We start from the raw sequence: 57671 nt of genomic DNA on the forward strand, positions 1-57671 counted from the left end.
CCTGCCCCCCTCGGACGGCGAACCCCGGACACTGGGAGGATAGCCACCCGGGTCCGCCGTTTCGGGCATGACCAATCATCGGCCCTTCATCAGGGACGTGAGATGCGCCTCCCAGGTGACCCGCATGAGGCAGATGATGCGGACGATGCGCGAAGTGCCCGGGTATGTGACCCGAAAGGTTCAGGTCGCGTCGGCGTCGAACGGCGGCGGCTCGTCCTTCGGGCGCTCGCGCCGGCTCTCCTTGCTCAGCGGATCGGAGGCGTCCAGATCCGTGGCCGTACCGCCGCCCTTGCGCAGACTCGTACGGCCTCCGCCGGAGCCGCTCTTGCCGCGCGCACCGACGCTCTCGGTGCCGTTCACCGCGTCGGTGACGTCCGCCATGTCGTCGCGGAAGTCGAGACTGCTGCGGATCTCCTTGAGGCCCAGGTCGTCACCGTCGAGCAGGTGTTTGCGGGCGAAGGTCTTCGGATTCAGATCCTCGAAGTCGAAGTCCTTGAACTCGGGGCCCAGCTCGGAGCGGATGTCCTCCCTGGCGTTGTCGGAGAACTGGCGCACCTTCCGGATGAACGCGGCCACGTCCTGGATCACCTTGGGCAGCTTCTCCGGCCCGAAGACGAGGATCGCGAGGACGACGAGCGCGACCAGCTCTAGGGGTCCTATGTCGAAGAACACCTTGCAGCTCCCTCATCCTCATGCGTTCGCGGGCGGTGGGGCGGCCCGGTCTCACGGTACCCGCAGTGCGGACCACGGTGGGAGCCCGCCTCGGCATCCGCACGAACGGAGCCGACGGTGCGGCCGGCCCCCTGCGGCCGCAATCCGCCCTTGCGCGGCGGGACTTCGGCCACTGCGGCTGCTTCGGCCGGACGCGGCGGGACCGCACGGCGGCCGTACGCTCAGCGCTGCGGCGGGGCCGCCGTGGTGACCGGCGAGCCGCCGCCCCCACGGCCCTTGCGGATCGTCCCGCCCGGGAACGTGTCCGCGGGAAGCCCGGCATACGCCTCGGCGCCGTACTCGTACGAGCCCAGCGCCGCCGAGGCCCGAGCCGGCCACATCGTCCCTGCGGAGAAGAAAGCCTCCCGCAGCAACGGAACGGGAGCGGTTTCGATGCGCTCGCCCTCTGCCGGCGGTGCCGTCGGCGCCGCCCACGGAGCACCACGTTGGAATCCGGTGCTGCGGCCGGCCTTCAGAGCGGCACCACTGCTGTCACCGGAGGCCGCGGTCGCGCTCAGCACCGTGCCGCTCACAGCGCTGTGCGCCGCACCCGCGTCCCGGCGACGGCGCTCACTGCTGCCGCCGGCGGAGGTCGTACGGACGGAGCTGGCGGCGGTGGTGCCGCTGTCGCCCTTGGCGACCGAGGCACCGCTGCCCGTGCTGCCGCCGCCCACGCCGCCCGCCAGGGCGAGCGCCGCCAGGGAGACCGCACCGGCTGCCGCGAAGGCGAAACGGCGGCCTCGCGCGGACAGCCGCTCCAACTCGTGTATCCGGAAGCCGCGGCTCGGCGAGAGTGCGCTGCCGCCGCGTCCGCCGCGAAGCTGCTCGAAGGCCCACACGGAGGCGCCGGACTCGGCGCGCACCGTCTGCGCCGCCGTACCGGAGATGCCCCCGAGGGGTTTGCCGCCGCCGAGGGGTTTGCCGCCGAGGCCGCCGGAGCCGGGCGGCATTCCGTCGTACGGGCCGTCACCGGGCCCGCAGGCGGGGAGGCCCTGGAGGCGCGCCAGCAGACCGTCCGAAGGAGGCGGGGGCGCGGTGTCCGCGAAGACGTTCTTCACCCGGCGCTGCGCGTCGGCCTCCGCCTTGCAGCCCCCGCAGGTCGCCAGGTGCGCCAGCACGCGTTCACGCGCGTCGTGTCCCAGCTCACCGTCGATCAGCGCCGCAAGGCGGTCACCGAGATGCTGTTCGGCCGGAGTGAGCTCTCTCTCCGGCTGCGGGGTTCTGCCGCCCAGACCTGTGCCACTCACGCGGCACCTACCTCCCCACTCCCTACGGCGGGAGCGGCCGCACTCAGGGAACGCTGCTGCTCCGCGCGTGCCTCGGGCGAACGGTGCTGCAGAGCCTTGCGCAGCTGCGAGCGCCCACGGTGAATGCGGCTGCGCACGGTGCCCAGCTTCACGCCGAGCGTGGCAGCGATCTCCTCGTACGAAAGCCCCTCGATGTCGCAGAGCACCACGGCGGCACGGAACTCCGGCGCGAGGGTGTCCAGCGCCTGCTGGACGTCCGCGTCGAAGTGGGTGTCGTTGAAGTGCTGCTGCGGCGTGGGCTCACGGCTGGGAAGGCGCTCGGCGGCGTCGTCGGCGAGCGCGTCGAAGCGGATGCGCTGCTTGCGGCGCACGGTGTCGAGAAAGAGGTTCGTGGTGATGCGGTGCAGCCAGCCCTCGAACGTGCCCGGCGTGTACGTCGACAGGGAGCGGAAGACGCGGACGAAGACCTCCTGGGTGAGATCTTCCGCGTCGTGCTGGTTGCCGGTGAGGCGGTAGGCGAGACGGTAGACCCGCGCGCCGTGCGTGCTGACGATCTCCTCCCAGGAAGGAGGGGTCCACGCCTGGCTCTCCGCATCGGTGTCGAACGTCGCCGTCGTCGCGGATTGGGCGGGGCGGACCTGGTCAGCGGTGTCTGTCACGGATTTCGGCTCGTCCGCCGACCTGCGAAAACGCCGGAGCATTCCACGGTCCCGGACAGCAGCCGCACCTCCCCTGTCGGCTCTGGTGGTGTCCAGTGGACCACCAACCATAACGACCTCGCCCGTTAGCTCCGGATAAGCACTTTTGACCGGCTCACCGTTCCGCCGCTGCTTCTGCTTCACAGCCGTCGACCGAAATTCCACAGCACCCCCTGCACCTTCCACCCCATTCCAACGCTCGGTCCCATCCGCGGGTTCCCGGGGCAACGGATACAGTCACGGTTGCGTGGAGGACGGGGACAGGAGAGGGCCATTACCGGCAACCGGCAGTCGAACTGGGCGTTCGCCGACGCCTACGGCGCCGAGCTCGTCGACGACGCCGAGAACGCGGCGCTGCGCTGGGCCCGTGAGCGGGCTCAGCAGGCGGGCGTGCGCGCGGTGTCCCCCGCCACCGGTGCCACACTGCGACTGCTGGCTGCGACGGCCGGCGCCAAGGCCGTCGCCGAGATCGGCACCGGCACAGGCGTCTCCGGCATCCACCTCATGGCCGGGATGCGTCCCGACGGCGTCCTGACGACGGTGGACACCGACCCGGAACAGCAACAGTTCGCGCGGCAGGCCTTCCGGGCCGCCGGGTTCGCGGGGAACCGTGCGCGCTTCATCCCGGGGTCGGCGCTCGACGTGCTGCCGCGCCTGGCCGACCGCGGCTACGACCTGGTCTTCTGCGACGGGGACCGGTCCGAGTGCCTGGAGTACTTCGCCGAGGCGCTGCGTCTGCTGCGGCCCGGCGGGCTCGTCTGCTTCGAGGGCGTCTTCGCCAACGGCCGCACGGTCGACGCCGGGGCCCAGCCCGCCGAAGTGCGCAAGCTGCGTGAACTGCTGGGCGCCGTACGGGAGAGCGACGATCTCGTGCCGTCGCTGCTGCCGGTGGGAGACGGACTGCTCTGCGCGGTCAAGCGCGAGAGGTGACCGGAGCACGCGAGGACGAGCGCAGAGCCGATGCGCCGCGGCGGGCGATCCGTGCGGCTCCCGCACACACCTCGTGCCGCCCGGCCGATGCGCCGGTGCACCGCGGACGAACACATCTGCCCCGGAGCACGATGCGTGCTCCGGGGCAGTGGAGAACCCACTGATGGCTGGCTCGGTCCGCGCGTGCGGCCCCCCACGCCGGGCGTCAGCCGCAGACTTTCTTGAGCTCCTCACCGAGCGCAGTCGCCTCGTCCGGGGTCAGCTCGACGACGAGTCGCCCACCGCCTTCGAGCGGAACGCGCATGACGATGCCCCGCCCCTCCTTGGTCACCTCGAGCGGGCCGTCACCCGTCCGCGGCTTCATGGCCGCCATGCTCGTTCCCCTTCCTGAAACCAGCTGATGCAGCCGACAACGCGCGTGTCACCGGCATCGAACACATTGCTTCGAAACCATTATCCCGCATGGCAGGACCCGATGACCAACAAGAGGTGGCACTACTTGTGACTCGCTCTCACCCAAAACCACTCATTCCGTCGACGAACCTGCGATACTGACCCGCTTCACTTCGCCGGAGCCCGTCGAGGGGGCGGCCCGGCGCCGGTGCGGAACGCCGGGGACGCCCTGTCGGCGCCCGATGATCTGAGCCATGCTTGCCCTCATGTCGGACACCGTGCTCTATGACGTCACCGAGGGTCTCGCGACGGTCACCCTCAACCGCCCTGATGCGATGAACGCGCTCGACAACGAGCTCAAGTCGGCGCTGCGCGACACCCTCCGCGAGGCAGCCGAGGACGAGGCCGTGAGGGCGGTGCTGCTGACCGGCAACGGACGCGCCTTCTGCGTGGGACAGGACCTGAAGGAACACATCGGCGCCCTGCAGGACGGCGGAGGCAACGCCCTCAGCACGGTCGAGGATCACTACAACCCGATCACCCTGGCCCTCGCAGGCATGCCGAAGCCGGTCGTGGCCGCGGTCAACGGAGTCGCCGCCGGTGCGGGCGCCGGGTTCGCCTTCGCCGCCGACTACCGCGTGCTCGCCGAGTCCGCCGCCTTCAACACCTCCTTCGCGGGGATCGCACTGACCGCGGACTCGGGGATCTCCTGGACACTCCCCCGCCTCGTGGGCCCGAGCCGGGCCGCCGACCTGCTGCTCTTCCCCCGGAGCGTGCGCTCCGGCGAGGCCCTCGAAATGGGGCTGGCCCACCGGGTCGTGCCGGACGGAGAGCTCGCGGACCAGGCCGGGAGCGTGGCGCGCGAGCTGGCCCAGGGGCCGACCCGCGCATACGCGGCGATCAAGGAATCGCTCGCGTACGGCGCCGGCCACTCGCTGGCCGAGACGCTGGAGAAGGAGGCCGAACTGCAGGTGCGTGCCGGGGCCACGAAGGACCACCGGACAGCGGTCGAGGCGTTCGTCAAGAAGGAGAAGCCGCGCTTCACGGGAGAGTGAGGCGCACAGAGAGGCGCAGGAACGGGCGACCGCCGGTCAGCCGCCGGCGGCGTCCATCTCGTCCCGTGCCCAGCAGTCGGCCAGATGATCGTTGACGAGGCCGCACGCCTGCATCAGCGCGTACGCCGTCGTGGGGCCGACGAAGCGGAAACCGCGCTTCTTCAGGTCCTTCGCGAGCGCCGTCGACTCGGCCGTGACGGCGGGAATCCCGGCGTGCGTACGGGGCGCGGGGCGCCCCTCCCGGTCGGGGGCGAACGACCAGATCAGCGAGTCCAGTTCGCCCTCACCGAGGGCGGCCGCCACCTGCGCGTTGGCGACGGCCGCCCGGATCTTCGCGCGGTTGCGGATGATGCCGGGATCGCCGAGCAGCCGCTCCTCGTCCTCCGGCGTGAAGGCAGCCACCTTCTCGATGCGGAAGCCCGCGAAGGCGGACCGGAATCCCTCGCGGCGGCGGAGAATCGTCAGCCAGGACAGGCCGGACTGGAACGCCTCGAGACACAGCCGTTCGAAGAGGGCGTCGTCACCGTGGACAGGGCGGCCCCACTCGGTGTCGTGGTACGCGACGTAGTCGTCGGCGGACAGACCCCACGGGCAGCGCAGCAGCCCGTCGGGGCCCGGCTGCGCACCTCCCTCAACGGCCATCGGGCCACTCCTGCGCACCCTGCCTGAACGCCCCCGCGCCGTAGGCGCCGAACCCGCCGCCGGGACCGCCGCCCGCGGTCTCCGGCCCGGGGCCTCCACCCGGGTCGCCGCGCCCCATGGCCGCCGCCTGGGCGCCCGCCAGCGCCGACTCGAGCTCCGCGATGCGCGCGTCGCGCTCGGCCAGCTCGGCACCGAGCCTGTCCAGCACGTCGTCGACCTGCTGCATCCGGTATCCCCTGGCCGTGACCGGGAGCCGCAGCCCGTCCACGTCGACCCGGCTGACGGGACGGCCCTCCGGCAGCGGCTCGTCGAGCTGGTCGGGCGGGGCGTCCCTCAGGCCGCCGACGGCTACATCGCCCCGCTCGTCCGCGGAACTGCCCACCACGGCGAGCGTGACCGCGGCGACGACCACAGCCAGCGAGATCAGCAGGAACCAGAACACGGCCAACTCCCCGAGGAATTCTTCGCGAGAGGGACCTCTCGCAGCGTTCATTGCGAGAGGCCCTCTCACAGCGTTCATTGCGAGAAGCCCTCTCACAGCGTTCATTGCGAGAGGCCCTCTCACAGCGTTCATTGCGAGAGGCCCTCTCGCGAACGGTCCGGATGACTACGGCTTCCTATCCTCCCCGATCGTGCCACGCCCCACCGACACAACCGACAGGTCCGCAAGCGGAGCGCCCATCACCGCCCGTTAAGGTCGCCTCCGGGGGGAAAGGGCACATGCCTCCCCCTCAGCGCTGAGCGAGAGGACGGCGATGCTGCGCCTGGGGACACGCGAGTTCGGTCCGCACGAGATGGTGGTCATGGCCATCGTGAACCGGACACCGGACTCCTTCTACGACCGTGGCGCCACCTTCCGCGACGAGCCCGCCCTGGAGCGGGTCGACCGCGCGGTGGCCGAGGGCGCGGCCGTCATCGACATCGGCGGCGTCAAGGCCGGACCGGGCGAGGAGGTGACGGCCGAGGAGGAGGTGCGGCGCACAGCGGGCTTCGTCGCAGAGGTCCGCCGCCGCCATCCCGGCATCGTCATCAGCGTCGACACCTGGCGCCACGAGGTCGGCGAGGCCGTGTGCGAAGCCGGTGCGGATCTGCTCAACGACGCGTGGGGCGGCGTCGATCCGGCCCTGGCCGAGGTCGCCGCCCGGCACGGCGCCGGGCTGGTGTGCACGCACGCGGGAGGCGCCGAGCCGCGCACGCGGCCGCACCGGGTCAGCTACGACGGGGAGGGCGGTGTGATGGCGGACATCCTGCGCGTGACGCTGGGCCTGGCCGAGCGCGCCGTCGCTCTGGGGGTGCCCCGGGACTCCGTCCTCATCGACCCGGGGCACGACTTCGGCAAGTCCACGCGGCACTCGCTCGAAGCCACACGCGAGCTGGGGGAGATGACGCGCAGCGGCTGGCCGGTGCTGGTTTCGCTGTCCAACAAGGACTTCGTCGGGGAGACGCTGGACGTGCCGCTCCAGGAACGGCTGACCGGGACGCTCGCCACCACCGCGGTCTCGGCATGGCTGGGCGCGCGCGTCTTCCGCGTCCACGAAGTCGCGGAGACGAGGCAGGTGCTGGAGATGGTCGCGTCGATCGCGGGGCACCGGCCGCCCGCCGTGGCGCGGCGGGGGCTCGCCTGAGCGGAGCCGGCGCCTTCGGGCCCGCGGGAGCGTCCGCGCCCCCTGCCCCCGCCCTCAGCCGGCTTCCTTCGTGACGACCGCCACCGCCTCGTCGATGTCGTCCGTGACGTGGAAGAGCTCGACATCGCGCGCGGACGCCTTGCCCTGAGCGACGACCGACCCGTGCAGCCAGTCCACGAGGCCCTGCCAGTACCCGCTGCCGAAGAGGACGATGGGGAAGCGCGTGACCTTCCTGGTCTGCACGAGGGTCATGGCCTCGAAGAGCTCGTCCATCGTTCCGAGTCCGCCGGGCAGCACGACGAAGCCCTGCGCGTACTTCACGAACATCGTCTTGCGCACGAAGAAGTAGCGGAAGTTCACACCGATGTCGACGTAGGGGTTGAGGCCCTGCTCGAAGGGCAGCTCGATGCCGAGCCCGACCGAGGTCCCGCCCGCCTCCAGCGCCCCCTTGTTGGCCGCCTCCATCGCACCCGGGCCGCCTCCGGTGATCACCCCGAAGCCGGCCTCGGTCAGCGCGGCCCCGATCCGCACGGCCGCCTCGTACTCCGGCGAGTCGACCGGCGTACGGGCGGAGCCGAAGACGCTGATGGCCGGCCCGAGTTCCGCGAGGGCACCGAACCCCTCCACGAACTCCGACTGGATGCGCATGACCCGCCAGGGGTCCTGGTGCACCCAGTCGGAAGGTCCGGTGGTGTCCAGCAGCCGCTGGTCCGTCGTCTCCGCCTGCATCTGCTTGCGGCGGCGCACCACCGGACCGAGACGCTGCTCGCGTGGCTTCCGTACTCGGTCCCGCTCCGTGCCGGCCATCCCGACGCTCCCTCCGACTGCGATCGTTCTGGTTCAGCGTACGCACGGCGAGCCCCTGCCGGCGTGACGGACAGCGGCACTCCGCCGGGCGGCAACCCGGCGGGAAGATGTACGCCGGGTTCAGGCCGTCAGCCAGGTACGGAGACGTTCCTCGCAGTGGAGGATCTTCGACGTCTCCACCCGCTCGTCCCGCTTGTGCGCCAGGTTCGGGTCGCCGGGTCCGTAGTTCACGGCCGGGACGCCGAGCGCGCTGAAGCGGGAGACGTCCGTCCAGCCGTACTTGGGCTGCGGCTCTCCTCCGACGGCGTCCGTGAAGGCCTTCGCCGCGGGATGGGAGAGGCCGGGCAGGGCGCCGCCCGAGCTGTCGTCCACTGTCAGCTCCCACTCGCCGCACCCGGAGAACACCTCGCGCACGTGAGCGAGGGCCTGCTCCTCGTCGATGTCGGGGGCGTAGCGGTAGTTGACAGTGACGGTGCAGGCGTCGGGGATGACGTTCCCCGCCACGCCCCCCTCGACCCGGACGGCGTTGAGCCCCTCCCGGTACTCCAGACCGTCGATCACCTTCCGGCGCGGCTCGTACGAGGCGAGCCGGGAGAGGATGGGAGCAGCGGCATGGATGGCGTTCTCGCCCATCCAGCCGCGCGCGGAGTGGGCACGCACTCCGCTGGTGCGCAGCAGGACGCGCAGCGTTCCCTGGCAGCCTCCCTCGACCTGGCCGCTGGAGGGCTCCAGCAGTACGGCGAAGTCACCGGTCAGCCAGTCCGGATGGGCTTCGGCGACGTGACCGAGACCGTTGAGATGGGCGGCGACCTCCTCGTTGTCGTAGAAGACGAAGGTGAGATCGCGGTTGGGCTCCGGGACGGTCGCGGCGATGCGCAGCTGCACGGCCACGCCGGCCTTCATGTCGCTGGTACCGCAGCCCCACAGCACGCCCGAGTCGTCGAGGCGGGAGGGCACATTGCCGGCGATGGGCACCGTGTCGATGTGCCCGGCGAGGATGACGCGTTCGTCGCGTCCGAGCCGGGTGCGGGCGACCACGTTGTTGCCGTAGCGGCCGACGGTCAGATGGGGAAAGGCCCGCAGGGCGGTCTCGACGGCGTCGGCGAGCGCCCGTTCTTCTCCGCTCGGCGAGGGGAAGTCCACCAGCTGTGCGGTCAGCCGGGCGGCGTCCTGGTTCAGGTCGAGTCCGTTGTGCGGCATGAAAACAGCCTACGGGCGGCGGGACTTGGCAGAGCGGCTACCTTAATGCCCGTGTCCCCCTCGGAATCCTCACCCCACAAGTCCCGCGCCAGGGGCCTTCGTACAGCGGCGGCATGCATAGTGCTGCTGGTCGTCGCCGGTTACGTGGTGACGCAGTACGTCACCAGCAGCACGGGGCCCGCGCGGTGTCTCGTCAGAACAGCTGGCGAGAAGCCGGAGGACTACGAGATCAAGCCCGAGCAGGCCGCCAACGCCGCGACGATCACAGCGGTCGCCTCGCAGCGCGGTCTTCCGGAGCGCGCCGTCACGATAGCCCTGGCCACGGCCATGCAGGAGTCCTCACTGCGCAACATCGAGCACGGTGACCGGGATTCGCTGGGCCTGTTCCAGCAGCGTCCGTCCCAAGGGTGGGGCACCGAGCGGCAGATCCAGGACCCTGTGTACGCCTCGGGGAAGTTCTACGACCATCTTGTGGAGATTCCCGGCTACTCGCGGCTGCCGCTGACCGTGGCCGCACAGCGGGTGCAGCGCAGCGGCTACCCGCAGGCCTACGCGAAGCACGAGACGCACGCGTCGCTGCTGACCGCCGCGCTCACGGGCCGCCGCGCCGCCGCGTTCAACTGCACCACCGGGCCCGCCGGCGGCGACGGCAAGGCCGGCAGCGCGACCCGGCTACGGGCACGTCTCGTGCGGGAGTTCGGCACGGGGGTGCTGCCGGGGCAGAAGACGGACGCACCTGCACCGCCCACCGGGAACGCGGCCCTGGGCGAGGAGCCCCGTTCGGGCGCGGACCGGCGGGAGACGGACGAGGACGTCCTCGCGGCGGGGGGCGGGCCCCGCGGGCACCGGGCGGCGGACAAGGACCCGTCGAAGGTGGACATTCCCGTCCGTCCCGGCCGCCGGGGGTGGGAACTGGCGCACTGGGCCGTGGCGAACGCCTCGGATCTGCGCATCGAGGAGATCACCTACCGCAACCGCGTCTGGAGCGCCTCCAGTTCGGAGGAGGGCTGGCGCCCGCGGGAGGACCGGGGCGGCGGGACGGGCGGTGAACGCACCGTCAGCGTGCGGCTCGCGACGGGCAACTAGGGGCTGTCCGGCGGATCTTCGTGGATCAGCGAGCGGCGTCCGGCGCCGTGCATCGCAAGGCGGAGGGTCGTCCTCATACTGGGCGTATTCGGGCGATCCCGACAACGCAGCGAGGTGCGGTGCCGGGAGTCGCGAGCCCGCGAAGATCCGCCGGACAGGCCCTAGGCCTGTCCGCAGTCCACCTGGCCGCGGTCCGCCCCGTCCGCAGTCCGCCGTCCGCAGTCCGCCCGGCAGCCTCCGGCCCCGTTCGCGTTCCGTTCTCCGGTCGGCGCGAGGCCCGTTCCGGCAAACGCGGCGCGCTCATCACCTTCGGGGGAATTCCGTACTGCGAGGTGGACGCCGCCCGTTGGGGGAACGCCCGTGACACGTTGCCGCAACACCCGTGCCGCAGAAGGGGTTTGGCGGTGCCGCAGCCGAGGTGACCAGGCACGGCAGCCCTGTTGGGCACAGCCGATCATGTGACGCATTGCCAATCCTTTACCCCGGCGGCCCGCAACTTTCCGGCTCCCCGAGGCGATAGGCACAGCGCCCGGCCCGGCGTTTGCCCGGCCGGGTTTGCATCACGTTTTCCGTAGCAGTAGATCTCTCCGTCAAAGGAGCAACATGTCCCTCCCTCTCACGCGCCGGATCGCCAAGACCGTGCTGCTGACGGCCGCGGGCGCCGCCTCTGTCGTCGGCACGGCCGGTGCTGCGAGTGCCGTTGAACTGCCGACGACGACCGATGTGGGCGGGCTGAGCCACCCGGACAACGCCATCGGCAGCGCCGCGCAGGGCGCCAAGGCGCTCAACCCCATGAGCCACCGCCCGGTCGACGCCGCCTCCGGCGCCGCCGCCTCCGGCGTCAAGGCCGCCGGCAGCGACGCCGACCGGGTCGCGCCGGAGACCAGGAAGTTCGCGGGCAACACCGCCGACGGTGCCGCCGAGGGTGCCACCGAAGGTCTGCGGCAGCAGGCTCCGAAGACCCAGCAGCTGCCGGCCAAGACCGCGGCTCAGCCGCAGCGCACCCTTGACCGGGCTGCTCCGGCCAAGGGCCTGCTGGGGAGCCAGAAGGTGCTGCCGAACGGTCTGGGAACCGCCTCGATCGCCGGCCTCTGACACCGGCGCGCAGGCGCACCGACGTGAGGAAGGGCCGCGGAGAGTTCTCTCCGCGGCCCTTCCTCACGTCGTCCGGAACGGATCGGTCCCGTGCGCTGAGCCGTGGGTCGCGCCCTGGCGGAACGGCGCGGCCCGCTCTGCCTCGTCGGCCGCGGTCCCCGGACCCTGGGTCCCGCGCGGCTCTCCGGCAGCCGGACCTTCGCGGCCCTCCGGTCAGCTCTCCAGCCGTCGCACCGCAGCCGAGACACGCTCGTCCGTCGCCGTGAGGGCGACACGCACGAACCGGTCGCCCGCGGTGCCGTAGAAGTCCCCCGGGGCGACGAGCACTCCGAGCTTGGACAGGTCTCCGACGGTGTCCCAGCACGGCTCGTCGCGCGTCGCCCAGAGGTAGAGGGACGCCTCACTGTGCTCGATGCGGAAGCCGCGCCCTTCGAGCGCCCTGCGCAGGGCCGCCCGGCGGGCCGCGTAACGCTCCCGCTGGAGCGCCACGTGCGCGTCGTCCCCGAGCGCTGCGACCGTCGCGGCCTGCACGGGAGCGGGCACCATCATCCCGCCGTGCTTGCGGATGTGCAGCAACTCCCCCAGCACCGCGGAGTCACCGGCCACGAAGGCGGCGCGGTAGCCGGCGAGGTTGGAGCGCTTGGAGAGCGAATGGACGGCGACGAGGCCCTCGTACGAGCCGCCGCAGACCTCCGGGTGCAGCACCGAGACCGGGTCGGTCTCCCAGCCGAGTTCCAGATAGCACTCGTCGCTGACGAGCAGCACACCGTGCTCACGTGCCCACTCGACGGTGCGCGTCAGCTGCCGCGCGTCCAGCACCCGGCCGGTCGGGTTGGAGGGCGAGTTCAGCCACAGCAGGCGCAGACCGTCCGGGTCGAGCTCCGTCGGGTCGTCGCAGACGACGGGTTCGGCCCGGGCGAGGCGCGCCCCGACCTCGTATGTCGGGTAGGCGAGCCGCGGGTACGCCACACGGTCGCCGGGACCGAGACCGAGCTGGGTGGGCAGCCACGCGACGAACTCCTTGGAGCCGACGACCGGCAGCACGTTCCGGTGCGTCAACCCGGAAGCACCCAGACGGCGTTCGCACCAGCCCGTGATGGCGTCCCGCAGTGCGGGGGTGCCCCACACGGTGGGGTAGCCGGGGCTGTCGGCGGCGTCGGTCAGTGCCCGCCGGACCACCTCGGGGACGGGGTCCACGGGAGTGCCCACGGACAGGTCGACGATGCCGCCGTCATGCGCCGCCGCGGCGGCCTTGTAGGGCTCCAGCTTGTCCCAGGGGAATTCGGGGAGCCGTGCGGAGACGGAGGCAGCGGTGGGACCGGAGGAACCGGCGGAACCCGTCGGGCCTGTGGAACCTGCGGGGCCTGTGGATGAGGCCACGGGATGACTCGCTTTCTGCTGTGAAACACGTGGTCCCGCACGCCCGCCGGCGGGACCGGCGCGCTGTGCGGGACCACGGACCGCGGAAGGGGGGACGGCCCGGACCGCGGTGTCACTCGTCGTGGCTCTGCGGGGGCAGCGCGGCGATGACGGGGTGGTCCCGCTCGATCAGACCGAGCTTGCTCGCTCCGCCGGGCGAGCCGAGTTCGTCGAAGAACTCCACGTTCGCCTTGTAGTAGTCCTTCCACTCCTCGGGAGTGTCGTCCTCGTAGAAGATCGCCTCGACCGGGCAGACCGGTTCGCAAGCACCGCAGTCGACGCATTCGTCCGGGTGGATGTACAAGGAGCGCTGGCCCTCGTAGATGCAGTCGACGGGGCACTCCTCGATGCAGGCCTTGTCCTTAAGGTCGACACAAGGCTCCGCGATGACGTAGGTCACGCTGTCGTTCCTCCTCAATAGGGCCGGCGGACCGGTGTCGGTGTCCGCCGCTGGGCGCGCGGGAGCGCGGCGTCGTCGATGCCCGTCCTAGTATCTCCGTTCCCGGTACCGAGACGAACAGGAGGGGCGGGTAGAGAAGTGGAATTCACCACGGGCGGACGACTCGAAGTCCGAATCACCATGTCTGACGTGGGGAAACGCGTATCCGTCCGGTCCTTGACCGGTTCCGGAGGACGGCACGCCACCTTCACCGACACGGTAGGCGTTCTCACATCCTGGAACGACGGTGTGCTCCACATCACCCGCCGCGGCGGACAGAGCGTGCCGATCGACGAATCGGCGCTGGTCGCCGGGAAGGTCGTCCCTGGCACCCCGGCCCGGCGGCGCGGCATCCCCGCCGCGGGCGTACGTGAACTCGTCGAGGTGGCGGCGCGCGGATGGCCCGCCGTCGAGACCGGACGGCTGGGCCACTGGACGCTCAGGGCGAGCGCGGAGGACGCGCCGCCCGCCGGAGGTGCGCGCGGCCTCCGCCGCGAGGGCTTCACCGCACGGGCCAACTCGGTACTGCCACTGGGTGATCCCGGCATGCCTCTCGCCGAGGCGCTGACTCGTGCGCGCAACTGGTACGAGGAGCGCGGGCTGGTGCCCCGCGTGCAGGTCACGACGGGCGGCGAAAGGACGGACGAACTGCTCGCCGCGGAACTGGAGGAGCGCGGGTGGACGGGAGAGCGGTACGCGCTGCTCAGGGTGGCCGCACTGGCGCCGTTGGCCGACCGCGAGCCGGACGTCCGCGTGCGGCTCACCCGCACTCCCGGGGCGGACTGGTTCTCGCTCTACCGCCGCGCCGGTGAAATGCCGCACGCCGCAACGAAGGTGCTGACGGGCGGCGCGTCCGTCTGGTTCGCGACGGTGGAGGCCGACGGCGGCGCCCCGGGTACGGGAGGGCACGCTGCCGGGGATACGGCGGGGGGCGCGGCAGCGATCGGACGGTGCGTCGTCGACGGACGGTGGGCGGGCTTCGCCGGAATGGAGGTGGCTCCGGAACGCCGCCGGGAAGGGCTGGCCACCGCGGTCATGGCCGAGTTGGCGCGTGCGGCACTCGCCGAAGGTGCCTCCGCCGCCTACCTCCAGGTGGAACGTGACAACGAGGCGGCGCGGGCGCTGTACGACGGAATGGGCTTCGCCGACCACCACGCATACCACTACCGCCGCGCTCCGGAGGGCTGATCCGCATTGACCGGCGAGGAGACAGGTGAAGGCCGCGGTCCGGGCCCGGGAGAGGGTGACGGCGGCGGTGCGGGCGACGACGGCGGCAACCGGGACAGGTTCGCCGAGGCGGCACGCGACGAGCGCCCCGATCTGGCGCTGATGTGCCTGCTGATCGGCGTCGAGGCCGCGCGGGCGAAGACCGTCACGCACCGGGCGAAGGACGAGCGCGCCCGGCGGCGCCTGGACGGGCGCGACGAGCACGGAAACGGCCGCGGCGACAACGGCGAGGACAGCGACAAGGGCCCGGAGAAGGACGGCGGCCGGGAGCAGGACCAGGCCGAGGACGCGGACAGGAACGAAGGCAAGGCCCAGGAGGACAAGGACCGGGGCGCGGGCACAGCACCGCACGGACACGGGGACGAGCAGTCGCTCCTCGAGGCGGAGATCGAACTCGACCGCCTCGCCGGGCTGTTGCCGTACTCCCCCTCGCGCACACCCGAGGAGTGGGCCCGCGCGCTCGGCCGGCTGCTGGGGACGGAGCACGGATTCCACGGCACGCCGCAGGACTACCGGCGGCTGGAGTCGTCCCTGCTCCAGTCCGTGCTGCGGCGGCGGCGCGGGCTGCCGATCCTGCTGTCGGTCGTCTGGATCGAAGTGGCGCGGCGGGCCGGCGCTCCGGTGTACGGGGTCGGTCTGCCGGGCCACTTCGTGATCGGTTTCGGTGATCCGGCCGGGGAGCACGTACTCGCCGACCCCTACAACGGCGGCCGTCTGCTCTCGTCCGGTGATCTGGAGCTGCTGGTGGCAGGTGCGACGGGGGTGCGCAGGCCGCTGTCGGCGTCCTCGCTCCACCCGGCGGGGCCGGTGGAGATCGTGCTGCGCATCCTGAACAACATCCGGGCCTGGGCCGCCACACGTCCCGAACAGTCGGGCGTGCAACTGCTGGCGCTCGACCTGTCGCTGCTCCTGCCCCACCGTCCGGCGCGACTGCGGTACGAGCGGGCGCAGTTGCTCGTGGAGCGCGGCGAATTCCTCGACGGTGCGGCGGCGCTGGAGGAGTACGCCTCGGCGATCGAGACGGTGGAGCCGTCCGAGGCGGAGTCGGTGCGCAGCGCGGCCCGGATCGCCAGGGCGCGGCTCAACTGACGGGCCGAGCGGACGAGTCGTGCGCGGGGGCGGCCGCTCCGACAGCGAGGCGCCGCATGTTTCCGGGGCGGGCGGTCAGGGGCAGCCCTTGCCGCGGACGGGGCACCGGTTCGCGGCACGGCGCCCCCGTCCTGTCACTGCGGGTTCAGCGGAATCTCCCGTACGCGCTTTTCCGGGCTGGTCTCCTTGAGCGCGAGACGCAGGGCACCGGCGACGTCCTGCGGCGTGACCGGAGTCTTGCTGCCGTCGCCACGCGTGATCTCCACACCGGCGAACGTCGTGCCGTACAGCTCCTTGAGGACGGGCAGGTCGTAGGTGTCGACCAGGGTGCCGTTGACCGGCTTCATGGACAGGAACTTCGGCAGCGACTTCTCCGGGCTGAACTGGATCGACGCATTGCCCGCCTTGATCGTCACAAGTCCGGACATCGCAGGCTTGCCGAACTCCCGGATCGCCCTGGCGATTTCCTTCTTGCCGACCTGCGGCTGCTGCCGCGACACGGGCAGCCGGACCGGCTTGTTGTTCCCGGTGGCGGCGCGCGTGCGGTACGCCTCCTCCAGCTTCTTGCCGGCCTGCCCTGCGTCGATTCCCTTGTGCGGCTTGCCCGGTACGCCGACGGCCTTGCCCTTGATGAACTTGACCATCCCGTCCTTGGGAGCGCCGCCGACGCCGGTCTGCTTGGAGATCTGCTGGATGGCCGACGCCATCTTCTCCTGGTCGACCTTCAGCGCGGGCTCCGCGTTCCGCTCGACGCCGAAGAGCGAGCCGATGACGGAGACCGGGTTGTAGTCGCGTCCGGCGGCGCCGCGCACCGTCGCCTCGGTGTCCAGCGTCATGCCCGCGACGCTCGGCTTGAGCTTGGCCTTCTGCCCCTCGGCGACGACGGTGAACTCCTGTGTCGTGCGGTCGCCGAAGGCGGCGTCCAGCTTGTTCACAGCTTCGTGCCTGCTCATGCCGCCGATCCCGACGCCGAGCACCGTGGTGCCGTTGGGCACGTCCGCGTGGTCGAGGAGCAGCCCGGCCCCGTAGGCGATACCGACGACCCCGAGGAGACCCGCCCCGGCGAGCATCAGCTTCGAACGGCCCCCGGAGGAGACCTCGTCGCCGCGGTCCCTGGAACCGGCGCTCTGGAACGGGGACCCGGGGGTGCCGCCGTCCTCGTCGGCCAGGCGCGGAGCCCGGCTCATCAGGGTTTCGCCGACGATGCGGTCCTGGGCGGACTCCGCCTCCGCGACGGCGCCGTCACGGCCGCGCGCCCCGTAGGCGGGCAGGCCGCCGCCCTCCGGTCCGCGCGAGAGCATCTCCTCGCCGATACCTCCGGGCGCGAACGGCGCGCGGCCGGTGCCCAGTCCCAGGGTCGAACTCGCGGGGGACTCGGGCGGCTCGTCGCCCGGTCCGGGCCGCGGCGGCAGCGGCATGTCGCCGCTGACGGGGCCGGTCGTCGGCCCGTCCCGGCCGGCTCCGGGATCGTCGGCGGCGGGAGTGCCCGCGGGCGGGGTGTCGATGCGGGGCGCGGAGTAGGAGCCGGTCTCGTACGGGTCGGTCGAGCGGTACAACTCCCCTACGCCGTACGGATTCTTGACGCCGTAGGGGTCCTGGCTGCCGTAAGGGGACTCCCCTGCGCCCGGTGCCGACCCTGCACCCGGTGTCGTCCCGGGGCTCGCGGGACCGGCCGGCCCGGCGGCCGCGCCGGAACTGGCGGAACCGGTTCCGGAACCCGAACCCCCGGACGGGGGCTTTGTCCTGCGCGGCGCGAACCAGTCGCTGGTCTCCGGCTTGGCACCGCCCGGGGCGTCCTCCGACGGCCGTGAAGGGCCGGGCGACGCGAGGCCCGAAGCAGCGCCGGGCACCATTCCCGCACCGTCGCCGGGAGCCCGCAGCGGGTGCGCCCCGTCGGTGGCCGAGGGACCGCTCCGCTCGGCGCCGCTCGCCGTGCCGTCCGCGCCGGCGTTGCCGCCCGACTCGCCTTCGTTGACCGGCTTCCGCATCACGACGGGCGGAATCGGCCGCGAGCCGGGGATGTTGATCCGGATGCGGGTCGTCAGCGTCGTCTCGGTCTTGCGGTCTTCGGGCTTCCGCTGCGCGTCCGAGGCCGACGACTCCTCCGAGGCGGCGGGCTCCCCGGCGGCGCCAGGGCCGTACGGCTCGGTGCCTGGCGGGTACGACGCTCCGCCACGGCCCTGCGGGCCGGAGGACGATCGGTCAGTTTCACGACTCAAGGCAGGTACTCCCGGTTGGGTTCACCGCCCATCATGCTTGTCCCAGGACGGTTCGCCGGCGCGCACCAGCTTACTTGGGGACGCCGCCGCGGGACCCTCGCCCTCACAATCCCCTGGACAGCGGCCCCATCAGCGGTACTTGACCCCTGGCACTGGCGGTGCCGGCAGCGCGATGGTGGCACACATCACAGCGGCGAGCACCCCGCCCAGTAGAAAGACATATGAACCAATGCCCGCCCCGAAAGCGAAGTCGCCCTCCGGGCGCGGTGCGGTCAGCAGGAAGACGGTGACCGCCCAGCCCGCCCCGGGCGCCGCCGCCCCCAGCCGGGTGCGGCACAACTTGGCGCCGCCCCAGAAGAGTCCGACGGCGCCGGCCAGGGCGAGCACCAGACCGGCCGGGAACCAGGCACTCTGCACCAGCGCGCCCGCGGAGGCCGTGAGCACTCCGAGCGCGAACAGCGCCAGGTAGACGCCCATGCGTGCCGTACGGGAGGCGGGAACCGGTTCGGGCCACGGGAGTTGCCCCTGACCCGCGCCGGCGCCTGGGCCGGTGCCGGTGCCCGGGCCGGACGGCTGCGGTCCCTTCCCGTGTTCTTCCTCGTCACGCCCGCCGCTCATGCGCCCGCTCCCGCGAACAAGTCCTGTGTGATACCGCCGGAACGCTCTCCCGGCGCGTGGGCCAGACGGTAGTACTCGGTGCTCAGCAGCGGCTGGCCCAGGCCGTTGCTGAGCGCGAAGGTTTCGCCGGCCACCGTGATCTGGGTCGCGTGCGCACGCATGGCGGCCGCCTTCGCCCCGGCGTGGGCCCGTCCGTCCACCACCGCGTCGACGGACTTCTCGTCCTCCACGATCCCGGGAACGTCCTCCGGGTCCGCCACCGCGGAGTACGGGAGCGGCGAGGCCGCCCTCAGCCGTTTGAAACCCTCCTCGACGACCCGGCGGGGCACGCAGTTCCAGTAGACACGCGCCACTCGGTGGGGCTCGCCGGCACCGGGCGCGAAGTCCCGGTCCGGGGCCAGTTCGGCGGCGCGCATCGCGACACGGTGCGCCTGGATGTGGTCGGGATGGCCGTAGCCGCCGTCCGGGTCGTACGTGACCATCACCTGGGGACGTACCTCGCGGATGACGCGCACCAGGTGCAGTGCCGCCTCGTCGAGGGGGGCCTGCCAGAAGCAGTCCGGCCGCAGGTTCGTGGCGAGGCCCATCATGCCGGAGTCGCGGTAGCGGCCCGGGCCGCCGAGGAAGCGGTGGTCGGTCACGCCCAATTCCCTCATGGCGCGGGCGAGTTCGTGCATGCGGTGGCGCCCCAGCGGGGTGATCTCCCCCGGGGACGCATCGGAGTGCGGCGCCGGCTCCCCCGGCCCGGGCTGCTCCGGAGCGAGGTGCGCGAGCTCGGCGGGGATGACTTCGCCCTCCTCGCCCAGGGTGCATGTCACCAGCGTGACGTGGACGCCCTCTGCGGCGTACTTGGCCATGCTGGCGCCGTTGTTGATCGATTCGTCGTCCGGGTGCGCGTGCACCAGGAGCAGACGCCGGTCAGGGGCTGCGCTCATGCCCCTGACCCTACGGCTCCCCTGGGCGAGTCAGAACTTGATGTCCCCGAGCATGCCCGCGACATTCGTAGTCAGCTCGTTGATCGTCGGGGCGATCGACGAACCGGCCAGGTAGAAGCCGAGCAGCACGCACACGACGGCGTGCCCGGCTTTCAGACCGGCCTTCTTGACGAGCAGAAGGACGATGATCAAGAGCAGCACGACCGCCGAAATCGAGAGTGCCACGGCGGTTCACCTCCAAGTACGCGCGGTCGGGCGACGGATCCGGACAGCATGAGCCCATGACACGGGCGGGACACCGGCGTCATACCCGGCTCCCGTCTCGCGCAATGGATCATAACTATCCGTCAGATGGCACGGGCCGGGTGCACAGGTGCAGACGAGGGGCGCATATTCGATTCCGGCCACCGTGGCCCGCGCCCGCCAGGCTCTACGCTCTGCCGCATGGCCACTACTTTCCCCCGTCAGTACGCACGCACCCAGCGCTTCACCCTGGGCGCCCCGCGCGCTTTCACCGTTGCACCCGACGGCTCGCGCGTCGTCTTCCTCCGCTCACGGGAGGGCACTGACCGGGCCAATCTCCTATGGGTACGCACACAGTCCGGCCCGCGTGAGTACGTCGCCGCCGACCCTGCGAGCCTGCTCGGGGGCGCGGCCGAGGAGCTGTCCGCGGAGGAGCGGGCCCGCCGGGAACGCAGCCGCGAGGGTTCTGCCGGAATCGTCGCGTATGCCACCGACATGGCAGTCGAATATGCCGCTTTCGCGCTCTCGGGGCAGCTGTTCGTGGCAGATCTCCCGGCGGGAGAGTGCCGGCGGCTGGACACACCGGAACCCGTCGTCGACCCGCGCCCCTCCCCCGACGGCACGCGCGTCGCCTACGTGTCAGGCGGTGCCCTGCGCATCGTCCGCACCGACGGCACCGGCGACCGCGTGCTGGCCGCCCCGGAGAACGACCGGATCACCTACGGTCTGGCCGAATTCGTCGCAGCCGAGGAGATGGACCGCAGCCGGGGCTTCTGGTGGTCTCCGGACGGCGCCCATCTGCTCGTCGCGCGCGCCGACGACTCCCCCGTGCAGCGGTGGTGGATCGCCGACCCGGCGCACCCGGAACGCCGGCCGTCCGAGGTGCCCTATCCGGCGGCGGGCACGGCGAACGCGGACGTCACGCTGCACCTGGTGAGCGCGGACGGCGGCGAGGTCCGAGACGTCGAGTGGGACCGCGCGCGCTTCCCGTACCTCGCCCGCGTCCACTGGTCGCCGGGAGGGCCGCCGCTGCTGCTCGTCCAGTCCCGCGACCAGCGCACGCAGCTGTACCTCGGCGTCGACACCGCGACCGGCGTCACCCGCACGCTGCACTCGGAGCAGGACCCGGACTGGCTGGAGCTGTTCCCGGGCGTGCCCGCCTGGACGCCGGACGGACGGCTCGTGCGCATCGACGACGCGTCGGGGGCACGTGTGCTGTCGGTGGGCGAAAGCGCCTTCACGGACGCCTCGTTGCACGTCCGGGCGGTGCTCGACGTGGGCGCGGACGGGGTGCTCTTCTCCGCCTCGGCGGGCGGCGCGGCCACCGGGGACGCGGCCACCGGGGACGCGGCCGAGGCGGTCGGCGACATCGGCGTCCACTTCGCGCAGTTCGCCGACGACGGCTCGTGCGGCGGCATCGCACGCCTGACGGACCCCGACGGGGAAGCCGCCGCGGCCGGCGGACCCGGCGGCGGGACGGGCAGCGGCCGGCCGCCCCACGTGGCCTCCGCCGTGCGCGGCGGGGACACCGTCGTCCTCTCCACCGCCTCGCTCTCGCGTCCCGGCTCGCGCGTCTCCGTCCTGCGCATGGACGGCGGGAACGGCGGGCACGGCGGGCACGGCGGTCCGTTCACGCTCAAGTCCCTGGACGTCGTGCCGTCACAGGCCGAACGGCCCCTGCTCACCGCGGCGCCGCGGCTGCTGCGCACCGGCGAGCGGCGCATTCCCGCGGGCCTCGTCCTGCCGACGGGACACCGGGACGGCGACGGCCCGCTGCCCGTCCTCATGGACCCCTACGGCGGACCGCACGGTCAGCGCGTGGTCGCGGCCCACAACGCGTGGCTCACTTCGCAGTGGTTCGCCGACCAGGGTTTCGCGGTGATCGTGGCCGACGGCAGGGGCACGCCGGGGCGTTCACCGGCGTGGGAGAAGGCCGTCTCGCGGAACATCGCCGACGTCACGCTCGACGACCAGGTCGAAGCGCTGCACTCGCTCGCGGCGGACCATCCGCTGGACCTGACGCGCGTCGCCATCCGCGGCTGGTCCTACGGCGGTTACCTCGCCGCGCTCGCCGTGCTGCGCCGTCCCGACGTCTTCCACACGGCCGTCGCGGGCGCCCCCGTCACGGACTGGCGGCTGTACGACACGCACTACACCGAGCGCTACTGCGGCATGCCGGAGGAGGACGCGGAGGTGTACGCGCGTGCCTCCGTGATCACCGACGAGGGCCTCTCCGGAGCTGCCGCGCAGCACCGTCCGCTCATGCTGATCCACGGCCTGGCGGACGACAACGTGGCCGCCGCGCACACACTGCGGCTCTCCTCGGCGCTCCTGGCCGAGGGCCGCCCGCACGAGATGCTGCCGCTGTCGGGCGTCACGCACATGACGCCGCAGGAACAGATCGCGGAGAACCTGCTCCTGCTCCAAGTGGCCTTCCTCAAGCGCACGCTGGGCATGGCGTAGCGGCACGGGCACGGCTGCGGGAAACGGGCAGGGCGCACGCAACGGGCCGGGAGGCGAAAGCCCTCCCGGCCCGTTCCACTCGTGTCCGGTCTCCGCGCGCGTCGGAGCGCCGCGTCAGGACTCCAACGCCTTGAGGGCCGCGTCCAGGACGACGTCCTCCTCGCGAGCCGTCGTGGAGCCCTCCTCCGGGAAGTGGCACGCCGTCAGGTGTCCGGCGGTGTTGCCGGTGATCTGGACGAGCGGGGGTTCCTCCTTTGCGCACTTGTCCTGCGCCTTCCAGCAGCGCGTGCGGAACCGGCAGCCCGAGGGCGGATTGATGGGAGAGGGCACGTCGCCCGCGAGACGGATGCGCTCGCGCTGCTCCTCCTCGCTGTCCTCCAGCTTCGCCTCCGGCACGGCCGAGAGCAGGGCGTGTGTGTACGGGTGGCGCGGGCGCGTGTAGATGGACTCGCGGTCGCCGACCTCGACGACCTTCCCCAGGTACATCACCGCGAGACGCTGCGAGAAGTGCCGTACGATCGCCAGGTCGTGAGCGATGAAGACGAATGCGATGCCCATGTCGCGCTGCACCTGCTGGAGCAGATTGACGACCTGCGCCTGGATGGAGACGTCCAGAGCGGAGACCGGCTCGTCCGCCACGATCAGCTTCGGCTCCAGGGCGAGGGCGCGTGCGACGCCGATGCGCTGGCGCTGTCCGCCGGAGAACTCGTGGGGAAAGCGGTTGTAGTGCTCCGGGTTGAGACCGACGGTCTCCAGCATCTCCCGGATGCGCTTCTCACGGCCGCCGGGCGGGTTGATCCCGTTGACCTCCATCGGGTTGCCGATGATGGAGCCGACCGTCTGCCGCGGGTTCAGGGACGAGTACGGGTCCTGGAAGATCATCTGGATCTCGGAGCGCACGGGCGCGAGTTCCTTGCGGCCGGCGTGCGAGATGTCCTGGCCGCGGTAGCTGATCTTCCCGCGCGTGGGCTCCAGCAGCCGCGTGAGCAGCCGTCCGGTGGTGGACTTGCCGCAGCCGGACTCGCCGACGAGGCCGAAGCTCTCGCCGGGCATCACGCTCAGGTCGACGCCGTCGACGGCCTGGACCGCGCCCACCTGCCGCTTGAAGGGGAAGCCGCCCATGATGGGGAAGTGCTTGGTCAGGCCCTCGACCTTCATCAGGGGCTCGCCCGAGGGCAGGTTGTCGTCCTGCGGCTTGGTCAGGGTGAGTTCTTCGCTCATTGCTGTGATTCTCCCTAGCCCAGCCGGGGTTTGATCTGGTCGATGAAGAAGGTCTTCTTCTGCTCGGCCGTCAGGTGGCAGGCGGCACCGCGTCCTTCCGGCAGCACGGGCCTGTCGGCGGAGCAGGACTTGTCGCCGGCCACCTCGTCCACGTAGTTGCACCGCGGGTGGAACGGGCAGCCCGGCGGCGGCGCGAGCAGGCTGGGCGGTGTGCCCTTGATGGGGACGAGTTCTTCGTTGACGTCGCCGGACAGGCGGGGCATGGAGCTCAACAGGCCCCAGGTGTAGGGGTGCCGGGGCGAGCGCAGCACTTCCTCGACGCTTCCGCGCTCCACCGCACGGCCGCCGTACATCACGAGGATGTCGTCGGCGACGTTGGCGATCACACCCAGGTCGTGGGTGATGAAGATGATCGCCGAACCGAACTCCTGCTGCAGGTCCTTGAGGAGGTCCAGGATCTGTGCCTGCACGGTCACGTCGAGGGCCGTCGTCGGCTCGTCGGCGATGAGCAGGTCCGGGTTGCACACGAGAGCCATGGCGATCATCGCGCGCTGCCGCATGCCGCCGCTGAACTGGTGCGGGTAGTCGTTGACGCGCAGCTTGGCGTTGGGGATGCCGACCTTGTCCAGCATCTCGACGGCACGCTGGTGCGCCTCGCGCTTGGACGCGCCCATGTGCTTGCGGTAGGGCTCGGCGATCTGACGGCCCACCGTGTAGTACGGCGAGAGCGCCGTCAGCGGGTCCTGGAAGATCATCGCCATCTTGTTGCCGCGCAGCGACTCCAGCGTCTTCTCCCGCGCGCTGGTCAACTCCTGGCCGTCCAGCACGATTTCGCCGGAGACGTCGGTCTTCTTCGGGTTGTGCAGCCCGAGGATGGACAGGTTCGTCACGGACTTGCCGGAGCCGGACTCGCCGACGATGCCGAGCGTGCGGCCGCGCTCCAGGTCGAATGAGAGACCGTCGACGGCCTTGACGGTGCCGCCCTCGGTGTCGAAGTGCACGTACAGGTCGCGTACGGAGAGGAAGGCGCCGGACGCTCCCGCATCGCGCGGGGCCGGGACGTCCGCTTCCTTGGTCAGGGTGCTCACAGCGGTACTCCTAGGCCAGCCGCACGCGCGGGTCGATGAATGCGTATGCGGCGTCCACGATGACGTTGAAGAGGATGATGAAGGTCGCCGAGAAGAGCATGACGCCCATCACCATGGGCAGGTCGGTCTTCTCGACGGATTCGACGGCCAGCTTCCCGAGGCCGGGGAGCGAGAACGTCCACTCCGTGATCATCGCGCCGCCGAGCAGCGAACCGAGGTCCACGCCGAAGATCGTCACGATCGGGATGAGCGAGCCGCGCCAGGCGTAGCGGAAGAAGACGAACTTCCCCGACATGCCCTTGGCCCTCGCCGTTCGGACGTGGTCCTCCCCGAGCTGCTCGATCATCGAGGAGCGTGACAGACGTGTGTAGTTCGCCGTGAAGATGATCTGGATCACCAACCACGGGATGAGCAGCCCCATGAACCAGCCCGCGGGGTCCTCCGTCAGCGGCACGTACGTGGGCTGGTCCAGCAGCCCCAGGTTGAAGACCAGGAGCGCCATCACGAGCGGGCCGACGAAGTAGATCTGCATGGAGCTGAGCACGAGAGAGCCGGTGCTGAAGACCTTGTCCGCAAGGGTTCCGCGCTTCCAGGCGGCGATCATGCCGGCGCCGAGGCCGATGGTCAGGAAGACGACCGCACCTCCGAGCGTCAGCGAGACGGTGGTCGGGAAGCGGTCGAGGATGGTGTTCCAGACCGGCTCCGAGTCGGCGAACGAGTAGCCGAAGCACGGTGCGGGGCATGCGCCTTGGGCGAACGTGCGGCCCGCGAAGATGCCGACCATGAAGTGCCAGTACTGCATCGGGACGGGCTCGTCGATGCCCATTTGCTTGCGGATGATTTCCAGCGCGTCCGGCGTGCAGTTCTTGCCGCAGGCCAGCATCGCCGGATCTCGCGGTACGGCGTAGAAGAGGAAGAAGGTGACCGCGCTGATGATCAGCAGGATCACCATCGCGCCGAGGAACCGGCGGACGAGGAAACGAAGCATGACGGAACGCAGCTCTCGTGGGCAGCGGATTCAGTGGTGGGGGAACGGCCCGCGGCACCCGCCCCCTCCTGAGGGGGACCCCTGGGGGGTCCCCCGGTGGAGCGAGGGGGAGGGCGCCACGGCCGGCGCGAGCAACCGCGCCGTGTGCGCTGTTACTTCTTGATGTACAGCTGTGTCGGGTCGATGCCGCTGATGACGTCGTTGATCACGGCGCCGCCGACCTTGGATCCGTACAGCTGGATCTGCTTGTAGTACATCAGCGGGACGTCGGGCAGGTCCTCCTTGAGGATCCTGTCCGCGAGCTTGCCCCACTCCTCGGCCGCCTTTTCGGCGTCCTTGATCTTGGAGATGCGGTCCATCTCCTTGTTCATCTCAGGGTTGTCGTAGTGCGAGTAGTTCGACGCACCGTCCTGAACCTGCCGGCCGTCCAGCGTCGGCGGAATCACGGTGGAAGCACTCGGCCAGTCCGCACCCCAGGAGGAGTGGTACATGTCGTACTTGTTCTTGACCTTGCCGATCTGGTCGTAGTACGTGTCCGTGACGATGTCCTTGAGCTGGACGTCGAAACCGGCCTTCGTCAGGTTGTCCTTGGCCGCGATCGAGAAGTCGGACCACTCGGGCGAGTTCTGGTAGGCGAAGGTGAGCTTCATGCCGGTCTTGCCGGCCTCCTTGAGAAGCGCCTTGGCCTTCTTCACATCACCCTGCGGGTTCTTGACCTTCCCGTACGGGTCGGACTCGGTGTGACCCGCGACCGTCGGGCTCAGGTAGTTGCCCGCCAGCTCACCGCCGCCGGAACCACCGAAGGCCTGCATCAGCGACTGCGCCGGCAGCGCGTGGGCGATCGCCTCGCGGACCTTCTTGTCCTTCAGCCGGTCCATGTTGAGGGAGATCTTGCCGACATAGGGCTGGTAACCCGCCAGGGAGCGCTTCTTGACCTTCGGGTCGGAGCGCACCGACTGCATGCTGGAGGCGTCGACCTGGTTCGAGTAGCTGACCGCCGTCTTGTTCTCCGCGCTGTCGGAGATCAGGCGCTTGGTCGATGCCTCGTAGGACACGCCGAACTGGATGTTGTGCGAGTCCGGGTAGGCGTGGCGCACGGAGTCGGTCGCCGGGTCCCACTCGTCGTTGCGCACGAGCTTCATGCTCTTGCCCGACTTGAAGGACTCGATCTTGTACGGACCCGAAGCCACCGGATCCTTGTCGTACTTCTCCTTCGTGTCGCCCTTCTTCTGGACCGCCGCGTATCCGGCCATGCCCAGCGCGTAGGGCAGGTCGGGCTGCGGGTCCTTGAAGCGGAAGATGATGGTCTTCTTGTCGGGCGTCTCAAGGGTCTTGTCCGGCAGGTGGTCGCCCTTGTAGGGGCCGTCCGGCAGCAGCTTGCGGTAGTCCGTGCCGCTCTTGCCGGCCAGCCACTGCTGGATGAAGACCGGACCCTCGGAGATGAACGGCGCGAACTGCCGCTCGAAGGTGTGCCGGATGTCGTCGGAGGTGATCGGCGTGCCGTCCTCCCACTTCACGCCGTCCTTGAGCGTGTACTTCCAGGTCCTCTGGTCCTTCGAGGGCTGACCGCTGTCCGTCGCGAGGTCGCCGACGACCGTGTACTTGCCGGCGTTGTCGCGCTTGTAGGTCGTCAGCCGCCGGTGGATGAGGGTGGACATGGCACCCTCGTCGCTCACGTACATCTGAGCGGGGTCAAGGTGGGCGAAGCTGTCGCGCTGGTAGACCTTGAGGACGCCACCCTTCTCGGCACCCTTGATCGGCTCGGCGGGGCCCTTGGAGGCCGCGGCGTCACCGAATTCGTATTCGACCTGCTGCTTGGCGGCGTCGTCCTTGCTCACGCCGTCGCCGGCGTCGCCGCCGCCGCCGCTGCTGCATCCGGTGAGGATGAGAGCGCCCGCTGCGAGCCCCACGACGGAGACGCGCGCCGTACGCATCCTGAATCTGCTCATGGTGGTGGTAGCACCTGCCTGTCGGTTGTTAGTTGCTGCCTGACTTATTCGGTGCTGGGGTGGCAGCGCCCCCCCGATGCTCGGTCTTCAACGTCCCGATTTCGGGTCGAAGGCGTCCCTGACCGAGTCCCCGAGCAGGTTGAACGCAACGATGAAGATCACCATTGCGACGCCGGGGAAGATCATGTAGGTGATGTCGCTCTGGTAGACCTCGGCTCCGGTGGCGAACATCCGGCCCCAGTCGGGCGTGGAGGCGGGCATTCCCACGCCGAGGAAGGAGAGCCCCGCGACAGCGGTCACGAAGTTGGGAAGCATGTAGGTCGACTGCACCAGGATGGGCGTGACCACGTTCGGGAGCAGCTCCTTGCGGATGATCCGCCAGGGCGGCGTGCCGGCGACCTTGGCGGCCTCGACGAACTCCCGCTCGCGCAGGGTCAGTACCTGGCCGCGCAGCAGCCGCGCCAGCGTCATCCAGCCGAGCAGCCACATCACGAAGATCAGCACGCTGGCGCGGAGCCACGTGGGCATCTCGTCCTGGGGGTCGACCATCAGGGCCCCCACCACGGGGACGAAGGCCACGAAGAATAGCTGGTTCGGGAACGACATCATCAGGTCGGTGAGTCGGCCGAGGAAGTAGTCCGTCTTGCCGCCCAGGTAGCCGCCCGCGACGCCGATCACGATCGCGAGGCCCACCGAGAGGAGCGTGATGACGACGGCCAGCGAGAGGGAGGTGCGCATCCCGTACACGAGCTGAGTGAGGACGTCGCGGCCGAGTCCCGGTTCGAGACCGAACCAGAACTCACTGTCTATCCCGCCGTTGGGCTTGATCGGGTACGCGTTGTCGTTCAGCAGGCCGGGCTGGATCTGCCCGTAGCGGGTCCACGGATCCTTGCCGTAGAGCCAGGAGATCACGGGTGCCAGCGCCGCGATCGAGAACATGGTGATCACCACGAAGGCCGATACGACGCCCGTGCGGTCGCGCTTGAAGCGCATCCACATGAGCTGCCCCGGAGAGCGGCCCACGAGCTGGTCTTTCGCGGCTTGTTGGCCGCCGGCCGGCTCGAGGGTCAGGCCGGCGCCGTCGGGGTCTGGGGTATCTGCCCCGGCGATCGCGGCCTGGGATGGACTTGTCATCGTGTCTGCGCCCCCGCGCTCGTCAATCTATGCGGATAGATCCATGCGTTGGCACAGTGGCTGTCCGTGCCATGGGTTGAGGAGACTTTGCAAGTCAATAAGTGCCCAGTCAAGGGGTACCGGCCGCAGCATGTGGACCCTCGGCGCATCTTGAGCGAAGGTTTTGCAGATTGAGGTCAGAGCGTGCTTGACGCAGTTCGAAGCTAATAGACATATAGGCATATTGAGTCTTGAAACGCGTTAACGCGACCGCAACTCAGTCGACGCGGTTCCGATATACGAACCCGCAACCCTGAACTTCGTACGGCCTGTGCGGGTGCCGTAACGCCGGGCCGGGGCGGGGCCATGCCGCCGCGGCCCGGCCGCCGTCAGCCCTCCCGGAGCGCCGCAGTAGGGTTGCCGGATGCTCCGACGCCGCGCGTACCAGAGCCGCACGGCACTCGGGCAACCGCACCGCGGGGGGCCGTACATGAGCCAGGACAGGACACTGACGCCCGGCGCACGCCGGGCCGGCGTCGCCCTGCTGGCCGCGCTTGCGGCTCTCGATCTCGCCTGGATAGTGCGCGACTTCGGCCAGGCGGCCGACGTCACCGACGCCTGGTGGATGTGGTCAGGCCTGATCTTCCGCGCACAGGACGGGATATGGGCGACCTCGTTCGTGGAGCCGACACTGCTCGTCCTCTGCACCGTCTGCGCCGTGACCGCCGCCGTCTCCTCGGCCGCCTCCGGCATCCTCGCCTCGGCCGGGGCGCTGACGATCCTGCTGCGCGTCCCCACCCTGTGGAACCTGAACGCCAGTTGGGTGCAGGGCGGAGTCTCCGACGGACTGCGCATCATGGTCCTCGTCAGCGTGATCACGATGCTCGTGGCCGGGGCCGCGCTGATCGTCCTCGCAGTCGCGGGCCGCCGGCCCGTGCGGACCGGCTCCGGCAGCACCCGCAGCACCCGCGACGAACCCCCCGCACGCCCCACGCCCGCCGGAGGCGTGGCCGCGGGCCTGCTGCTGGCCGCCGTGGCCGCCGTGCTGGTGTCCTGGGAGATCCACGCGGCCGGCAAGCAGGGCTGGGAGCTGTACTCCGGCCACTTCACCGGCGACAGGTCGCTGGCCACCCTCCTCGCCGTGCCGGAGAGCTGGTACGGCTGCGCCCTCGCCCTGGTCACGCTGTGCGGCTCGGTCGCGGCGTTCGCCCGCTCCCCGCATTCGCGGCCCCTGGGGATGACGGTGAGCGGGCCGCTGCTGGGGCTCGCCCTCTTCCGCCTCTCCTTCGCGGCCAAGGCAGGGCTCCTGACGGGCTTCGGCGAGCTCGGCGCGCGGGACCAACTGTGGCTTGCCACGGCCGTGTTCGAGATCCTCGCCGCACTCGGGACACTGCTGGCCCTCGCCGCCCGCGACGGGGACGCCGACAGGGGGTCCGGCGGCCCGGGGGCTCAGTCGGGCACGCCCCGGGCCTCCTCCTCCGCGTAGTGGCACGCCGAGGGGTGCAGCGCAAGCCCCTCCAGCGGGCGCCCCGGCCCCTCGGGGATGCTCAGCGGCGGCTCCTGCCGTGCGCACCTCTCGTCCGCCTTCCGGCAGCGCGTCCGGAAGCGGCAGCCGGACGGCGGGTCCGCGGGCGAGGGCACGTCCCCGTCCAGCACGATGCGCGCGCGTCCGTCCTCCGCATCCGGGTCCGGTACGGGAACGGCCGACAGCAGCGCCTGCGTGTACGGGTGGGTGGGGTGCTCGTAGATCTCGCTCTCCGTACCGGTCTCGACGAGCTTGCCCAGGTACATCACGCCGACACGGTCGGAGATGTGCCGCACGACGGACAGGTCGTGGGCGATGAAGATGTACGAGAGGTCGAACTCGTCCTGCAGGCGCTCCATCAGATTGATCACCTGCGCCTGCACGGAGACGTCGAGCGCCGAGACCGGCTCGTCCGCGACGATGATCTCCGGCCGCAGGGCGAGGCCCCGGGCGATGCCGATGCGCTGCCGCTGGCCTCCGCTGAACTGGTGCGGGTAGCGGTTGACGTACTCGGGGTTGAGCCCGACGACGTCGAGCAGCTCCCGCACCCTGCGCCGCCGGTCGCCCCTGGGCGCCACCTCGGGGTGGATGTCGAAGGGCTCGCCGACGATGTCCCCGACGGTCATACGGGGGTTCAGCGAGGTGTAGGGGTCCTGGAAGACCATCTGGATGTTGCGGCGCAGCGCCTTCAGCGCCCTGCCGCTCAGCCGCGTGACGTCCTCGCCCTTGAAGCGGACGCTTCCCGAGGTGGGCGCCTCCAGGCTCGTCACAAGCTTCGCCAGCGTCGACTTGCCGCAGCCGGACTCCCCGACGACGCCCAGGGTCTCGCCGCGCCTCAGCTCGAAGGAGACACCGTCGACCGCCTTGACCGCACCCACCTGACGCTTGATCACGATGCCCTGCGTGAGCGGGTAGTGCTTGACGAGGTCCCGTACCTCCAGGATCGCCTCGCGGGGCCCCCGCTCCTCCCGCGGAGCGAGAGCCGAGGGCGCGGTCCCCGCCGCGGGCTCCGCCGCACCGTCACTCGGCGCACTCGTCATCGAGCAGCTCCTTCCAGAAGTGGCAGGCGCTGGCCCTGCCCGGGCCGGCGTCGCAGAGCGGGGGCTCGTCGGCGTGGCAGACGGGTCGCGCCACGGGGCAGCGCGGGTGGAAGCTGCACCCCTGCGGCACGGCCGTCAGGCTCGGGGGCAGCCCCTTGACGGCGTCGAGCTGCTGCCCCTTCTGGTCCAGCCGCGGAATGGAGCCGAGCAGGCCCCTGGTGTACGGGTGTGCGGGCGCCCGGTACAACTCCCGTACGGGAGCGGTCTCGACGATCCGGCCCGCGTACATGACGGCGATCCTGTCGGCGGCGTCCGCAACGACTCCCAGGTCGTGGGTGATCAGGATCAGACCCATCCGGAACTCGCGTTGCAGGTCCGCGAGCAGATCCATCACCTGGGCCTGGACGGTGACGTCGAGAGCCGTGGTCGGCTCGTCCGCGATGATCAGCTCCGGCTCCAGGGCCAGCGCCATGGCGATCATGATGCGCTGGCGCATGCCGCCGCTGAACTGGTGCGGGTAGTCGCCGGCGCGCGCCCGCGCGGCGGGAATCCGTACGCGCTCCATGAGCTCCACCGCCCGCTCCCGCGCCTCCTTGCGGGATGCGCCGCGGTGGACCTGGAACATCTCGCCGAGCTGCTGCCCGACGCTGAGCACGGGGTTCAGCGCCGACAGCGCGTCCTGGAAGATCATCGCCATGCGGGCTCCGCGTACGCCGCGCCGCTCCTCCGCGGACATCTTCAGCAGGTCCCGGCCGCCGAAGAGGATCTCGCCGCGGGTGACGCGCCCCGGCGGGCTGTCGAGGATGCCCATCACGGCCTGAGCGGTCACGGACTTGCCCGAGCCGGACTCCCCCAGCACGGCCAGCGTCTCCCCGGCGTCCACGCCGAAGCTGACACCGTCGACGGCGTTGGCGACTCCGTCGCGCGTGCGGAACTCCACGTGCAGATCGCGTACTTGGAGCAGCTGCGCGGGGCCGGGGGCTGAGGGGCTGCCGGGCCCCGGCTGTGTCTGTGTCACGTACGCCTCCCTCAGCGCAGCTTGGGATCGAGGGCGTCGCGCACCGCGTCGCCGAGCATGATGAACGCCAGTACGGTCAGGCTCAGCGCGGCCGCGGGATAGAGCAGGATGTGCGGCGCGTTGCGGAACTGCATCCCCTGGGAGGCGTCGGAGATGTCGGCCCCCCAGGAGACCGTGGGCGGCTGGAGCCCGACGCCGAGATAGCTGAGGGTCGCCTCCAGCGCGATGTACGTGCCGAGTGCGATGGTCGCCGTCACGATGACCGGCGCGACCGCGTTCGGGAGGATGTGCCGCCCCAGCATCCTGGCGTTGCCCGCTCCCAGGGCCCGCGCCGCCAGCACGTAGTCGTTCTGCTTGGCCGAGATGACGGACCCACGGGCGATGCGGGCGATCTGCGGCCAGCCCAGCAGCACGATGAAGGCGACCACCGTCCAAACGGAGCGGCTGCCCGTCATCGAGAGGAAGACCAGGCCCCCGAGCATGATCGGGATGCCGAAGAAGACGTCCGTGAGCCGGGAGATCAGGGCGTCCCACCAGCCGCCGAAGAATCCCGCGAGCCCCCCGAGGACACTGCCGACGGCGGCGACGCCCAGGGTGGCGCAGACGCCGACGGTCACGGACGTACGGGCCCCGTGGACGACCCGTGTGTAGACGTCGCACCCCTGGGTGTCGAAGCCGAACCAGTGCCCCGGCGAGGCCGGGTCGAGGGACCTGTCCAGGCGGCAGGAGAGAGGGTTCCGGGTGGCGATGAGGCCGGGCCACACCGAGATCACGACCAGGAAGAGGATCAGCAGCGCCGAGACCACGAAGACGGGATTGCGCCGCAGGTCGTGCCACGCGTCCGACCAGAGGCTGCGGGCCCGCTCCCCCGGCCCCGGCTCCTGCGGGACGGACGGCGGTGCGCCGGGACCGGGAGCGGGTGCAAGGCCGGGCGCGGCTCCCGCCGTCCCCGCGGCAGAGCCGGCCGCCGTCCCCGTGCCGGCTCCCGCGGCAGCTCCGGCCGCGGCGGAGGGCTCGCCGGAGGCCCACGAGCTCTCGGGGGCACGCTCAACCATGCGCCACCTCCCGCCCGTCGGCCGTTCCGGCTGCGGTGCCGTCGATTTCACGCATAGCGGATCCTCGGGTCGAGCACGGCGTAGAGGAGGTCGACGATCAGGTTCGCGAGCAGGAACACGATCACGAGGACCGTCACGAAGCCGACGACTGTCGGCGAGTTCTGCCGGACGATGCCCTGCCAGAGCTGGAAGCCGACTCCCTGGATGTTGAAGATCCGCTCGGTGACGAGGGCGCCCGCCATGAGGTTCCCGACGTCCGTGCCGAGGAAGGTCACGACGGGGATCAGAGAGTTGCGCAGCAGGTGACGCACGTTCACGCGGGCCCGCGGCAGGCCCTTGGCGAGGGCGGTGCGTACGTAGTCGGCCCGGGCGTTCTCGCTGATGGAGGCGCGGGTGAGCCGGGTGACGTACGCGAGCGACAGCAGCGCCAGCACGACTCCCGGCAGCAGGAGCTGGCCGAGCGGCGCCTCGGGCGAGACCGCCGGGGCGATCCATCCCCACTTCACGCCCAGCACATACTGCACGAGCGTGCCGGTGACGAAGGTCGGTACCGAGATCACGACCAGCGTGAGCATCAGCACCGAACTGTCGAGGGGCCGGCCGCGCCGCAGACCGGTGATCACGCCGAGGGCGATCCCGATGATGATCTCGATGACGACCGCGATCAGCGCGAGCCGGAGAGTCACGGGAAATGCCCTGCCCATCAGCTCGGTGACGGGCTGTCCGTTGAAGGCGTTGCCGAAGTCACCGGTGAAGATGTCGCCCATGTAGAGCAGGTACTGGAGCCACAGAGGCTTGTCGAGATGGAACTGGGCGCGCAGCTGCGCGGCAGTGGCGGGGTCGGGGGCCCGGTCCCCGAACATCGCGTTGACCGGGTCGCCGACCGCGTACACCATCACGAAGATGAGGAACGTCGTCCCGATGAACACCGGGACCATCTGGAGCAGTCGTCTGATGACGTAGCGCCCCACGGTATTTCACTCTCTCACTTGACTCTGATGTCGGTGAAGACCGGAACGGAGAAGGGGTTGAGGCGCACGTCGCTCACCCTGTCCGAATATCCCGCGTTGCCGTCCTGGTACCAGAGAGGAATCGCGGGCAGGTCCTTCAGGACGAGCTCCTCGGCCTTCTGGAACTTGCTCACGGCCTCCTCCTCTCCTGCGGCGTTCGCCTCGTCGATGAGTTTGTCGACGCGCTTGTCGGAGTACCCGGCGTCGTTCGACGAGGCGCCGGTGTAGTACAGCGGCTGAATGAAGTTCTGGATCAGCGGATAGTCCATCTGCCAGCCGGTGCGGAACATGCTCTTCAGCTTCTTTCCGGCGATGTCCTTGCGGAATTCGCTGAAGGTCGGGACGGGGTTGACGCTGCACGCGCCGTTCTTGTCGAGGGCGTTGTTGATGCTGTTGCACACGGCGTCCATCCACTGCCGGTGCGAGCCCGTGTCGACGTTCGAGGTGAGCGTGACCTTGCCGCCCGGCAGTCCGCCCGCGTCCTCGATCAGCCTCTTCGCCTCTTTCGGGTCGTACTTGCAGACGTCTCCGCACATCCCGGGCTCGAATCCGCCCGACTTCGTCAGCACCGGGGAGGTCAGGTCGCCGGCCGGCCTTCGGGTGCCGTGGTAGATCTTCTGCGCCACTTCCTCACGGTTGATCGCCATCGACAGCCCGACGCGGATCTGCTTGGCCTTCTCCGTCTGCCATTCCTTCCGGTAGAGGGGGAAGGAGAGCGTCTGGAGAATTCCCGCGGGCTGGTTGATGTACCGGCCGTCGAGGTCCCGCTCGGCGTTCTTGAGCTGACCCGCGGGCAGCTCGTCGAACACGTCGAGGTTCCCGGCCTGAAGGTCGGTGTAGCCGGTGTTCTGGTCCGTGTAGACCTTCAGCTCGACGCCCTTGTTCTTCGGCTTGTCCGGGCCCGCGTACTCCTTGTTGACCGACAGCCTCATGGACTGCCCCTTGGTGTAGGAGTCGATCTTGTACGGGCCGTTCCCGATCGGCTTCTTCAGCCAGGCTGCGTGGTCCTTGAAGAACTTCTCCGGGAGCGGCGAGAAAGCCGCGTAGCCGAGGGTGTCGGGCCACTGGGAGAACTTCTGGTTGAGCTTCACCGTGAAGCTGTTCTTGCCGGTCACCTTCAGCCCGGACATCTTCTTCGCCTTGGGCTTGGCGCTCTCGTTCTCCGGGTGCACGTCGTCGTAGCCGTCGATGTACTCGAAGAAGTAGGAGCTGACCTGCTTGTTGGTGACGAGCGCGCCGTAATTCCACGCGTCGACGAAGGACTTCGCGGTGACGGGAGTGCCGTCGGAGAACTTCCAGCCCTTCTTCAGTTCGATGTCGAAGGTCTGCTGGTCGTCGGTCCTGATGGATTCGGCGACGGCGTTCTCCGCCTTGCCGGTGCGCGCGTTGTAGCGCTTGAGCCCCCGGAAAGTCATCTCCAGGACCTTGCCGCCCTGCACCTCGTTGGTGTTGGCGGGTTCGAGCGGATTCTGGGGGTCGGTCCAGAAGGCGCGTACGATGCCGGCGTCCGAGCCGGCCGCGGCGCTGCCGCCGGCTCCCCCGCCGCACCCCGCAGCCGCCAGGGTGACGACCGTCGCACAGCCGAATGCCCACGTGACACGCGTGGCTCCACGCATGGGGTGCCTCCTCGGTACCGCCGACGTCATGCCTTGCGGACCAGATAACACCCTTCACGCATCTTCATCTCGCTGCCCCGGCGGCGCCAGGTCCCCCTTCGCGCACAATCCCCCCGCCTGCCGCAGCCCTTTCCCGGGTGCCGCAAGGGAGTTGGGGCAAAAGAAATCGGCGGCCCCCCGGGCGTCCGGCCGGGTGACCGGATTCGAGGGACCGCCGCTTCAGCCGTTCCGGGCGGGCGGGGCCGCCCGCCTTCCGTTACGCCGCTGCCGGCACGCGGGTCCGGCGCTCAGCGCTTGGCTCGGGACGCCGCCCGGCCGCGAGCCTTCTGGTCGAGCTCCACCTTGCGGATGCGAACCGTCTCCGGGGTGACCTCGATGCACTCGTCCTCGCGGCAGAACTCCAGCGCCTGCTCCAGGGAGAGCTTCCTCGGCGGCACCAGGTTCTCCGTGGTGTCGGCGGACGCAGCTCGCATGTTTGTGAGCTTCTTCTCCTTGGTGATGTTCACGTCCATGTCGTCGGCACGGGAGTTCTCGCCGACGATCATGCCCTCGTACACCTCGGTGCCGGGCTCGATGAAGATCGTCCCGCGCTCCTGAAGATTCATCATCGCAAACGGCGTCGCCGAGCCTGCCCTGTCCGCGACGAGTGAGCCGCTGCGCCTCGTGCGCAGGTCTCCGAACCACTGCTCGTGCCCCTCGAAGAGGCTGTGCGCGATGCCCGTGCCCCTGGTCTCGGTCAGGAACTCCGTGCGGAACCCGATCAGGCCGCGCGCCGGAACGATCCACTCCATGCGGACCCAGCCGGACCCGTGGTTGGTCATCGTCTCCATGCGCCCCTTGCGCGAGGCCATCAGCTGCGTGATGGCACCCATGAACTCCTCCGGGGCGTCGATCGTCATGCGCTCCACGGGCTCGTGCAGCTTGCCGTCGATCTCCCGGGTGACGACCTCCGGCTTGCCGACCGTCAGCTCGAAGCCCTCGCGGCGCATGGTCTCGACGAGGATGGCCAGGGCGAGTTCACCGCGGCCCTGCACCTCCCAGGCGTCCGGCCGCTCCGTGGGCAGGACACGCAGCGAGACGTTGCCGACGAGTTCGCGGTCGAGCCGGTCCTTCACCAGCCGTGCCGTCACCTTGTGCTTCTTGCCGCCCTTGCCGACCAGCGGAGAGGTGTTCGTGCCGATGGTCATCGAGATCGCCGGCTCGTCGACGGTGATGAGCGGCAGGGCGACCGGGTTCTCCGGGTCGGCGAGCGTCTCGCCGATCATGATGTCGGGGATACCGGCGACCGCGCAGATGTCACCGGGCCCGGCGGCCTCAGCGGGCTTGCGGGTCAGCGCGTCCGTCATCAGCAGCTCGGTGATGCGTACGCTCTGCTCCGAGCCGTCGCGCTTGAGCCAGGCGACCGTCTGCCCCTTCTTCAGGGTGCCGTTCTTCACGCGCAGCAGCGCGATACGGCCGAGGAAGTTGTCCGCGTCTAGGTTGGTGACGTGGGCCTGCAGGGGCGCGTCGTCCTCGTACGTCGGCGCGGGGACCGTCTCCAGCAGAGTGGTGAAGAACGGTTCGAGGCTGTCGCTGTCCGCGGGGACGGTGCCGTCCTCGGGCTGCGTCAGCGAGGCGACGCCGTCCCGCGCGCAGGCGTAGACGATGGGGAACTCGATCTGCTCCTCGTCGGCGTCCAGGTCGAGGAAGAGGTCGTAGGTGTCGTCGACGACGGCGGAGATACGGGCGTCCGACCTGTCGGTCTTGTTGATGCACAGGATGACCGGGAGGCGCGCTTCCAGTGCCTTGCGCAGCACGAAGCGGGTCTGCGGCAGCGGTCCCTCGGAGGCGTCCACGAGCAGCACCACGGCGTCCACCATGGACAGGCCGCGCTCGACCTCACCGCCGAAGTCGGCGTGCCCCGGGGTGTCGATGATGTTGATGACGACGGAGTCGCCGCCCTTGGGGTGGTACTTCACGGCGGTGTTCTTCGCGAGAATGGTGATGCCCTTCTCGCGCTCCAGGTCGCTGGAGTCCATCACACGGTCGTCGACCGACTCCAGCTGGTGCGCTGCGAACGCCCCTGCCTGCTTGAGCATGGCGTCGACGAGGGTGGTCTTCCCGTGGTCGACGTGGGCGACGATGGCGACGTTGCGGATGTCGTGACGCGTGGGCATGGCTGACTGACGCTTCTCCCGGATCGTGGGTGGGGCGCGGTGCGTGGCTGCTCCTCACGCGCGCTGCCGGGCTGGGTCTCGCCGCGGCTCCGCCAACCATGGTACGGCCCGGCCACCCGGCGGGCGCCTTCCGCCCTGTGGGGGCCGGGCCCGGGGCGGGTGGCCGGGATGCGCGAGCTGCTTGTTTACCGCTCGAAGCCGATGTCCTGGTAGCGCGGCGTCTCGAAGCCGAAGGCGCCGGCGTTGGCGACCTTGTCACCGGCGGCCACGAGCTGCGGCCGCTGGTAGAGCGGCACCGAGGCCGCCGCCGCCCAGATCCGGGCGTCGGCCCGTTTGATGAGGTCGTTGCGGGCGCCGTCGTCGAGCTCTCTCGACGCCTGCTCGAAGAGCTGGTCGATCTGGTTGGTGCCGACCCGGGTGTAGTTCTGCTCCACGAGCAGCGAACCGTCCGCGGCGGCGGCCGGCTTGGCGAAGATCGGACGGGCGTCCGTCGCCGGGTAGGCGGTGCCGGGCCAGGAGTAGATGGCCAGGTCGTAGTCGCCCGTCGCGATGTGCTTCTCGAAGTAGTCCTCGGCGGGGACGTGCTTCATCTGTGTACGGACACCGATGCGGGTCAGCTCCCTGGCGATCCGGGCCCCGGTGTCCCTGATCGACTCCGAGCCCGGTCCCGAGGGGAGCACGAAACGCAGCGTCAACGGCTTGCCCGACTTCATCCGCTGCACCTTCGCCCCGCCGTCGGAGAGCAGCCGCAGTTCGTCCGCGTGGGCGCGGGCCCGGGCGGCTTCCTTCTCGGCGGCGCGGGCCTGGCGGATCCTGCTCTCGGAGCCGCTCTCCTCGGCCGTGCCGAGGCGTGCGTGGGCCGCCTGCATCATGAGCGAGGCGCGCTGCCCGGTGGTGGCGGGAGAGAGCACGAGCGGCTGTCCCGCCAGGCGGGCGGCCTCCTGTGCGCTCACCGGAGCCACCGCGGGCGCCGCGGCGGGTGCCGCGGCCCCGGCACGCTCGCGGGCGCTGCTCTGCTGGGCGTTCTTGCCGCCGTCGTTCCCGGCGTCCTCGCCGTCCTTGTCCTGCTTGCCGTCCTGGTCGCCGTCCTGCTTGCCCTTCTCGTTCCCGTCCTTGTCCTGCTTGCCGTCCTGGTCGCCGTCCTTCTTGCCGCGCTCGCCCTTCTTCGCGTCCGCGTCGGAAGTGGACGACGAACTCGCGCCCCCCTCCTTCCAGCCGGCCTCGGCCAGCAGTGACTGCGCCGCCTCCACGTCCTGCTTCCCGAGAGCGTCGCTGTTGTCCGCGTATCCGTCCTGGTCGATCATCCGCAGGTGGCTGCCGAGCGCCTTGACGGGCAGCCCCGTGCCGCGCAGGGCGTGCTTGGCGATGCGCTCGCGGTCGATGGCCCGCGCGACGGCCCTGCGTACCCGCTCGTCCGCGAGCGGGCCCGAAGCGCCGTTGAGCGCAAGCTGGGTGTAGGCGGGTTCGAAGGCGTGGCGCAGCGCGACATGGCGCAGGTTCCCGTCCCGCTCGGCCTGCTTGCGCAGCTCCGCCGTGGACTTGCGCGCGTGCTCCTCGCGCTTCCTGCTCTTGGCGTCCTCCTCCCCTCCCTTGTGCGCGCGGATGATGCTGCGCATGGTCGCCACGTCCACCTCGGCGAGGTCCAGCTGTCCCCGCCGCAGTGCTTCCTTGCGCTCCTTGCGGGGGACGACCCGCAGCGTGATGCGCTTGAGCTTCGCCTTGTCGCCCCACCACTTCCCGTTCCGCACCAGCGTGATCGAGGTGTCGCCCCGGCGGAACTTCTCGACGCGGAACGGGCCCGCGGAGACGGGGAGCGAGGCCCGCACCCCTTGGTTGAAGTCCTCGGCACGGCCCATCACGGTCTTCGGGTAGAGGGGTGCGAACAGCGACTTCCAGTCGGCGTACGGCTTGCGGAAGACGACCTTCACCTCGTGTGCGTTCTCGCCCCTGGTCACCTTGGCGATCCGGTCGTAGCCGGCGTTCCGGGCGGCGCGGAACGATCGGTTCTTGCCGCTGAGCGCCTTCCACTGGGCCTTGAAGTCGGCGGCGCCGAGTGCGCGCCCGCTGCTCCAGCGCGCCTTCGGGTTGAGCTTGTAGACGACTGTCTGACGCGGCTCGCGTTCGGTGATCTCGGCGGACTCGAGGTAGTCCTGGTTGAGCTGCGGCCGGGCCGCCGAGTCCAGCGTGAAGAGGGAGGGCAGCGTGGCGCCGGTGATGCGCTCGGTCGTCGCGTCCGCCGTGGACTGGAAGGCGTTGAGCGTGCGCGGCAGCGAGTCGATGGCCCAGCGCAGCGAGCCTCCCGATGCGATCTGTTCACGGTCGAGGTGCGGAACGTCTCGTGCGGCGCCGCTGCCGCCTCCTGAAGAGCTGGGACCACCACCGTCACCGGAGGTGCATCCGGCGAGAGGGATCAGCACGCCGGCCAGGAGGAGTGCGAGTGAACGCCGGGTGGCTGCGTCGAGAGCTTGCGCGGCTGGCATGTCTGAACCTCCGGGGCTCGGGGTCATGCGGGGCGTACACGCGGCTCGGTTGCCTGCGTGGACCACGTTCGGCGGCATAGGCGTTTCATCACATCTATCGCCCACTGAAGGGGAGCCCGTGTGGCGTGGCCCGGAGGCTCGGCCGCGTCGCACGTCACGCCACCCGTGCGGAGCACAGGGCTTCCTACGCCCCGGGAACGCCCCGGAGTTGAGCCCGGGACCGGAGCCGGAAGCGAGCAGCCGAAAAGGGAGAGACAGGCGCCCCAGGGAGACATATCTTTGACTCAGTCAAAGAAAAGGGGTGGGCGATGGCCACCGGCACCGCGCAGGAGATGCGTGCCTTCAACCGCTTCTACACGAACCTCATCGGCGCGCTCGACTACAGCCGCCACCTGCACACCCCGTACACGCTCACCGAGGCGCGCGTGCTCTACGAACTGGTCAACGCGCCGCGCACGGACGCCGCAGACCTGCGGTCCGCGATCTCCGTGGACGCCGGCCAGCTGAGCCGCATGCTCGCCCGCTTCGAGGAGCGGGGCCTGGTCAGCCGCGGGCCCTCGGGGCGGGACGCCCGGCGGGTGAACGTCGTGCTGACCGACGAGGGACGGGAGGCGGCACGGCAGCTGGAGGAGCGTTCACAGGCCGCCGTCGAGTCGCTGCTGGACGGGATGACGGAGGCGGAGCGGGAGCTGCTGGCGCAGAGCCTGCGCACGGCCCGCGGAATTCTGGAGGACGGCACCGCACGGAGCGGTGCCGCGGACCTGATACGGCTGCGCGCTCCCCGCCCGGGAGACATGGGCTGGATCATCGAACGCAACGCGTCGGTCTACGCCGCGGAGTTCGGCTGGGACGGGACGTACGAGGCTCTCGTCGCGCGCATCGTCGCGGAGTTCGCCGCGGGACACGAGGCCGGTCGCGAGGCGGCGTGGATCGCCGAACTCGACGGGCGGCGGGCGGGCTGCGTGATGTGCGTGTCGGACAGCGCCCCCGACACGGCCCGGCTGCGGCTGCTGCTCGTGGACCCGGCGGCGCGGGGCCACGGGCTCGGGGACCGGCTCGTCGGCGAATGTGTCGGCTTCGCGCGCGCCGCCGGATACCGGGAGGTCGTGCTGTGGACCAATGACGTGCTGGCGGCGGCTCGGCGCATCTACGAGCGTGCCGGCTTCGAACTGGTCGCCGAGTCGCGGCACCACAGCTTCGGCCACGACCTGAACGGCCAGGACTGGCGCCTTCGCCTCTGACGCCGAACCGCGCGACGGCCGCGCCGTACCTCGGTTCCGGCTCCGCCGAAAATTCGTCGACGCGGCCGGCAGGCTCCGCCAGGCTCCTGTCATGACACCCGAGTGCTGGCCCGTCTACGGGCTGAGGATCACCACCCCCCGGCTGGTACTGCGCCTCCCTGATCTCGGCGCTCTGGAGAAGCTGGCGGCCGTGGCAGCGGCGGGTGTGCACGGGCCGGACGAGATGCCCTTCAGCTTCCCCTGGACCGACGGCACCCCGGAACGGCGGGCCCGCACCACCTTCCAGCACGTTCTGGGCACCGTCGCCGGGTGGCAGCCGGAGAAGTGGACGCTGAGCCTCGCCGTGCTGCACGAGGGCGAGGTGGTGGGCCGCCAGGACATCACCGCCCGCGACTTCGCCGTCACGAAGGAGGCCCAGACCGGCTCCTGGCTGGGCCTCGCCCACCAGAACCAGGGGCTCGGCACGGAGATGCGGGCGGCCGTCACGCACCTGGCCTTCGAAGGGCTCGGAGCGCGGGCCCTCACGTCCGGTGCCATGACGGACAACCCGCGCTCCCTGGCCGTCTCACGGAAGCTCGGCTACGAGGCGGACGGCGTCGAGGTGGTCCCCGTACGGGGAGAGGCGCGGACGGTCCGGCGGCTGCGGCTGGACCGGGCGTCGTGGGAACGGCACCGCTCACTCCCTGTCGGTCTGCACGGCCTGGAACCGTGCCTGGAGCTCTTCGGCGCGGAGCGCGGCTGATCAAGGCGACGGTCCGGCCGGACGGACTTTTTGTGCACCGGCCGGAACCGCTGCTACCCGTACGGGTCAAGAGACTTGGCGATCATGCCCCGCACGGGGTAAACCCGTGCAGCGCCCTTCACAAGGGGGAGTGTGAGGAGCGACACTCGCCATCTCACCTGGCACGCAAGCTGCTCAGGCATGCAAGCCAGCCGCCACGACCAGCGGAGGTAGGCACGTCCTATGTCTCCTCACACGTCACTGCACGAGGACCTGACGGCGGCCCAGCGCTGCCTCGAGGAACTCACACGGACCGTCGACCGACTGGAGAACACCCTCGGCAGCGGCCTGGATGTCAGGCGCGTACGCAGCGACACAGCGCATCTTCGGGAGTCCCTGGCACTGCTGCGTGCCTCTTCGCCGGCCGCGGGGGCACCCGGCGCGGCGCACCCGGAGATGGTCACGATCCCCGACAAGCCCTACGACCACGGCCTGTGGTCGGACGTCGACGACGAGGGGGTGGGCGCCAAGGACCGGCACGCGCCGTGAGCGCCGCCCGGGGCTGAGTCGAACCGCCGGCCGCGGCAGCGGCCGGCAGTCGGCGGCAGCTCACGAGGCACCCCAACTGACAAGTCGCCCCTACCGGAGAAACCGTTGGCCACTGGCACCCGACCCCAACCGAACACGAGCAGCACAGGGAACAAGATTCCTCCGCCGGCCACCGGCGGCACAGGCGGCGTGCAGAGTGGTACGCGCGCCGCCATTCCAGAGAGGCATCTGCGCACCGACCGCTGGTGGCTCGCGCCGGCAGCGACCGCGTTCGGCCTGTTCGTGTTCGTCGTCTACTCGACGTGGCGGGCCTTCGCGGGCGCCGACTACTACCACGCGCCGTACGTCTCGCCCTTCTACTCCCCGTGTCTCGCCGAGAGCTGCGAGCAGATGCAGAGCGGCCCCAACTGGGCGCTGTTCGGGGACTGGTGGCCGCTCTCGCCCGCGCTGATCATCCTGATCTTCCCGCTGGGCTTCCGCCTCACCTGCTACTACTACCGCAAGGCCTACTACCGGGGCTTCTGGGCCTCTCCCCCGGCCTGCGCAGTCGCCGAGCCGCACAAGCGCTACACCGGCGAGACCCGCTTCCCCCTCATCCTCCAGAACCTGCACAGGTACTTCTTCTACGCGGCGGTCGGCGTCGCCGTCATCCTCACCTGGGACACGCTCCTCGGCTTCCGCAACTCCGAGTACGAGTGGGGCCACATGGGCCTGGGCACCGTGGTCTTCCTCATCAACATCGTGCTGATCTGGGCGTACACCATCTCGTGCCACTCCTGCCGGCACATCGTCGGCGGACGGCTCAAGCACTTCTCGAAGCATCCGGTGCGGTACCGCATGTGGGGCCTGGTCGGAAAGCTCAACAGCCGTCACATGGAGTTGGCCTGGGCTTCGCTTCTCAGCGTCGGCCTGGCCGATCTCTACGTGTACCTGCTGGCGACCGGTGCGTTCACCGATCCGCAGTTCTTCTGATTCACGCTTCTTCGAGAGGGATGCACGACAAATGACGCAAGTCGAACGCCAGCAGTGGGATGTCGTCATCGTGGGCGCGGGCGGTGCGGGTCTGCGGGCAGCGATCGAGGCACGCGAACAGGGGCTGCGCACGGCGGTGATCTGCAAGTCCCTGTTCGGCAAGGCGCACACGGTGATGGCCGAGGGCGGCATCGCCGCCAGCATGGGCAACGCCAACCCCGGTGACAACTGGGAGGTGCACTTCCGCGACACCATGCGCGGGGGCAAGTTCCTCAACAACTGGCGGATGGCCGAGCTGCACGCCAAGGAAGCCCCCGACAGGGTCTGGGAGCTGGAGACGTGGGGGGCGCTCTTCGACCGCACGGCCGACGGCCGCATCTCCCAGCGCAACTTCGGCGGCCACGAGTATCCGCGCCTCGCGCACGTCGGCGACCGTACGGGCCTGGAGCTGATCCGCACGCTCCAGCAGAAGACCGTCTCGCTGCAGCAGGAGGACTTCAAGGAGAGCGGTGACTACGAGTCCCGGCTGAAGGTCTTCCAGGAGTGCACCGTCACCCGGATCCTCAAGTCCCCGGCCGCGGACGGCTCCGGGGAGAAGGTCTCCGGCGTCTTCTGCTACGAGCGGGAGTCGGGCCGCTTCTTCGTCATCGAGGCTCCTGCCGTGGTCCTGGCCACCGGTGGCATCGGCAAGTCCTTCAAGGTGACGTCGAACTCGTGGGAGTACACCGGCGACGGGCACGCGCTGGCGCTGCTGGCAGGCGCCTCGCTGATCAACATGGAGTTCGTCCAGTTCCACCCGACGGGGATGGTCTGGCCGCCGTCGGTGAAGGGCATCCTCGTCACCGAATCGGTGCGCGGTGACGGCGGCGTCCTGCGCAACTCCGAGGGCAAACGGTTCATGTTCGACTACGTGCCCGACGTCTTCAAGGAGAAATACGCCGAGTCCGAGCAAGAGGCCGACGGCTGGTACGAGGACCCGGAGAAGCACCGGCGGCCGCCGGAGCTGCTTCCGCGCGACGAGGTCGCCCGCGCGATCAACTCCGAGGTCAAGGCGGGCCGGGGCTCACCGCACGGCGGCGTCTTCCTCGACGTCTCGACCCGTATGTCCGCCGACGTGATCCGCCGCAGGCTGCCGTCCATGCACCACCAGTTCAAGGAGCTGGCGGACGTGGACATCACCGCCGAACCCATGGAGGTCGGCCCGACCTGCCACTACGTGATGGGCGGCGTCGACGTCGACCCGGACACGGCCGCGGCCGTCGGCGTCACGGGCCTGTATGCGGCGGGCGAGGTCGCCGGAGGGATGCACGGCTCGAACCGGCTCGGCGGCAACTCCCTCTCCGACCTGCTCGTCTTCGGCCGCCGGGCCGGTCTGCACGCCGCGCAGTACGCGGCGTCGCTCAAGGACGACGGACGTCCCCAGGTCAGCGACGAGCAGATCGAGCACGCCTCCGCCGAGGCACTGCGCCCCTTCAGCGCTGCCGAGGTCCCCGAGGGTGAGCCCGCGGAGAACCCGTACACGCTGCACCAGCACCTCCAGCAGTCCATGAACGACCTCGTCGGCATCATCCGCCGCGACGAGGAGATGACGCAGGCCCTGGACCGGCTGGCGGAGCTGCGGGTGCGGGCCACGTACGCGGGTGTCGAGGGCCACAGGCAGTTCAACCCGGGCTGGCACCTGGCCATCGACCTGCGCAACATGCTGCTGGTCAGCGAGTGCGTGGCGCGGGCCGCACTGACCCGCACCGAGTCGCGCGGCGGTCACACCCGCGACGACTTCCCGGAGATGGACCGCCAGTGGCGGCGTTCGAACCTCGTCTGCACTCTCGCCGACGAACCGGTCTCGGTCGACGCCGCGACCCAGCCGGGAGAGGCCGCCGAGCGCGCCGAGAGCGGCCGCATCGACCTGCGCCGCCGTGAAATGCCGGCGATCCGCCCGGATCTGCTGGGGCTCTTCGAGAAGGAGGAGCTGATCAAGTACCTGACGGACGAGGAGCTGACAGCCGAATGAGCGCCGAGACGCACGCGGGCGAGGGCAAGGGTGCGCACACGCGTCCTCGCGCGCACGACGCAGAGGACACCGCGGAGGGCACCGGTACGCCCGGGTCCGTCAGCGGCGGCGCCCCGGACGCCACCGGTACGAGCTACATCGCGAACTTCCGCGTCTGGCGCGGCGACATCGAGGGCGGCGGCCTGGAGGACTTCAAGGTCGAGGTCTTCGAGGGCGAAGTGGTCCTCGACATCGTCCACAGGCTCCAGGCCACGCAGACTCCGGATCTGGCGGTCCGGTGGAACTGCAAGGCCGGCAAGTGCGGCTCGTGCAGCGCCGAGATCAACGGGCGGCCACGGCTGCTGTGCATGACGCGGATGTCCGTCTTCGAGCGGTCGGAGACCATCACGATCACGCCGCTGCGGGCCTTCCCCGTCGTACGGGATCTGGTCACGGACGTGTCGTTCAACTACACCAAGGCACGCGAGATCCCCTCATTCGTGCCCCCTGCCGGTCTGGGCCCGGGCGAGTACCGGATGCAGCAGGAGGACGTGGGCCGCTCGCAGGAGTTCCGCAAGTGCATCGAGTGCTTCCTCTGCCAGGACGTGTGCCATGTGGTGCGCGACCACGAGGAGAACAAGGAGGCCTTCGCCGGTCCCCGCTTCCTGATGCGGATGGCGGAGCTGGACATGCATCCGCTGGACGCTGCCGAGGAGTCCGGGCTGGACCGCCAGTCCACCGCCCAGGACAACCACGGGCTGGGCTACTGCAACATCACCAAGTGCTGCACGGACGTCTGCCCCGAGAACATCAAGATCACCGACAATGCGCTGATCCCGCTCAAGGAGCGTGTCGCCGACCGCAAGTACGACCCGATCGTCTGGCTCGGCAACAAGATCCGCCGCCGGAACGGAGCCTGAACCGGCCGGAGCGGCGTCACGGCGGGTGAGATCTGTCACGGGGGCGTGCCACCGCGCGCCCCCGTTGCGCCCCCTGTCTCCGGCCCGCCGTTTCCGCCGCCTCTCCGCGGCTCCCGCGGGCTCCGCGGGCCGCACCGTGCACCGGGCGGCCGCCAGTGGTCGCACCAACGGCATACGCGTGCGGGCGCGCCCGGAAGCCGCAAGCTGGATACGCTTCCGGGATACGGGCGAACGTACCGTGACCACCCTCGCCGGTGGCAGGCCCGGACATGCCAGCTCCCACCACGTCCGCACCAGCGCAGAGGATTCACGATGAGACGCCGGCAGTTCCTCGGCACCGTTGGCGGTGCCGCGCTCGCGACCGGGGTGGGCCCTGGCTCCGTCCCCGCCTTCGCCTCGGCGCCGAACGGTTCGGACGTCGGCGGACCACCCACAGTGACGCCGGACGATCTCCGCTTCCGTCCGCGCACGCTGCGTCGCGGCAGCCCGCACCGCGCGGGCCTGCTGCGCGCCGAGGTCGAGCGGCTCGTGCCCACCGCCGAGGACTACATGCGCCCGGGGCCGGGCCGCCCCCATCCCTCGCACCCCGGCTTCGTCCTGCTGGCCGCCAGGAACGGTGTGGTGGTCGAGCACGCGGCGCGCGGCCACGCGCTGCGCTACTCGGCGTGGGACGAGGCTGCCGGAGAGGCCGTGGAGCTGCCGCGTGACCAGTGGGTCGGCATGCGGACGGACACGATCTTCGACATGGCGTCGGTCTCGAAGCTGTTCACGTCGGTCGTGCTGGTCGCCCAGGCCGAGCGGGGCACGCTCGGCCTCGACGACCGCGTCGCGCGCCATCTGCCGGACTTCGACAAGGCCGATCCCGCCAAGTCCCCCATCGTCGTACGGCAGTTGGTGAACCACACCTCGGGCATGAAGGCCGACATGGACCTCGAGCCCTACCCGGACAACGAGGCCCGCATCGCCGCCGTCTATGCGGAGCCGCTCAAGAGCCCGCCGGGCGAGCAGTACACCTACTCGGACCTCAACCTCATCACCGCGGGACGCCTCCTGGAGGAGGTCACCGGCAAGGGGCTCGACGAGCTCGTCGCCGAGCTGATCACCGAGCCGCTCGGCATGCGGGACACGGGATACAACCCCCCGGAGTCGAAGCTGGAGAGGGTCGCCGCCACCGAGTACATGCCGTGGACGGGCCGCGGCATCGTGCGCGGCTCGGTGCACGACGAGAAGGCGTACTACCTGGGCGGCGTCGCGGGCCACGCGGGCGTCTTCTCGACGGCCGCCGACATGGCCGTCTTCGGGCAGATGGTGCTGAACGGCGGCACCTACGGCGGGCACCGCGTGCTCGGCGAGGACTGGGTCCGCGCCATGATCACCAACGAGAACCCGGACATGGGGCCCGAGGCGGCGCGCGGTCTGGGCTGGCAGCTCGACCAGCGCTTCTACATGGACGCCCTCACCTCGCCCGTGACGACGGGCCACACCGGTTACACCGGGCCCTGCCTGGTGGCCGACCCGATCGACGGCACGCTCTTCGTCCTGATGACCAACCGCGTGCACCCCACCCGCGACTGGGGCACGGTCAGCGACTACCGCCGCGCCCCCGCGCGGCACTTGGCGCGCGCCGTGCCGGTGCGTCCCGCCGTCTCGTCCGCCGCCTGGTACTCGGGGCAGCGCGACGCCGACACCGCGACTCTGCACGTTCCGCTGAAGAAGGCCGTGGACGACGAGGCCTCGCTGCGCTTCCGGCTCTGGTACGACACCCAGTCCACCGACGTCTGCACGGTGGAGGCCACCACGGCGAAGCCGGGCGAGGACGCCTCCTGGCAGCCCGTCCCGCTGAAGCTGCGTGCGGGGCGCCGGAGTTGGGAGAGCAAGGGCGACTTCGCCGGCTTCTCCGCGCGCCGCTGGCTGCACGCCGCGGGTGAACTGCCCGACGGGGTGACCGCGGTGCGCTGGCGCTACGTCACTGACGAGCAACAGCAGGGCAGGGGCGTCTACTTGGACGACATCCGGGTGCTCAGCGGTGCGCGGCCCGTATTCATGAGCGTGCGTCCGCGCGACAACGCACGTGTACGGGCGGACGGCTGGGAGCTGTCCGGCAACTGACGGAGAGCGGGCGCGAGTCCGGGCCGGACTCCGGCGCTCCGGGCCGGGACGGCCGTGGTTCCGGGAGCGGGACGCACGCGTCAGAACAGGCTGAGCAGCGCTTCCGTCGGGTCGGCGGGCTTGGAGTCCTCGCCCGGGCGTGCAAGCTCGAACCAGACGGTCTTGCCGCGGTGCGTACGCCTGCTTCCCCACCCGGTGCTGAGCAGGCCGACCAGCTGCAGCCCTCTGCCGCCCTCGTCGGTCACATGGGCGCGGCGCCGGCGGGGCTGCACCTGGCCCGAGTCCCACACCTCGCACACAAGGGTGCGGTCCAGCAGCAGCCGCAGGCGTATCTCGCCCTCGCCGTGCCGCAGCGCGTTCGTCACCAGCTCACTCACCAGCAGTTCGGCGGTGTCCGCGAGCGCGCCCAGCTCCCACTCGGACAGCTGCTCGCGCGTCAGCTCACGGGCACGGGCGACGGAACGCGGCTCGGCGGAGAGCGTCCAGTCGCCGACGGCGCCCTCGGGAAGGCCCTGGAACCGTGCGACGAGGAGCGCGATGTCGTCCTCGCCGTGGTGCACGTTGAGGGTCGTCAGCACCTGGTCGGCGACGTTCTCGAGGGAGGCGGTGGCGTCCGTGAGAGCGGCACGCAGCGCGCCCAGGCCCTCGTCGATGGGGTGCTCGCGCGACTCGACGAGACCGTCGGTGTAGAGCGCGATCATGGCACCGTCGGGCAGTGCCATCTCGATCTCTTCGAACGGCTCGCCGCCCACGCCCAGCGGTACCCCCTTGGGGACCTCCAGCATGAGGGCCGGTTCGTCCGGTTCGACCAGGACGGGCGGCAGATGACCGGCGTTGGCGATGGTGCAGCGGCGGGAGACGGGGTCGTAGACGGCGAAGATGCAGGTGGCGAGGTAGACCTCCGCCAGGTCGCCGCTGCCGTTGCGCTGCGAGCCCGGGGTGTCGCCGAGCCCGCGGGCGATCTCGTCCAGCGCGCCCAGCACCTCGGCGGGTTCCATGTCCGTGGTGAGCGCCAGCGTCCGTACGGCGGTGCGCAGTTCGCCCATGGCGACGGCGGCGCGCAGCCCCCGGCCCATCACGTCGCCGACGACGACGGCGGTGCGGTGCCCGGGCAGTTCGATGACGTCGAACCAGTCGCCGCCGACCTCGGTCGCCGGGTTGCCGGGCAGATAGCGGCAGGCGATGTCGAGGCCGGCGGCTTCGGGGTCGCCGGGCGGCAGCAGGCTGCGCTGGAGTATCAGCGCCCGCTCGTGCTCCCTGCGGTACAGGCGCGCGTTGTCTATGCACACGGCGGCGCGTGAGGCCAGTTCGGCGGCGAGCGCCGCGTCCCGCTCCCCGAACGGCTCGCTGCCCTTGACGCGGGAGAACTGCACCAGGCCCAGCACCCTGTCGCGGGCGACCATCGGCACCGCGAGCGTCGACTGCACGACGGCGCCGAACTGGACCGGCACGGTGCCGTCCTGCCCCGGGATGTGCTGCACGCGTCCGCTGCGAAGCGCCTGCGCGCAGGGGGTGTTGAAGGGATAGCAGTGCGTCGCACCCACGGTCACCGGGCTCGCGCCGGTCGTTCCCACCTGGCCTTCGCGGGTGAGCGACGGCGGGGCCTCCGAGACGGAAGACGCGAACCCGACGCGGCGAAGCTCTCCGCTGCCGTCGCCGGGGCCGACGGGGCGCGGCTCGTCGCCGGCGAGAACATCCATGTACAGGTCGACGGAGGCGAGATCGCAGAACTGCGGGACACCGACGTCCAGCAGCTCGCGGGCTGTCGTCTCCAGGTCGAGCGAGTTGCCGATACGGGCGCCCGCTGCGTTGAGAAGAGCGAGAGCGCGGCGGACGTCGTCCGGCTTGCCTGCCGCCTCCACAGGGATATCGCTCAACGCCGCCCCTTCCCGTGACCAGTGTGGCACCGGTTCCGAGCAGTGTGGCAGGCGCAAGGCACCCGGAACACGCTCTTCCCGATCGCCGCACGAAATTCGTAATTCCCGTCCCAGTTCACAACTGCCGTGCGGCCTCACACCTCCGTGCGCTCCCCTGACCTCCTCCGGCAGGGACAACTGTCTCCTAACCAGGCTGCGCCGGTTCGAACCATCTTCAACGAGGGCGCATCGCGGGTGCAGGGGTGCGGGCGGTTCCGCACGGTTTGCCGAGATGGGCAACGCACCCGCCGCCGGGCACGTGAACCTGCTTCAGGAGAGGGGGAGTTCGAACCAGACGGTCTTGCCCATCGGCCCGTGCCGCGTGCCCCATCGGCGCGCCTCCCTGGCCACGAGACGGATACCGCGCCCGCCTTCGTCGTCGGGCAGGGCGCTGCGTTCGCGGGGCGGGTCGGGCAGCGGGTCGCGCACCTCGACCAGAAGCGAGCCGCCGCGCACCATGCGCACGCCGATGGGCCCGTGCGCGTATCGCAGGGAGTTGGTGACCAGCTCGCTCACCAGCAGCACGGTGGTGTCCTCCAGGGCGTCGAGCCCCCACTCGTGCAGGGTCCTCCGCACCACCTCACGTGCCCTGCGCACCGCGTAGCTCTCGGCGGGAAAGGTCCACGACGCGGCGCTGCCCTGCGGGAGCCCGCCGAACTTCGCCATCAGCAGGGCGACGTCGTCGGAGGGCTGTGACGCCGTTCTGCTGTCCAGATCCTCGATGACGCTGTCGCAGGCCTCCTCGATGGTGGCGGGCGTGCCCGGATCCCGGTGGACGGGGCCGCCGGAGAGCATCTCGCAGAGCCGCCCGATGCCCTGGGTGATGTCCTCGTCGCGCGACTCGACGAGGCCGTCGGTGTAGAGGATCAGCACGGACCCCTCGGCGATCTCCAGCTCCAAGGACTCGAAGGCCACGCCGCCGACGCCCAGCGGGGCGCCCGGGGGCAGTTCGACAGGCCGGGCCTCCCAGCTGCCGTCGACAGTCTCGGTCAGCAGCAGCGGCGGCGGGTGGCCGGCCTTCGCGACGGTGCACCGGCGCGTGGAGGGGTCGTAGACGGCGTAGACACAAGTGGCGATGAGGGGATCGTCCGAACTCTGGACGAAGTCGTCCGCCAAATCGTTGACGCGCCGGAGCAGTTCGTCGGGTGACAGGTCGAGCCCGGCGAGTGTGCGCACGGCCGTGCGCAGCCGTCCCATCGTCACGGCCGCGTGCAGTCCGTGACCCGTCACGTCGCCGACGACGAACGCGACCCGGCCGCCGGCGAGCGGGATCACGTCGAACCAGTCGCCGCCGACCTCCGTTCCGCTGCTGCCGGGCACATAGCGGTAGGCCACCCTCACCCCGGGCGGCTCCGGAACCCTCTGGGGCAGCAGGCTCCGCTGGAGCATCAGCGCACCGGCTCGTTCACGTGCGTACAGGCGGGCGTTGTCCAGTGAGACTCCGGCGCGGTCGGCCAGTTCCATGGCCAGCGCCATGTCGTCCCTGCCGAACGGCTCGCGGCCGCCCGCGCGGCTGACGACGAGCAGGCCGAGCACCACGCCGCGCGCGCGAAGTGGCACGGCCATCAGCGAATGGACGTCCAGATCGAGCGCGGCCTGCAACTTCGGGTCACCGGGATAGGTCGCGGCGAGCAGTTCGCCCGGTGAGGACGCGACGTGGGGCACCCCGCTGGCGAGGGTGCGGCCGAAGAGGGAGTCGGCGAGGAAGGGGACGTCCTGGCCGACGCGGAGCATCCGGTGCACCGTCGGCCCCTCGTCGCGTGCCGCGACGCCGAGCTGGAACAGCGGCTTCCCGGTGAGCAGTTCGACTCGGGGAAGGTCGCCGCTGTGCGCCGCCGCGCTGGTGAGCATCACGCCGGCGTAGTCGGCCAGGCGCGGTACGAGGCTGGAGGCGAGGGCCTGGGAGATGGCTGCCACGTCGAACCGGTCGACGAGTCCCACACCGACGTCGTCGAGCAGCGACAGCCGCTCACGCGCCGCCTCGATCTTCTCCAGCGCCTCGTGCCTCTCGGAGACGTCCATGAACACGCCGCTCACGCCGAGCACTTCGCCCTTGCCTGTGGTGAGCCTGCTGTACGAGACGGACAGGGCGCCGGGGCCCTCCGGGTCCCGCAGCACGAAGTCGACGACGGGCTCCCCCGTCTCCAGCACGCTCGACTGCACGGCGGCGACCTCGGCGGCCATCCAGGACGGAAGGATCTCGTGGACGGTCCTTCCGATGTGCTCCTCGGCGCCGACCTGATTGAGCCTGGCGAGCGCCTCGTTGACCCGCACGTACCGCCTGTCGGTGTCGAACAGGGCGATGCCGAGCGGTGAGGAGGCGAAGAGCGCGTCCAGTGCGGCAAGGTCGTGCTCGACGGCACGGATTCTGCTGGTCTCCACGATGTTGGCGAGGACGACCGGACGGTTCTCCCTGTCCTGGAGGAGTGTGACGCGGCCCTCGACCGTGACGCGGTGGCCGGCGCTGTGCAGCACCCGCAGGATGCCGCGCCAGCGGCCCACGTCCCGCAGGGCCTGGTCGCGCCGGCGCTCGCCCTCGTCGTACCCGTCCTCGAGGAAGTCCTGGATGCGTCTGCCCACGACCTGCTCGGCCCGCCAGCCGAGGATCTCCTCCGTGATCGGGTTCCAGAGGAGGATCTTTCCGTTCCCGTCGAGCACGACGATTCCGACCCGGAGGGTGTCGAGGATCGAGGCAGCTCCCTCGGAGGGTCCTGTGCTCACACCGCCCACGTCCCTGATCCGGTAGCAGCCCGGCCCGGCCCGGCCGGGCAGGTGGGAACGAGGTGTCCCTGCTTCCGATTCTGGGACGAGTCAGGCGCACTCGCCGCTCGCGCACTCCAGAGGCTCGACCAGATAGCTGCCGTCGCCCCCGCCGCCGCCCTTCGCGCGGCCCCCGGTCCGGCCGAGCCGGTCTGCCACCTGCTGTGCTTCCGTACGGGTGGCGTAGCTGCCCACGCGATAGCGGTTGCCGTGGCCGTCTTCCCTTATGACCTGCCAGGGCAGCACAGTTTCACCGTCACCGCTTACGCTTCGCATATGCCGGAGCCTACGCCCGGCCTTCACTCAGCGCATTCGAGTTGACACAACGAGGAATCGATTTCGGCCACACGTTCGCACGCGGGGCCGCAGGTCACCTCACGGGCATGTGGTACGAGACGCGGAAACGATCGGCCGGGACGACCACGTCCGCCGTCTCCACGGGCCGCCCGCCGGCGAAGTACGTACGCGTCACGACCAGCACCGAATGCCCCGGAACGCCTCCCAGGTCGAGCATCTCCTCGGCCAGGCCCGGCCGGGCGCCGACCTCCTCCGCGACGTTGTCCACCACGACGTCGATGGCGGCCATCCGCTCCACGACGCCCTTGCCGCCCAGCGGCCCGTCCTCGGGCAGCACCACGGGGGTGCGGCCCGTCAGCGACAACGGCTCCCACGAGGTGGAGAGCATCACGGTCTCGCCGTCCACACGGAAGAGGTACTTGGTCCGCATCACGCGCTCGCCGGGCTCGATGCGCAGACGCTCGGCCGTGAGCGGGCTCGCGTCCTCCTGCTCGCTGCGCGACTCCCAGGTGCCCTTCACGTCCTCGTCCGCCTGCTCCTGCCGGAACGGCGAGGATTCCCCGAGCGCGCGGAAGCCGCTGCGGGCGAGGCGGCGCGGCACGGGGTGTTCCCGGACGTACGTGCCCGAGCCGGAGCGGCCCTCGACCAGGCCCTCGGCCATCAGCACCTTGCGGGCCTCCAGGGCGACGGTGTCCGAGACGCCGTACTCCGCGCGGATCCGGGCCTGCGAGGGCAGCCGGGTGTGCGGAGGAAGATCACCGCCGACGATCTTCTGCCGGAGATCACCGGCGACGCGGAGGTAGGCGGGCTGTTCACCGAATGGCACGAGTGCCCTCCCCGTTCTCGAAAGGCCAGGCCTGCGAAGGTCGCGACAGGTAGTTAAGTTGACAATGGGCAACAGCTTGGCAACTCGCCGTCGCGGCTCGCAACCGACGACCAAGGTTTCACCCGATGTGATGAGCAGCTGCTCAGAGCCTCCACACGCGGGCCGAATCGTTCACATTCCGGGACGCCGCCTGCCGCCGGACCCCGGTCGAACACGGGCCGCGAACGGCCCGGTCCCCGCGAGCGCCGAGTGGCTGGGCCTGTGCGGCCGCCGTGTGCGGCGGATCCGGCGCGGGGAGCCGGCGGCGCCACCACCGCCGGACCGGCCAAGCGCCGCCACAGGCACGGCAGTCGGGGCATGGCGGGACGACGCGGACAGGGCGGCAGGGCCGCCGAAGAGCTCGTGGCCGCGCACTCACGGAATCGCTACGGTTGAGCCATGACCGCACTGCCCGACTGGATGCGCCCGCCGCGCGCGGAGGGCTGGTTCGCGGAGGACCTGGACCGTCTCCCCGAGGCGCCCCGCCACACCGAACTCATCGACGGAGCCCTCGTCTTCATGATGTCGCCGCAGCGGTCCTGGCACGGCCGGCTCGTCACCTCTCTCACCACCACACTCATGGACGCCACTCCGGCCGGCCTCGACGTCGAACGGGAGATGACGATCCGCCTGGACGAGCGCAACCGGCCGGAGCCGGATCTGCTCGTGACGACGGCTCCCTACGACCCCGACCGCACCTGGTACGCGCCGCAGGAGGTCCAACTCGTCGTCGAGGTCGTGTCACCGGAGTCGGCACACCGCGACCGCACCGTGAAACTGCGCAAGTACGCGGAAGCCGGGATCCCGCACTACTGGTGCGTCGAAGACGAGGGCAACGCTCCTGTCGTGCACGTCTACGAACTCGACGGACCGACCGGCGTCTACACGCCCGCGGGCATCTTCCGGGGCTTCCTGGAGCGCCCCGTGCCGTTCGCGATCAGGCTGGATCTCGAACGTCTCACCCCACCGAAAAGCAAGCAGGAGTAGCCACCGCCCGCGCCCGCCCGGCGGCTCGGGAGCAGCCGCCTCGGCGCGGGCGCCATGCTGCGGCTGGACGTTGAAGCGGGCCGGCAAGGGGCCAAGGCCTGTACAAGGCCTGTAGGACTTCTCCGCAACGCCTGCAGCCTGATCGCGCTCACCGACTCCCGTACCGCGCCTGCGATCCACCACTCACAGCGACCAAGCGGTCAGCAGATCACCGGGACCGTAGGTGGCGTCGAGGCCCGGGCAGTCGACTCCGCTGCGCGAGACCGCCACGACTGGAACGGGGTCGCCGGTGAGGGCGGCCCGGTGCCGGTGGAGAGCCGCCAGGTCGTGCCGGTCGAAGGGTGACTGCTCCAGCCACTTGATGGAGCCGAGGAAGAGCAGCTCCTTGGCAACGGGGGCGCGGTCCGCACCAATGATGTCGATCTCGACGTCGTTGGTGCGGGTCCAGTAGCCGCCCACCGCGGGGGCTGCGGGGAGCTGGTCGTCGGGCAGTATCCGGGCGAGCGCCTCGCGGATGAGCGGCTCAACCGCCCGGCCGCGCCAGCTGGTCCAGTTCTCCCGGATGCGTGCCAAGGTCAGATCGCTCCGCCCCCGCTCGATCTCCTCCATGGACGGGCCGAGCAGGTGCAGCCAGAACCGCAGGTAGGGATCTGTCACCCGGTAGCGGCGATCCTTCGACGGACGCAGCGATACAGGCAGCTCCGCAGCGACGATCCGCTTGTCCGTGAGCAGCTCCAGCGCTCGCTGCAGGGGCGTGGCCCCGATTCCCCCGGCTGCACGGGCGATGTTGGTAAAGGTCCGCTCGCCACTGCCGATGGCCGCCAGCACCGTACGTGCCTGAGCCTGCGGAGGGAATTCGGCAGCCAGCGAGCGCTCGGCCGAGACCAGCAGGGCCGAGACCGGGTCACTCAGCGCCTCACCGAGGAAGTCCCACAGCCCTGCGCCCCGCGGCCACTCCGCGCAGATCAGCGGCAGCCCGCCGGTGACCAGTGCAGCGTCAAAGGCTTCCGCCGGTTCCAGCCCGAGCATCCCGCCTACCTCGGCGGGGTTGAGCGGTCCCAGCACCATTTCCCGGCCACGCTGATGGAAGGGTCGTCCATAGCTGTTCAGTGCCTCCATCATCGACAGATCCGAGCCGATGAGGACCAGCAGCACCGGCTTGGTCTCCAGCACCCGGTCCCAGGCCCGCTGCAGCATCCCCTCAAAGGCGCCATCGGTATCCATCAGGTACGGCACTTCATCGATGACCAGCACGCTCGCCCGGTCGGCGGGCAGCGCCGCAGCCAACACGTCGAATGCGGCATCCCAGCTCTCCGGTCGCGCGGCGGCCACCAGCCCCGCCAACGGCAGCGTCGATGCCCGGGCGTCCCGGGCCAGCCGCGCCAGATCATCCCTGGCAGACGCACCAGTCACCGCGTAGAAGAGGAACGGGGCTCCGGAGCGCTCCGCAAACCGCTCCACCAGCCGCGACTTGCCCACCCGGCGCCGCCCGCGCAACATCACGCACCGGCCGGGCCGCTCCCCGCCAGCCCCTGCCGCCACCTTCTGCAGCTCTCGCTCCAGCGTCGCCAGCTCCTCCCGGCGCCCCACGAAATCCACCACGTCTACCGACCTCCACCCACGATACTAACGTTGATGTTACCAACAACAACGTTAGTAAAGGATTTCGCCAGTTGCTGCGCGGCCGCGCTGGGCGATGTGCACGCCGAGGTCGTAGCGGCTGAGAGCGTCAGGGCCGGCGAGGGCGAAGGGGGCCGGCCGCGTCCGGACAGGGGTCGCACAGTCGTCTCGGCGGCGGCCTCCGCGGCCCCGTACTGACTTGACGGGTCCGGGGCGCAGGTCTGTCGTGGTAGACCCGGCCGGCCCGTCCCCGATGCTGTACGTCGTCTCAGCAATGACCCAAGTGCGTCAACCGAGTACGAAAAGTGCTACGGCCCACGTTCC

48 protein-coding genes are annotated in these 57671 nt (G+C 70.4%); 17 read left to right on the forward strand and 31 right to left on the reverse strand.

Features of this window, described 5'->3' with window-relative positions; translation table 11 throughout:
- Window positions 1-180 precede the first annotated feature (180 nt).
- From H180DRAFT_RS12970 to sigE, 3 genes are all read right to left on the reverse strand, one after another.
- The gene (locus H180DRAFT_RS12970) at window positions 181-672 is read right to left on the reverse strand and encodes a sec-independent translocase (protein WP_055486162.1); all 492 of its coding nucleotides are present in this window, start codon (window positions 670-672) and stop codon (window positions 181-183) included.
- Between the two features lie 221 nt (window positions 673-893).
- Complete coding sequence (locus H180DRAFT_RS12975; RefSeq protein ID WP_055486163.1) at window positions 894-1958, reverse strand: zf-HC2 domain-containing protein; 1065 nt, start codon at window positions 1956-1958, stop codon at window positions 894-896.
- Window positions 1955-2728 (reverse strand): RNA polymerase sigma factor SigE, encoded by a 774-nt coding sequence (sigE, locus tag H180DRAFT_RS12980; protein WP_175437763.1) that lies wholly within the window; start codon window positions 2726-2728, stop codon window positions 1955-1957. Before sigE ends, H180DRAFT_RS12975 begins: the two co-directional genes overlap by 4 nt.
- 171 nt (window positions 2729-2899) lie before the next feature.
- On the opposite strand from sigE, the gene H180DRAFT_RS12985 reads away from it, so the two are divergent.
- A complete protein-coding gene (locus H180DRAFT_RS12985) occupies window positions 2900-3586 on the forward strand; it encodes an O-methyltransferase (protein WP_055486165.1) in 687 nt (228 codons plus the stop codon).
- 205 nt (window positions 3587-3791) lie between these two features.
- Here the strand turns inward: H180DRAFT_RS12985 and H180DRAFT_RS12990 are convergent, their stop codons facing one another.
- Complete coding sequence (locus tag H180DRAFT_RS12990; protein WP_016469583.1) at window positions 3792-3959, reverse strand: DUF3117 domain-containing protein; 168 nt, start codon at window positions 3957-3959, stop codon at window positions 3792-3794.
- Window positions 3960-4245: 286 nt separating this feature from the next.
- Here H180DRAFT_RS12990 and H180DRAFT_RS12995 point away from each other — a divergent pair, with 286 nt between their 5' ends.
- Window positions 4246-5034, forward strand: coding sequence for an enoyl-CoA hydratase-related protein (locus H180DRAFT_RS12995; RefSeq protein ID WP_055486253.1), 789 nt, complete (start codon window positions 4246-4248; stop codon window positions 5032-5034).
- Window positions 5035-5070: 36 nt separating this feature from the next.
- Here the strand turns inward: H180DRAFT_RS12995 and H180DRAFT_RS13000 are convergent, their stop codons facing one another.
- Together H180DRAFT_RS13000 and H180DRAFT_RS13005 are read right to left on the reverse strand one after the other, a co-directional pair.
- The gene (locus H180DRAFT_RS13000; RefSeq protein WP_055486166.1) at window positions 5071-5676 is read right to left on the reverse strand and encodes a DNA-3-methyladenine glycosylase I; all 606 of its coding nucleotides are present in this window, start codon (window positions 5674-5676) and stop codon (window positions 5071-5073) included.
- On the reverse strand, window positions 5666-6118 hold the full coding sequence (locus H180DRAFT_RS13005; protein ID WP_074466774.1) for a cell division protein DivIVA: 453 nt from the start codon (window positions 6116-6118) through the stop codon (window positions 5666-5668). Before H180DRAFT_RS13005 ends, H180DRAFT_RS13000 begins: the two co-directional genes overlap by 11 nt.
- 313 nt (window positions 6119-6431) lie before the next feature.
- Between H180DRAFT_RS13005 and folP the strand changes: the two genes are divergently transcribed.
- Window positions 6432-7301 carry a dihydropteroate synthase gene (gene folP / locus H180DRAFT_RS13010; RefSeq protein ID WP_055486167.1) on the forward strand — a complete coding sequence of 290 codons (870 nt, stop codon included), beginning with the start codon at window positions 6432-6434 and terminating at the stop codon, window positions 7299-7301.
- A gap of 54 nt (window positions 7302-7355) precedes the next feature.
- Here folP and H180DRAFT_RS13015 read toward each other — a convergent pair whose 3' ends face one another.
- Both H180DRAFT_RS13015 and dapE read right to left on the reverse strand, forming a co-directional pair.
- A complete protein-coding gene (locus H180DRAFT_RS13015; RefSeq protein WP_055486168.1) occupies window positions 7356-8108 on the reverse strand; it encodes an LOG family protein in 753 nt (250 codons plus the stop codon).
- A gap of 120 nt (window positions 8109-8228) precedes the next feature.
- The gene (gene dapE, locus H180DRAFT_RS13020; protein WP_055486169.1) at window positions 8229-9308 is read right to left on the reverse strand and encodes a succinyl-diaminopimelate desuccinylase; all 1080 of its coding nucleotides are present in this window, start codon (window positions 9306-9308) and stop codon (window positions 8229-8231) included.
- A gap of 45 nt (window positions 9309-9353) precedes the next feature.
- Between dapE and H180DRAFT_RS13025 the strand changes: the two genes are divergently transcribed.
- Together H180DRAFT_RS13025 and H180DRAFT_RS30420 are read left to right on the forward strand one after the other, a co-directional pair.
- Entirely contained in the window at window positions 9354-10394 is a 1041-nt protein-coding gene (locus tag H180DRAFT_RS13025) for a VldE C-terminal domain-containing protein (RefSeq protein WP_055486170.1), read from the forward strand.
- Between the two features lie 603 nt (window positions 10395-10997).
- Window positions 10998-11489 carry a hypothetical protein gene (locus tag H180DRAFT_RS30420; protein WP_055486171.1) on the forward strand — a complete coding sequence of 164 codons (492 nt, stop codon included), beginning with the start codon at window positions 10998-11000 and terminating at the stop codon, window positions 11487-11489.
- Between the two features lie 213 nt (window positions 11490-11702).
- Here H180DRAFT_RS30420 and dapC read toward each other — a convergent pair whose 3' ends face one another.
- A complete protein-coding gene (gene dapC / locus H180DRAFT_RS13035; protein WP_074466775.1) occupies window positions 11703-12869 on the reverse strand; it encodes a succinyldiaminopimelate transaminase in 1167 nt (388 codons plus the stop codon).
- 112 nt (window positions 12870-12981) lie between these two features.
- On the reverse strand, window positions 12982-13308 hold the full coding sequence (fdxA, locus tag H180DRAFT_RS13040) for a ferredoxin (protein ID WP_027764481.1): 327 nt from the start codon (window positions 13306-13308) through the stop codon (window positions 12982-12984).
- Between the two features lie 138 nt (window positions 13309-13446).
- Here fdxA and H180DRAFT_RS13045 point away from each other — a divergent pair, with 138 nt between their 5' ends.
- Window positions 13447-14535: a GNAT family N-acetyltransferase gene (locus H180DRAFT_RS13045; RefSeq protein ID WP_055486172.1), complete on the forward strand. Its 1089-nt coding sequence runs from the start codon at window positions 13447-13449 to the stop codon at window positions 14533-14535.
- Window positions 14536-14757: 222 nt separating this feature from the next.
- Window positions 14758-15663 carry a transglutaminase-like domain-containing protein gene (locus H180DRAFT_RS13050; protein ID WP_055486255.1) on the forward strand — a complete coding sequence of 302 codons (906 nt, stop codon included), beginning with the start codon at window positions 14758-14760 and terminating at the stop codon, window positions 15661-15663.
- Between the two features lie 134 nt (window positions 15664-15797).
- Here the strand turns inward: H180DRAFT_RS13050 and H180DRAFT_RS13055 are convergent, their stop codons facing one another.
- The 4 genes from H180DRAFT_RS13055 to H180DRAFT_RS13070 all read right to left on the reverse strand — a co-directional run bounded on the left by H180DRAFT_RS13055 (window position 15798) and on the right by H180DRAFT_RS13070 (window position 19660).
- Window positions 15798-17882 (reverse strand): hypothetical protein, encoded by a 2085-nt coding sequence (locus H180DRAFT_RS13055; RefSeq protein WP_055486173.1) that lies wholly within the window; start codon window positions 17880-17882, stop codon window positions 15798-15800.
- Between the two features lie 129 nt (window positions 17883-18011).
- Complete coding sequence (locus H180DRAFT_RS13060; RefSeq protein ID WP_302622441.1) at window positions 18012-18500, reverse strand: DUF6113 family protein; 489 nt, start codon at window positions 18498-18500, stop codon at window positions 18012-18014.
- A complete protein-coding gene (gene mshB / locus H180DRAFT_RS13065; RefSeq protein WP_055486174.1) occupies window positions 18497-19435 on the reverse strand; it encodes an N-acetyl-1-D-myo-inositol-2-amino-2-deoxy-alpha-D-glucopyranoside deacetylase in 939 nt (312 codons plus the stop codon). The genes H180DRAFT_RS13060 and mshB overlap by 4 nt, the downstream gene beginning before the upstream one ends.
- A gap of 30 nt (window positions 19436-19465) precedes the next feature.
- The gene (locus H180DRAFT_RS13070; RefSeq protein ID WP_028434116.1) at window positions 19466-19660 is read right to left on the reverse strand and encodes a hypothetical protein; all 195 of its coding nucleotides are present in this window, start codon (window positions 19658-19660) and stop codon (window positions 19466-19468) included.
- A gap of 219 nt (window positions 19661-19879) precedes the next feature.
- Here H180DRAFT_RS13070 and H180DRAFT_RS13075 point away from each other — a divergent pair, with 219 nt between their 5' ends.
- Window positions 19880-22141, forward strand: coding sequence for a S9 family peptidase (locus H180DRAFT_RS13075; RefSeq protein WP_055486175.1), 2262 nt, complete (start codon window positions 19880-19882; stop codon window positions 22139-22141).
- 114 nt (window positions 22142-22255) lie between these two features.
- Here H180DRAFT_RS13075 and H180DRAFT_RS13080 read toward each other — a convergent pair whose 3' ends face one another.
- The 5 genes from H180DRAFT_RS13080 to H180DRAFT_RS13100 form a co-directional block, all read right to left on the reverse strand.
- Window positions 22256-23362, reverse strand: a complete 1107-nt coding sequence (locus tag H180DRAFT_RS13080) for an ABC transporter ATP-binding protein (protein WP_055486176.1) — start codon at window positions 23360-23362, stop codon at window positions 22256-22258.
- Window positions 23363-23376: 14 nt separating this feature from the next.
- Entirely contained in the window at window positions 23377-24450 is a 1074-nt protein-coding gene (locus H180DRAFT_RS13085; RefSeq protein WP_055486177.1) for an ABC transporter ATP-binding protein, read from the reverse strand.
- Window positions 24451-24460: 10 nt separating this feature from the next.
- Entirely contained in the window at window positions 24461-25438 is a 978-nt protein-coding gene (locus tag H180DRAFT_RS13090) for an ABC transporter permease (protein WP_055486178.1), read from the reverse strand.
- Window positions 25439-25590: 152 nt separating this feature from the next.
- The gene (locus tag H180DRAFT_RS13095) at window positions 25591-27387 is read right to left on the reverse strand and encodes an ABC transporter substrate-binding protein (RefSeq protein WP_055486179.1); all 1797 of its coding nucleotides are present in this window, start codon (window positions 27385-27387) and stop codon (window positions 25591-25593) included.
- 87 nt (window positions 27388-27474) lie between these two features.
- A complete protein-coding gene (locus tag H180DRAFT_RS13100; RefSeq protein WP_074466776.1) occupies window positions 27475-28521 on the reverse strand; it encodes an ABC transporter permease in 1047 nt (348 codons plus the stop codon).
- A gap of 469 nt (window positions 28522-28990) precedes the next feature.
- Between H180DRAFT_RS13100 and H180DRAFT_RS13105 the strand changes: the two genes are divergently transcribed.
- Window positions 28991-29986: a hypothetical protein gene (locus H180DRAFT_RS13105; protein ID WP_139151383.1), complete on the forward strand. Its 996-nt coding sequence runs from the start codon at window positions 28991-28993 to the stop codon at window positions 29984-29986.
- On the opposite strand, the gene H180DRAFT_RS13110 is transcribed toward H180DRAFT_RS13105, so the two are convergent.
- The 7 genes from H180DRAFT_RS13110 to H180DRAFT_RS13140 form a co-directional block, all read right to left on the reverse strand.
- Window positions 29950-31065 carry an ABC transporter ATP-binding protein gene (locus H180DRAFT_RS13110; protein ID WP_079100070.1) on the reverse strand — a complete coding sequence of 372 codons (1116 nt, stop codon included), beginning with the start codon at window positions 31063-31065 and terminating at the stop codon, window positions 29950-29952. The two genes, H180DRAFT_RS13105 and H180DRAFT_RS13110, sit on opposite strands and share 37 nt — an antisense overlap.
- Window positions 31046-32083 (reverse strand): ABC transporter ATP-binding protein, encoded by a 1038-nt coding sequence (locus H180DRAFT_RS13115; RefSeq protein ID WP_055486182.1) that lies wholly within the window; start codon window positions 32081-32083, stop codon window positions 31046-31048. The genes H180DRAFT_RS13110 and H180DRAFT_RS13115 overlap by 20 nt, the downstream gene beginning before the upstream one ends.
- An 11-nt stretch (window positions 32084-32094) precedes the next feature.
- Entirely contained in the window at window positions 32095-33138 is a 1044-nt protein-coding gene (locus H180DRAFT_RS13120; protein ID WP_055486183.1) for an ABC transporter permease, read from the reverse strand.
- A gap of 47 nt (window positions 33139-33185) precedes the next feature.
- The gene (locus tag H180DRAFT_RS13125; RefSeq protein WP_055486184.1) at window positions 33186-34109 is read right to left on the reverse strand and encodes an ABC transporter permease; all 924 of its coding nucleotides are present in this window, start codon (window positions 34107-34109) and stop codon (window positions 33186-33188) included.
- A 14-nt stretch (window positions 34110-34123) separates the two neighbouring features.
- Window positions 34124-35764 (reverse strand): peptide ABC transporter substrate-binding protein, encoded by a 1641-nt coding sequence (locus H180DRAFT_RS13130; RefSeq protein ID WP_055486185.1) that lies wholly within the window; start codon window positions 35762-35764, stop codon window positions 34124-34126.
- Window positions 35765-36051: 287 nt separating this feature from the next.
- Window positions 36052-37920, reverse strand: coding sequence for a translational GTPase TypA (gene typA / locus H180DRAFT_RS13135; protein ID WP_055486186.1), 1869 nt, complete (start codon window positions 37918-37920; stop codon window positions 36052-36054).
- Between the two features lie 185 nt (window positions 37921-38105).
- The gene (locus tag H180DRAFT_RS13140) at window positions 38106-40400 is read right to left on the reverse strand and encodes an ABC transporter family substrate-binding protein (RefSeq protein ID WP_055486187.1); all 2295 of its coding nucleotides are present in this window, start codon (window positions 40398-40400) and stop codon (window positions 38106-38108) included.
- A gap of 308 nt (window positions 40401-40708) precedes the next feature.
- Here H180DRAFT_RS13140 and H180DRAFT_RS13145 point away from each other — a divergent pair, with 308 nt between their 5' ends.
- The 7 genes from H180DRAFT_RS13145 (at window position 40709) to H180DRAFT_RS13175 (ending at window position 48902) form a co-directional block, all read left to right on the forward strand.
- A complete protein-coding gene (locus H180DRAFT_RS13145) occupies window positions 40709-41641 on the forward strand; it encodes a bifunctional helix-turn-helix transcriptional regulator/GNAT family N-acetyltransferase (protein WP_055486188.1) in 933 nt (310 codons plus the stop codon).
- A gap of 91 nt (window positions 41642-41732) precedes the next feature.
- Window positions 41733-42383 (forward strand): GNAT family N-acetyltransferase, encoded by a 651-nt coding sequence (locus H180DRAFT_RS13150; protein WP_055486189.1) that lies wholly within the window; start codon window positions 41733-41735, stop codon window positions 42381-42383.
- Between the two features lie 222 nt (window positions 42384-42605).
- Window positions 42606-42911 (forward strand): hypothetical protein, encoded by a 306-nt coding sequence (locus tag H180DRAFT_RS13155; protein WP_055486190.1) that lies wholly within the window; start codon window positions 42606-42608, stop codon window positions 42909-42911.
- A 156-nt stretch (window positions 42912-43067) separates the two neighbouring features.
- A complete protein-coding gene (locus tag H180DRAFT_RS13160; protein WP_055486258.1) occupies window positions 43068-43883 on the forward strand; it encodes a hypothetical protein in 816 nt (271 codons plus the stop codon).
- A gap of 31 nt (window positions 43884-43914) precedes the next feature.
- Window positions 43915-45894, forward strand: a complete 1980-nt coding sequence (locus tag H180DRAFT_RS13165) for a fumarate reductase/succinate dehydrogenase flavoprotein subunit (protein ID WP_055486191.1) — start codon at window positions 43915-43917, stop codon at window positions 45892-45894.
- Window positions 45891-46793 (forward strand): succinate dehydrogenase/fumarate reductase iron-sulfur subunit, encoded by a 903-nt coding sequence (locus tag H180DRAFT_RS13170; RefSeq protein WP_079100071.1) that lies wholly within the window; start codon window positions 45891-45893, stop codon window positions 46791-46793. Before H180DRAFT_RS13165 ends, H180DRAFT_RS13170 begins: the two co-directional genes overlap by 4 nt.
- A gap of 312 nt (window positions 46794-47105) precedes the next feature.
- Complete coding sequence (locus H180DRAFT_RS13175; protein WP_074466777.1) at window positions 47106-48902, forward strand: serine hydrolase domain-containing protein; 1797 nt, start codon at window positions 47106-47108, stop codon at window positions 48900-48902.
- Between the two features lie 80 nt (window positions 48903-48982).
- Here the strand turns inward: H180DRAFT_RS13175 and H180DRAFT_RS13180 are convergent, their stop codons facing one another.
- The 4 genes from H180DRAFT_RS13180 to H180DRAFT_RS13195 all read right to left on the reverse strand — a co-directional run bounded on the left by H180DRAFT_RS13180 (window position 48983) and on the right by H180DRAFT_RS13195 (window position 54701).
- Window positions 48983-50779, reverse strand: coding sequence for a SpoIIE family protein phosphatase (locus H180DRAFT_RS13180; RefSeq protein ID WP_074466778.1), 1797 nt, complete (start codon window positions 50777-50779; stop codon window positions 48983-48985).
- Window positions 50780-51088: 309 nt separating this feature from the next.
- Entirely contained in the window at window positions 51089-53539 is a 2451-nt protein-coding gene (locus tag H180DRAFT_RS13185; RefSeq protein ID WP_254666006.1) for a SpoIIE family protein phosphatase, read from the reverse strand.
- 90 nt (window positions 53540-53629) lie between these two features.
- On the reverse strand, window positions 53630-53854 hold the full coding sequence (locus H180DRAFT_RS13190; RefSeq protein ID WP_055486193.1) for an SPOR domain-containing protein: 225 nt from the start codon (window positions 53852-53854) through the stop codon (window positions 53630-53632).
- Window positions 53855-53948: 94 nt separating this feature from the next.
- Window positions 53949-54701: a GntR family transcriptional regulator gene (locus H180DRAFT_RS13195; protein ID WP_055486194.1), complete on the reverse strand. Its 753-nt coding sequence runs from the start codon at window positions 54699-54701 to the stop codon at window positions 53949-53951.
- Between the two features lie 438 nt (window positions 54702-55139).
- Between H180DRAFT_RS13195 and H180DRAFT_RS13200 the strand changes: the two genes are divergently transcribed.
- Entirely contained in the window at window positions 55140-55727 is a 588-nt protein-coding gene (locus H180DRAFT_RS13200; protein WP_055486195.1) for a Uma2 family endonuclease, read from the forward strand.
- Between the two features lie 183 nt (window positions 55728-55910).
- Here H180DRAFT_RS13200 and H180DRAFT_RS13205 read toward each other — a convergent pair whose 3' ends face one another.
- Window positions 55911-57329 carry an ATP-binding protein gene (locus tag H180DRAFT_RS13205; RefSeq protein WP_055486196.1) on the reverse strand — a complete coding sequence of 473 codons (1419 nt, stop codon included), beginning with the start codon at window positions 57327-57329 and terminating at the stop codon, window positions 55911-55913.
- Window positions 57330-57671: the final 342 nt, after the last annotated feature.

The sequence above is a fragment of the Streptomyces sp. WMMB 322 genome (assembly GCF_900090145.1).
Classification (GTDB): Bacteria; Actinomycetota; Actinomycetes; order Streptomycetales; family Streptomycetaceae; genus Streptomyces.

Bases quoted from the DNA above. Each gene is read 5' to 3' on its own strand.
- sigE (WP_175437763.1), bottom strand. From the start codon at position 2,728: ATGGTTGGTGGTCCACTGGACACCACCAGAGCCGACAGGGGAGGTGCG.
- H180DRAFT_RS12990 (WP_016469583.1), bottom strand. From the start codon at position 3,959: ATGGCGGCCATGAAGCCGCGGACGGGTGACGGCCCGCTCGAGGTGACC.
- H180DRAFT_RS12995 (WP_055486253.1), top strand. From the start codon at position 4,246: ATGTCGGACACCGTGCTCTATGACGTCACCGAGGGTCTCGCGACGGTC.
- H180DRAFT_RS13000 (WP_055486166.1), bottom strand. From the start codon at position 5,676: ATGGCCGTTGAGGGAGGTGCGCAGCCGGGCCCCGACGGGCTGCTGCGC.
- folP (WP_055486167.1), top strand. From the start codon at position 6,432: ATGCTGCGCCTGGGGACACGCGAGTTCGGTCCGCACGAGATGGTGGTC.
- H180DRAFT_RS13015 (WP_055486168.1), bottom strand. From the start codon at position 8,108: ATGGCCGGCACGGAGCGGGACCGAGTACGGAAGCCACGCGAGCAGCGT.
- dapE (WP_055486169.1), bottom strand. From the start codon at position 9,308: ATGCCGCACAACGGACTCGACCTGAACCAGGACGCCGCCCGGCTGACC.
- H180DRAFT_RS13025 (WP_055486170.1), top strand. From the start codon at position 9,354: ATGCCCGTGTCCCCCTCGGAATCCTCACCCCACAAGTCCCGCGCCAGG.
- H180DRAFT_RS30420 (WP_055486171.1), top strand. From the start codon at position 10,998: ATGTCCCTCCCTCTCACGCGCCGGATCGCCAAGACCGTGCTGCTGACG.
- H180DRAFT_RS13060 (WP_302622441.1), bottom strand. From the start codon at position 18,500: ATGAGCGGCGGGCGTGACGAGGAAGAACACGGGAAGGGACCGCAGCCG.
- mshB (WP_055486174.1), bottom strand. From the start codon at position 19,435: ATGAGCGCAGCCCCTGACCGGCGTCTGCTCCTGGTGCACGCGCACCCG.
- H180DRAFT_RS13075 (WP_055486175.1), top strand. From the start codon at position 19,880: ATGGCCACTACTTTCCCCCGTCAGTACGCACGCACCCAGCGCTTCACC.
- H180DRAFT_RS13080 (WP_055486176.1), bottom strand. From the start codon at position 23,362: ATGAGCGAAGAACTCACCCTGACCAAGCCGCAGGACGACAACCTGCCC.
- H180DRAFT_RS13090 (WP_055486178.1), bottom strand. From the start codon at position 25,438: ATGCTTCGTTTCCTCGTCCGCCGGTTCCTCGGCGCGATGGTGATCCTG.
- H180DRAFT_RS13095 (WP_055486179.1), bottom strand. From the start codon at position 27,387: ATGAGCAGATTCAGGATGCGTACGGCGCGCGTCTCCGTCGTGGGGCTC.
- H180DRAFT_RS13100 (WP_074466776.1), bottom strand. From the start codon at position 28,521: ATGACAAGTCCATCCCAGGCCGCGATCGCCGGGGCAGATACCCCAGAC.
- H180DRAFT_RS13105 (WP_139151383.1), top strand. From the start codon at position 28,991: ATGAGCCAGGACAGGACACTGACGCCCGGCGCACGCCGGGCCGGCGTC.
- H180DRAFT_RS13110 (WP_079100070.1), bottom strand. From the start codon at position 31,065: ATGACGAGTGCGCCGAGTGACGGTGCGGCGGAGCCCGCGGCGGGGACC.
- H180DRAFT_RS13120 (WP_055486183.1), bottom strand. From the start codon at position 33,138: ATGGTTGAGCGTGCCCCCGAGAGCTCGTGGGCCTCCGGCGAGCCCTCC.
- H180DRAFT_RS13130 (WP_055486185.1), bottom strand. From the start codon at position 35,764: ATGCGTGGAGCCACGCGTGTCACGTGGGCATTCGGCTGTGCGACGGTC.
- typA (WP_055486186.1), bottom strand. From the start codon at position 37,920: ATGCCCACGCGTCACGACATCCGCAACGTCGCCATCGTCGCCCACGTC.
- H180DRAFT_RS13140 (WP_055486187.1), bottom strand. From the start codon at position 40,400: ATGCCAGCCGCGCAAGCTCTCGACGCAGCCACCCGGCGTTCACTCGCA.
- H180DRAFT_RS13145 (WP_055486188.1), top strand. From the start codon at position 40,709: ATGGCCACCGGCACCGCGCAGGAGATGCGTGCCTTCAACCGCTTCTAC.
- H180DRAFT_RS13150 (WP_055486189.1), top strand. From the start codon at position 41,733: ATGACACCCGAGTGCTGGCCCGTCTACGGGCTGAGGATCACCACCCCC.
- H180DRAFT_RS13155 (WP_055486190.1), top strand. From the start codon at position 42,606: ATGTCTCCTCACACGTCACTGCACGAGGACCTGACGGCGGCCCAGCGC.
- H180DRAFT_RS13165 (WP_055486191.1), top strand. From the start codon at position 43,915: ATGACGCAAGTCGAACGCCAGCAGTGGGATGTCGTCATCGTGGGCGCG.
- H180DRAFT_RS13170 (WP_079100071.1), top strand. From the start codon at position 45,891: ATGAGCGCCGAGACGCACGCGGGCGAGGGCAAGGGTGCGCACACGCGT.
- H180DRAFT_RS13175 (WP_074466777.1), top strand. From the start codon at position 47,106: ATGAGACGCCGGCAGTTCCTCGGCACCGTTGGCGGTGCCGCGCTCGCG.
- H180DRAFT_RS13190 (WP_055486193.1), bottom strand. From the start codon at position 53,854: ATGCGAAGCGTAAGCGGTGACGGTGAAACTGTGCTGCCCTGGCAGGTC.
- H180DRAFT_RS13200 (WP_055486195.1), top strand. From the start codon at position 55,140: ATGACCGCACTGCCCGACTGGATGCGCCCGCCGCGCGCGGAGGGCTGG.